Here is a 46,882-nt window from a genome sequence, read left to right on the forward strand (position 1 = left end):
ACGTTTGAAGTGTAGACGAATTACTCAGAAATTTATTTCGCGAACAGCACACTAGGTTGCGGTTGTATACATACGCGCTGGAGTTGGTCAGCTGCGCAGCGCCTCTGAAACTCGGTACAGAGAACAGCATTTGTAGCTTGGGGATGAAACCAATTCGGCGCAGCACCTTCTGCATGCGAATGAGCGTCTTGATCATATCCGCTGCGATCGGCTCGATCGGACGGGCTTCCCGGCGTCGAACACCAAATAGGTGCCGCGTACTTTTGGCGTTGCGGAAAAGAAGCCATTCCTCGGTTTCGTCGAGGCAGTCTTCAGCGCTTAGCTCGTACAGCTCGCTCACTCTGCGCGCCATCAAAATGCCCACCGATAGCTGCACGCAACCCATGTAAACGGCCATCAGCTCGTAGAGGCCGTTATTGGCTCGCAAACTCGCAAATTAATGATCCTTCGATCCCTTAATATTGGAGTGGTACACGCCGTCGTTTGTCGAGTTGATTGCCAGGGAAAGCTTGGTTACCCCGAATGTTGCGAGCTTAGGCCCGACGAGTTTTTGCACCTCGGTAGCTGTCAGAAAGCTAGGCGATACGTTGCGCTTACTGCATTCCAGGGCGATACGGCAGAAGGCTTTAGTCAATTCCTGCCCGTGGTCAAGGTGAAACTCGATCGCTTGGCGCAATCCTATAAACACAATCTCGGACGGGAGGGTGCGGAAACGACCAATCGTCGACAGGTTTGGGTTGAACTTTTCCGCCTTTACCAAGGCTTCAACCGTGGGCGCTGGCACTTCAAGCTCATGGAGCACGCCTAGGTTATAAACCGCTCTACGGTAGTTGGCGTACGTGCTGTCCCGCATTTTTTCGCGCGCTCCGCTGGTAACTGGCGCGCCACGATATTCTCGGTCGAATTGGGACATATCATCGTTGTATATGAGGATGTCATAGGTGATTTTCGGCTGATTCTTTCCCCACAAAGTTTCGGTATAAATTTCCTGCGATAGTTGCGTCGTATTTGGCTGATTGCCGGTGGTCTGCTTGTGGTAAAAACCCTTCAAATAAAGTGCGGCACGCACTTGTGGAATCAATTCGTGAGGAATTCCAAGCTCGTCCTGAGTCCGCTGTTCATCCGTGATTACTGCAATCTGTGGCATTGAGGTCAAAATATCGGACACAGTAATCGAATTGGTGCTTTCAATAAGCGCCTGACAGTAATCACGTAGTCGTATCCGCCAGTTATAAACCGATTCGGCGATCATCGGAGTATTGGCTAGAGTTTCAAGAGCCTCCATTAGATTCCCAGCGTTTAGTACTTCTAAACCAAATTTTGCAAGTTGATAGCGATCACCGTTGATCAGGAGAAAATCCACGATGTGGCAGGCACTACAAAAGCGTTGTAACTGTTGCCCCTGCACTTCGTTTGTTTCAGAAAGATAGCCGGAAGAGTCGCGTGTGCTCGATGTCAGATAATATTTTAGCCCCAGTAACAGGTTTCTGTTTTTTTGAGCTGTGAGCACGCTGCCGTCATCCAAAGTAACTCGCCAATCAAGTTGCTTGGGTTTCTTGTAGTCAAAGCTGTACTCCCAAACCTCTTCATCGAAATCGTTAAGAAGCCATGAGACCTGGCGGTATGCTTCGGTCGGCTCGACAAGGTATGGAGCAAGAAAAGCGAGCTCAGGAGGCAGTTGCATAGATTAGGTCTTCCATGTGGGCGGCGTTGGCGTGCTGTTGTGCTGTTTCCAAATATTCCTGTAGTTCACTATTGAAACCGTCCTCAATTTCTTTGACGACTAAATCGCTGAAGTGCGACCAGTAAATGGCTTTGGAGCACAGTTGACGGGTATCGTTGTCTTCGCCGCTTTTGTTGTTAGATCTCGCGTTTTCAGTCGCTTCGGCTACGGCTGCATTTAGGGACAGCAGGGCAGTTAGAACGCCGGTGTCAATAGATACAACTACTTGGCCTGGCTTGTCGGGGTCTGAGTTATCTGCTGCAGCCTTCTGTACGGGAGTCTTGAGGTAATCAGGATTCTGCAGGTGCTCAGGGATTTCTCGCAACGCATGGTTTTTGAGGAATTCATGTAACTCGTCCATGTCCCTGAAGCGAGCGGCTTCCAGGAGGCGCGGGCTATCCTTCATGGCGCGGCAAATAATGCCGCGTTGGAACAAACGGATCCAACGGGTCTGGAAGAACGCCAGGATAGGCTCCGGCAAATAGCTGCTTAGTAGCGTGGACGTATACCCCTTGTGCCCCAATGCTCTGGCCATCTCCTCAACATCGTGATCGCGCAAATAGATTTCAACGGCTGCCGAGGCCCGGAATGCGGTGACCGACAGTTGCGTGATAAAACGCCGGGTTGCCGTTTCGTCCCGGTTGCCAAATACCATGAATTCCTCAACCATTCGTTTCTGAAAAATTATGGTTCCGTCGTTGAGTTTTAGAGATTCCGGCCTGGAGGGTGTAATTAGACGCCCCGCTGTATGAAGGAACAAGTACCGCCATTCATCATTGCCCGCTGCATGAAGATCGTTTTGAAGAGCCTCGGTCATTGCAATTATCAGCTTGACCCACTCCGATTCTTGCTCTGACAGGTCAATCTTTTGCTCGCTATTCTGGCCTTTCTTACGATCCTTATAGCCGATGAGTTGATAGCCGTATTCGGTCGACTTGAAACCAGATACATCGCCTCGCTTGTTGTGAAGTTCGAAATGAAGGAAGAAACTATCGGTAATGCAAGGATGTGCGTGCACTAATAACATTTGAAATGCGAAAATAGTGTCGAGGGTGGGTATGCCCAAAATTTTGAAGATGTCACCCTTGGGTATTTTTCCGGTTAGCTCTTTGTCGCCTTTTTTCAAATATGTTGTGCCTTTCTCCACGTATGTTGCGCATATGTTTGCAGCGCCTATATCTTCAATTTTTTTAGCGTTTTCATTGCCTCCGGTGATGACTGTGCCATACTTTGATAGTTCTTTGCATGCCTCATAAGCTTCCTTTGCTCGTGTCAGGCGATATCTAGCCCACTTCAAAACTAGGATGTTGTCTTCATGAATATTTTTGAAAAGAATTTGTATTGCCGTGCTGTCTGTTAGATGTAACGGGACTTCAGTAATAAGCTTGTTTTTTACTACGGTACCGTCAGAATTTTTTTTGTGATTTGTGCGTGCGCCGGGAGTGGACTTTGCAGGTGGCTTCGGTAATGACCCTGCGAATGGGCGAGCCCAGGTTCCAGACTGAATAAAAATCTCATCTATCGAAAAAATAAACTTTGAGTACGTACGAGTCCTATTATCAATGTCCGTTCCGTTTTCCACAGCCTGCATAAAATTATGAAACATGAAGTCGATAAAAAGTCTTTTGATTTGCAGAGGGTTTTGAAAAGTGGAAACAGGCCAGCGTTCCTTGTTTTCCGAAAGGTAATATATGAGGGTGTTGAAGTCCGTGTGGCTGGGTGCCAACTTCTTGGACATGTTCTTAGAATATTCGTCGAAGACGAGCTCAGCAAACTCAGGGCCGTGGGAATTCCATAGGTAAGCCATAGGGACGTAGCCATTGTTTTCTTTACGTCCTTGAACCTCCCAACCATTCCAGTAGCGTAGGGCCACCGGATCGAGGTGTGCCTTCATTCCCTCCCAGATGTGACGGTTGCTTTCTGGCAATGCGTCCTTGCCCAACACCACAGGCAGCAACGGGATTTCCTCGCGCATTTTGGTCAGCAGCTTAGTGAAGCTTTTCGCGTACGACCGTCTGGTATTTTTTTCTACCGAGACAAGTGAGTCGTTATCGAAGGCACCCAGGAAACCTCGGATCACCCTTTCGAAAGTTGGGCTTGACAGGGACAGGTAGGTGATCGGCGTGGCGGTTACATGGCAGTAAACGTCGAAGACTTTGATCAGGTTTCCCATCTTGATACTAATACTGTTGCCGAGTAGAGCATCGAAGGAGCGCTGCATCAGCTCCAGCACATCAGGCGGCAGCACCGTGATGGGGTAAAACGGTAGACACTGCGATTTTTTGATGACTGTCAAAGCTTTATCCATTGATGGATGCTCACGTAAACCTCTGTGTTACTTGAATTTTTGTCAGGTTTGACAACCTATTGCAAGTGGCAAAGACATGGAGCGCAGCCTGGACGCCGACCTGGCCCTGGCCCTGAGCCTCAACGGGCGCGAGTTGTTGCGCGACGAGCAGCCGCTGAAGATCTTGCTGATGTCTGCCACCCTTGAGGGCGAGCGCCTGGCGGGGCTGCTGGATGACGCGCCGATCCTGCGCAGCGAAGGGCGCATGTACCCGGTGCAGGTCCGCTGGGGCCGGCCGTTTCAGCCCGGTGAATTCATCGAGCCGCGGCTGGTGCAGACCGTACTGCAAGCCCTGCATGACGAAACCGGCAGCGTGCTGGTGTTCTTGCCCGGCCAAGCGGAAATTCGTCGTGTGTGCCAGCAACTGGCCGAGGCCCTGGGCGATCGCAGCGAGGTGCTGTTGTGCCCGCTGCACGGCGAGCTGGACCTGGCGGCCCAACGCGCCGCCATCGACCCGGCCCGCGTGGGCACCCGCAAAGTGGTGCTGGCTACCAACATCGCCGAAACCAGCCTGACCATTGACGGTGTGCGCGTGGTGATCGACGCAGGGCTGGCGCGCGTCCCGAGGTTTGACCCGGGCAGCGGCATGACGCGCCTCGACACCCAGCGCATCTCCCGCGCCAGCGCCACCCAGCGCGCCGGGCGGGCAGGGCGGCTGGAGCCCGGCGTGTGTTACCGCTTGTGGTCCGAAGACCAGCACGAAGCGCTGGCGGCCTACGCCGGGGCGGAAATCCTGCAGGCCGACCTTGCGGGGCTGGCGCTGCAATTGGCGCGCTGGGGCGTGACCCCGGCCCAATTGGTGTGGCTGGATGTGCCGCCGACGGCCGCCTATGCCCAGGCCCAGGACCTGCTGCAGCGCCTGGGGGCGTTGAACGACGCCCATCTGACCGCCCACGGCCAGCAAATGGCCGAGTTGCCCGCGCACCCGCGTATCGCGCACCTGTTGCTGCGTGGGCAGGACCTTGGCCTGGCCGCCATGGCCTGTGACGTGGCGGCATTGCTGGGCGAACGCGATATCGTACGCGGCGGCGGTGCGGACCTGCACAGCCGGATGGCCTTGTTGTCTGGCGAAGAAAAAGCCCGTGGCGCCCAGGGCGGCGTGCAGCGCGCCCGGCAACTGGCGCGTCAGTATCGCGGCTACCTCAGGGGCAAGGCCGCGCAGCCGGTTGACGACCCCGACCACCCGCGCTGGCTCGGCGCGCTGCTGGCGCTGGCGTACCCGGACCGGGTCGCCCAGCAGCGGCGTGCGGGCGGGGCGGAATATCGCCTGGCCAATGGCCGGGCGGCGTTATTCGCCGAAGCCGACAGCTTGATGAAACAACCTTGGCTGGTGATCGCCGACCTGGGCAGCCGCCAGGGCCAGCGCGAGGAGCGCATCTACCTGGCGGCGGATTTCGACCCGGCGCTGTTCGACACAGTGCTGGCCGAACAAGTGCGCAACGTGGACCAACTGGACTGGGACGAGCGCGAAGGCGTGCTGCGCGCCGAACGCCAGCGCAAGGTCGGCGAACTGGTGCTCAGCCGCGAACCGCTGACCGGCCTGGACGAAGCCGCACGCAACCAGGCGCTGGTCAACCTGGTGCGGCGCAAAGGCCTGGAGCTGCTGCCCTGGACCCCGGAGTTGCGCCAGTGGCAGGCGCGGGTCCTGCTGCTGCGCCACCTCGACACCGCCAGCCCCAGCCAATGGCCAGACCTCAGCGACAGCGCCTTGCTCGCCACCCTGGAGCACTGGCTGATGCCGTATCTGGGCAAAGTCTCGCGCCTGAGCCATTTTGCCCAGCTGGACCTGGCAAGCCTGCTGCACAACCTGCTGCCCTGGCCATTGCCGCAACGCCTGGACGAATGGGCGCCCGCCCACGTGAAGGTGCCGTCGGGCTCATCCATCCGCCTGGATTACAGCGAGCAACCGCCGATTCTGGCCGTGCGCCTGCAAGAGCTGTTCGGCCTGGCCGACACCCCGCGCATCGCGGGCGGGCGGCAGGTGGTCAAACTGCACCTGTTATCGCCCGCCCGCCGCCCGGTGCAAGTCACCCAGGACCTGGCGAACTTCTGGCGCAGCACCTACAGCGAGGTCAAGAAAGATTTGAAGGGGCGTTACCCTAAGCATTACTGGCCCGATGATCCTTTAGTGGCAGAGGCGACTGCCAGAGCGAAGCCTAGGAAGCCCTGAGTAAATCATCCCTCGTCTTTTCGGCTACCGTGCGAACGGCGCCTTTCGCTCGATACCTGTGCGAAGAGCGCTCTGCGTTTGTGGGCCGATGTGCAAGCGCAGTGTGCTGGTCACTACAGTCATAGCCTTGAGGGGCGGCTTCTATCTGGTGTCCTTAATACCTCATTTGAACAACGCTTCCATAGTCAGCTGATACGTGAGGTGGAGCTATGAACTCTCAGGGCATCGTGCTCAATGATGAGCAGGTCGAGTTGAGCTGACGGTAACTGCCGTAGCATGGCGCGTGTCGCCGGTAATTCTCCGGCCAGCATCTAGCGGACCGGGGCCGCCAACGACATCAAGCCGCATTTGACCTGCACGTTCAAACTGTCCAATGATCCTCAGTTCAAAGAAAAATTCTGGGGCGTTATCGGACTGTACCAAAGGGACGTCCGTCAGGACGCTGAGGTGCGCAACTGCCAAATCGAGGCCGATGCCCAGGAAGAAAGCAGAGCGACGGCGTAGCGCTTAAATGCATGCTTTGATCCGTTGGTCTCCTTTTCGGAACCCTTTTCAGATTTTACCCACTCATGACAATAAGGAAAGCACAGTTGCCATTCATGGATCTTAAAGTCTATATAGAAAATCAGAAGATATATGATGAATGTGAATCGTGTCGGTGGGTACAGCTCATTTCAAACGCCTACTAGTAGTCGCCCAGCCGCCACAGAGACTGATAACACCCTCGGGCGCGCAGAGGCGGACACTGCCCCCGTATTTGAAGCAAGGCGCAATACTTCTCTAGCGGGCAGAACTGATAGGCCCAGGCTTTTATCGGAAGCAATAATTGGCGCGCCGCAGGCAGGCAATGGCAGTCAAGGAAAGTCCGCCACACTCAACGCTAAAAAAGATGTCAGTAAAGAATTGAATCATGCACTTTTGGAGTTTTCCAAGAAGTCTGGTCTTAAACTTTTTCACCATCGACCGACAGAATTAAAGGCCGCGGCTGAATTGTTAAGCCCACTTCAGGGGAAAACAACGTTTTCTCGACGCGAACAGCTGGTGTTGATCGATGCAAGTTTGATGTTGGGGAAAATTCCGCCAGCCACGTTGGCCAAGTACCCAGCCGTCACCCCCTTAATTGAACAAATAGATCGCTTCACGGGGTCGGCGCGCGAATTGAGTCAGGCATTAAGTCAATCCGCTGCACAGCTTGAACATGATGCAAAAGTACCATCATTTTCCCAATTCCTCTTAGAAAAGCATCCGGGGACGATTGCGGTGGTGGGGGATGAAAACACGTTGCAGTTGACCCAAAAGGGCCGGGATAAGTATAAATTTTTAAAGCAGGATTTTGAACTTACAGCCTTAGATCGCCATGAGATCCCAGCTTCGGGTTCGCAGTTGAGCGCGCGTGATATTGCCGTTACAAAACTCATTGAAGGCGGCTATCAAACCTATCAAAACGCATTGCGAAACCCTAACGACTCGATCAGCACAAGACGGGCGCTGTTAGAGTGCGCGGAAGTTGTTACTCAACTCGCCAAAGCGAAACCTGAAGAAGTAAAAAAGGATCGCATCGCAACTGTTTTTCCTGGTGGGGTTACTGATCCATCAAAATTAGAGCCGGGGAAAATATACAAGGAACGTGGGTTTGTCTTTGTTGGTGGCGAGCGTCCTTCAGATCAGGGTCGTCATATGATGATAAAAATGACCAAGGGATATGCGGTTGATGCACGGAGATATTACGGCCATTCCATGAATAATGAAGATAAACTTCAGTGGATTTCCCTTCCAGGGGCACAGTTCCGATTTGACGGTGTTTCTTCAGGGAATAACAAAAAAACGTATATGTTTTCGCAGGTTTCTCGGTAGGGGGCTTCGACGCCGCTCAGAGGCTCGCTTCAGCTGTAGGACGCTGTAGCGTCGCATCGTTGGAAATGTCTTGGGGTCCTGTCTCAAAAAACTGAACTACGCCTCCATAGTCAGTCGGGACGTGAAATGGAGCCATAAACCCTCAAGACATCGTGCTCAATGATGATGAGCAGGTCGAGTTGAACCGATAGGTTCGCTCGGCCATCATCAGCCAACGTGACGGTCGCTGAACCCACCGCACGTGCCAAGCCGCGCCGCTAGTCCGCCGGATTATTTCAAAACCTGAAACCCTGAATTGCCGTACGCACGCATTCTGTTCACGCGGTGAATGAGCAACGATGGCACCTACTGAAGCCACGCCCGTCGGCGTGGTTGCCCGAGGATGCCGCGATGCAGACCCCCGATGAGCAGGACCCTTGCCCCTGGCACGCTGGCGAATTGCAGTTGCAGCGCAGCGTCGGGGCGGTGGAGCGCATGGTCAAGCCGGGCAAGTCGCAGTTGGCGCGCAATTACATGCCCGACCAGCATCGCGAGTTCTACGCGCAATTACCGTTCGTGGTGTTGGGCAGTGTCGACCCGCACGGTAACCCCTGGGCCACGTTGCGGGCCGGGCAGCCGGGGTTTATGCACTCGCCTGAGCCGCGTCGGTTGGTGCTCGACTTGCCGCGTGAAACCGCGGACCCGGCCGACGCGGGCATGGAGGACGGTGACGCCATCGGCATGCTCGGTATTGAGCTGCATACCCGGCGCCGCAACCGCCTCAATGGCTTTGTACGGCGCAGCCATGATGCGGGTTTTGACATCGATCCCACGCAGTCCTACGGCAACTGCCCACGCTATATTCACCTGCGTCGCTACGCTTTTGACCCCACTCCGCCAGGCGAGGTGAGCGAATCGGGCGCGATGAATGAGCGGGATCGGGCCATCGTCACGACCGCCGATTCGTTCTACGTGGCTTCCTACGTGGTGCGCGACGGTGAGCGTCAGGTGGACGTGTCCCATCGCGGCGGCAAGCCGGGGTTTATTCGTATCGATGAACACGGCGCGCTGAATGTGCCGGACTTCAACGGCAACCTGTTCTTCAACACCTTGGGCAATCTGCTGCTCAACCCCCGCGCCGGGCTGGTGTTTGTCGACATGCACAGCGGCGACCTGTTGCAGATGACCGGGCGCACCGAAGTGATCATCGATTCTCCCGACACCCTGGCCTTTATCGGTGCCGAGCGGATGTGGCGTTTCTACCCCGAGCACGTGGTGCGTCGCCCCGCTGGCCTGCCGTTGCGCTGGGCCGACATGGACGACGGCCTCTCGCCCAACGTGCTGATGACCGGCAGTTGGGAGGACCGCGAAGCGCGCCTCAAGGCCGCCGCGCTGGCGCAGAGCTGGCGCCCGTATCGCGTTACCGAGGTGGTGGACGAAAGCGCGACAGTTCGCTCGTTTTATCTGCGGCCCGATGACGACGCTGGCATTCCGGTGCGGCTGCCCGGCCAGCACTTGCCTGTTCGCGTGAATGTGGCGGGCCAGGCTGCGCCGATGGTGCGCACGTATACGCTGTCGAACGGGCCGTCGGAGGAGGCCTTGCGCATCAGCGTGAAGCGCGAGGGGGTGGTGTCGACGCACTTGCATGAGCACGTGCGGGTTGGCGATGTGATCCAGGCGCGCGCCCCGGCCGGGGCATTCACCCTGGACACCCGCGTGCGCCGCCCGGCGGTATTGCTGGCAGCGGGTGTGGGGGTGACGCCGGTGCTCGCCATGGCCCGGCATTTGTTGCATGAGGGGCGACGTACCCGGTATGTGCGGCCGACGTGGGTGTTCCAGTCGGCCGTAAACAAGGCGCAACGCGCCTTTCAGGATGAGCTGGCGGCGCTGGCCGATGCGTCGGAAGGGCGCCTGCATTACGTCAGATTGCTGAGCGATATTACCGATGCGCAGCCAGCGGACTACGACCACGAAGGCCGACTGAGCATGGACCTGTTGCGCGAACACCTGCCTTTTGACGACTACGACTTCTACCTGTGCGGCCCGCAAGGTTTCATGCAGCACCTGTATGACGGTTTGCGCGGGCTGAATGTGAGCGACACGCGTATTCACGCCGAAGCGTTCGGGCCTTCGAGCTTGCGCCGTCAGGTCGAGGCTGGCGCGGCTGCGCAGGCGTTGGCGCCGGTGTCTACGGAGTCGGTGCCGGTAGTGTTCATGGCCTCCACCAAGGAAGCGCGCTGGAGCCCGGGCAGCGGTTCGTTGCTGGAGCTTGCCGAGCAGCGTGACCTGGAACCTGCGTTCGGATGCCGGGGCGGGACCTGCGGCACGTGCCGTACCAAGGTGCTCAAGGGCACAGTGACCTATGCGCACCCGGTGTCTTTTGCGGTGGGGCAGGACGAAGCCCTGATCTGCCGTGCGCTGCCGGCCCAAGGCTGTGGGCCTTTGCATCTGGAACTGTGACGTATGGCACAGAGCCTTCATAAAACTGTCATATTTCCTACATTATGTGCGTGTACAATTCTTGTTACAGATTGATTTGACGCTATTTTTTGACCTTTGCGTCGGTCAGTTCCACTGCTCTCCACGGTCTGTTTCCAGACCGTCATCCTTTCTGGATCGGGGTCATCCCATATGCCTGAAGTGAAATTATGTCGATCCTTGCCGTCGACCTAGCCGGGATGCTTCCCGCACTGTTACCGCGCTTATGGACATTCGCACTACGCCTTTCGGGCACGCATCAGGACGCTGAAGCGCTGGTCAAGCGTGCCTGCGAACAGGCGCTTGAAAACACGCATTTATTTCCCGGCGATACGTCCGCGCTCAAGTGGATGTTGTTTCGGGTGTACACCACCTGGACCCACAGCCAATCGCAGCGTGGTGCCGGTGTGCCGCCGGATATCGAGGGGGGCGCTCAGTGCGAACCGGCCCATCGGCGCACGCTGGCAGCGGTGGGTGGGCTGTCGGTCGAGCACCGGGGCCTGGTGCTGCTGGTCGATATCGAGCGCATGAGCTGCACGGAGGCCGCGCAACTGCTCGGCCTGCCGGTGAGCGTGATTGTTCGGCGCTTGTCACAGGCCCGGCAGGCCGTCGGTGCACAGGTGGGGTGACGACGCTTACTGCGCGGCTGGCAGCAGGAACCGTGCAATCACCGGCAGGTGGCTGGAGATGCGTACGGTATCGTCGCCGCGCACCCGGCCTTCGACGCGCTTGATGCGCGAACTGTAAAACAGGTAGTCGAGGGTGCGGTCTGGCCCGTCCAGCGTCGGATCATTCGGAAAATACGTCAGCCATTTTTCCCGGTCGATGCCGCTCGATTCGCTGTTGCTCGGGATCATCGGGTATTTCTCCCACAACAGATGCAGTTCGCTGTCGGGCGAGTATTGCCCGCGCTTGCTGGCGTCCAGGCGCAGGAATTGCCCCAGCGGCAACCCGTTGAAATCCCCGCCAATGAGCCAGGGCGTGCCCCGGCCTTCGAACTTGTCGAGCAACTTGACGGTGGCCCGCACTTGTTCGGGCAGGGCGTTGTGCCCGGGTGCGCGGTCGTCCAGGCGGGTGTTGACCACCGCCAGTTGGCCGCCATCGCTGAGCGGCATGTAGGTCAGCAACAAGGCGGGCTTGGGGGCGAACTGGCGGCTGATCAGGTTGCCCGGCGCTGCGGGCAGCGGCAGGCGCTCGGCGTGTTCCACCTGGTAGCGGCTCAAGGTGACCAGTTTGCGGCCAACGCTGCCGAAGATGTGCAGGTCGGGGATGAAGTCGGCTTTCCAGTCGAACGCCTGGGCGCTGCACGGGTAGAGGTCGGCCACGCGCTCCTGGAGCAGGGCGAGTTGGTCCTGGTAGCCGGAGCGCTTGGCGTTTTCATCGAGCTCCTGCAGCAACAGGAGGTCGGGCTGCTCGTCACGGATGACCCGTGCCACTTCGTCCAGGCTGTAGGCCATGTCTTGCACCGTGGGGCGCTCGTCCGGGCCGCTGCCGTCGGGGGTGTCGTACCAGAACACGTAGTTCTTGCCCGCCAGGTATTGCACGTTCCAGGTCATCACTTTGAGGGCCTGGCCGGGCAGCAGCGTGGGCGCGCGCGGGGCCATGCAGCGCACGGGCAAGGTTTGCTTGCCCACGGGGCGCCAGGTGAGGCTGTAGATCAGGGCCGTCAACAGGGCTGCCAGAAGCAGCAGCCCCAGCAGGGTAAGGCGCAGTAGTCGGGTCATCGGGTTGGCTTATAGCGGCGCGGGACAGGCACGGAGCATAACTGAGTCCAGGGGGTCAGCGCGCGTCGGCGTCGGCCCCGATCAACATGAACAGGCGAAACACCACCACGCTGGTGAACAATTGCAGAAAGCTTTGCGCCGTGTCGAGCAGCACGCCCACGCCCAGGCTCGGCTCGGGGTACACCGCCATGCTGACGCCTTGCAGCAGCCACAGCGGGACCATCACTGCCAGCAGGCACGCCAGGATTCGCCAGAAATGCCCCCGGCTCAGGCGGATACTTTCTTTCATGGCAGACAACGCCGACAGGCCGCGCAGCACCAGCAGGTATTCGGCAAACGCGAGTATCACCATCAACAACAGTCCCAGCAGCATATACAGCGACATGCCCAGCAAGATCAGCAGCGAACTCACCGCGGTCAACAGCACAAACCGCGGCCACAGGCCTACGGCCATGGCCAGCACGTCACGGGTGTGCGGGGCCTCGCCACGGGTGCGGGCGTCAAGAAACAGGATCAGCGCCCCGGTGTACAGCGGATAGATCAGCACCCCCAGCATGATGTCGTAGCCAGCAAAGGCGTCCGCCCCCAACGTGCGATCAAGCAGTTGCGCGCCCAGCGCCTGCAGAATCAACAGGGGCAGGCACAACTGCACGATGGCGCCGAGGTTGCGCTGGAAAAAATAAAACGAGTCACGCAGGACGGTTAACGGGTTCATCGGGGTCTTCGCCGGCCAAAAAAGCAGGCGCCCACTGTAACCGATCACGCTTGAGGGCAAGCAAACGTAAACCTTGCGTAAAGGCTATTGAAACATCTGGCAACAGCCCCATAACTAGGCTGTACCGCGCCCCGGGTGGGGCAGGCCCAGATTTTTACCGGCAATCTAACGAGGTCGCCATGAACAGCGAAGAACAAACCCTGATCGATGGACTGTTTTCACGGTTGCAGCAAGCCGAAACGGATTCAGCCCCACGCGACGCCGCTGCCGAGGCGCGGATCAAGGAGCATCTGATTCGCCAGCCCGCCGCCGGGTATTTCATGACCCAGTCGCTGCTGGTGCAAGAGCACGCGCTCAAGACCCTGGATGCGCAAAACAAGCAGCAGGCGCAGCAAATCCAGCAGTTACAGGCCGAGTTGCAGCAGGCCCGCAGCGCGCCGCAACAACCGGCGCCGAGCAGCGGTGGTTTCCTGTCGAGCATTTTTGGCGGTGGCTCCCGCGACCCTCAGCCTGCCCAGAGCGCACCGGCGTCGTCGGGCGGTGGCTGGCGTGAACCGGCGCGTCCGTCCTTTGGGCAGCCCGCGCCGCAGCAAAACTATCAGCAGCCGCCACAGAACTATCAACAACCTCAGCAAGCCCCGGCAGCGCCGATTGGCAGCGGCTTTTTGGGCGGCGCGTTGAAAACCGCCGCCGGTGTGGCCGGTGGCGTGATGCTGGCCGAAGGCATCAGCAGCCTGTTCCACCACAACCAGCAACCGCAGATTGTCGAAGAAATCATCGAACAACCGGCGCCTGCCAGCGGCAATGGCGGCTGGGGCAACGATGACCAGCGCTTCGCCAACAACGACAGCTGGGGCAACGACAATTCGGACAGCTTCGCTGACAACGGCGACTATTCCGACGATTCCTCTTCCTTTGGCGACGACGACTCCTACGTCTGACCCACCCTCAACCGGGGCGCTTCGTCGCCCCGGTCTGATTTTTACCGGAAACGTTCTTGTGGCTGGCATACTGGCGACCTTTTCGGGCTGTCGAGTCCGGGGTCCCTGGGTGTGCCACGAGGATTTGCGGTGAAAAAGATTGCCGTGTTCGCCGATGTTCAAAACCTCTATTACACCGTGCGCCAGGCGTATGGTTGCCATTTCAACTACGCCGCGTTGTGGGCTGATATCAGCGCGCGGGGGCAGATCGTCGAGGCGTATGCCTATGCCATCGACCGGGGCGACAGCAAACAGCAGCAGTTCCAGCAGATCCTGCGCAACTTGGGGTTCACCGTCAAACTCAAGCCCTACATCCAGCGCAGCGACGGCTCAGCCAAGGGTGATTGGGACGTGGGCATCACCCTTGACGTGATGGACGCCGCCGATCATGTCGACGAAGTGGTGCTGGCCTCCGGTGACGGCGATTTCGACATGCTGCTGGAGCGCATCATCAATAAACACGGCGTTGAAGCCGTGGCCTACGGCGTGCCGGGGTTGACGGCCAACTCACTGATCCGCGCCGCCAGCCGCTACGTACCGATCGAAGGCGCTTTGTTGCTCAAATAATCAGAGGGAGTGGGAACAGGTTTGGAACGTATCGCGGTCATCGACTTTGAAACCACCGGCATCTCGCCGAGCAGCAGTTGCCGGGCCACGGAAATCGCCGTGGTCATCCTTGAGCGGGGCCAGATCGTGGACCGCTACCAGAGCCTGATGAACGCGGGCGTGCGCGTGCCGGGCTTTATCGAGCAGCTCACCGGCATCAGCAACGCCATGTTGCGCAGCGCCCCCTCGGCCGAGCGGGTGATGAACGAGGTCAACGAATTTGTCGGCACCACGCCACTGCTCGCGCATAACGCCGCCTTCGACCAGAAGTTCTGGGACTTCGAGCTGGGCCTGATCCGCCGCACCCGCCTGCAAAAATTTGCCTGCTCCCTGCTACTGGCCCGGCGCCTGATGCCTGCGGCCCCGAACCACAAACTCGGCACCCTGACCGCCTTCGCCCAACTGCCCCACACCGGCAAGGCCCACCGAGCGATGGCCGACGCCGAGATGGCCGCCAACCTCACCACGCACCTGGCCGAGCAACTGCGCAGCGTGCACGGCTTGCGCGAGCTGTCGCATGAGCTGTTGTGCGGGTTGCAGAAGGTGCCGGCGGCGAAGATGGGGGATCATTTGAAAAAACACCGCTTCGCCTGATCGCACCGGTGTGAGGGGCTATAGCCCGTTCAACGGCTGGCCTCTCAATTGAGCATCAATGTGTTCAAGTAGGGTTTGAACCAGGCCCGACGCATAGCGCTGCATTTGTACGCGCTCGTCGTCGTCATTTATGCCAAGGAAGGTTGCATAGGCAACGGCACCTACTTTTTTATAGCCATCGCCATATTCGTCGTCACAAAATCGCTGCTTCAGCGCCGCCAACCCTTCGCTGATTGCCTGTGGATGTTGGTTGCCATGGATGCGTTGAACAAACAGTGCAGCGACTTGGGCCAGGGTGCCGGCATAGCGCACGACATGGATCAGGTCCGCCGCATCTTTAGGTTCATGCCTTTGGTCCAAGGCAATGGCTTTGAGGATCACAAAAGCAGGGACATCCGCAAAGCGGACGTTGTCGACTGACAGGCCGCCACCATCAAGCAGTTCTGCGCTGACGGTTTTTTCCTGATACCAATCGTGGACAATCCCGGCGTGTTTGATTGTAAGGGCCGACACCTCCTCGCCATTGACGCTGATGGCCCTGCCCGGCGCATCGCCCCCTGCATCCCTGAGCAACTCGACAATCACTTCGATGCGCTCGTCAACACGTCTGCGCCAGCGCCACGATGCCGCTTTGCCGTCTTCTACCACCCGCGAAAAACCACGGGCTTTGAGTTGTACTGCCAAGCTCGTGTACTCGTTGCCTTCGGCCAGAACGTTTAGGTTCAGTACCATGTCGACGTCTGAGGTGCCGGCATGTGCGGGGATTTCTGGCGGAGCCTCAGGGGTGAGGTAGCGAGGGACAAGTCCGCCAATCAGACGCAAGGTGTCCTTCAGGTGCCCAAAGGCACCGAACAGCGTCAGCAATGTTCGCTCACAGGCGAGCGTGACATCTTCGTTGTATCCCGCAAAGGTGCGGGGTTTCACCTCTTCCATTGTGCCTCCAGGATGCGCCTTATGTGGTCGGCCAGTTCTTTGTTGCGCCCCTGCCCATTCAGCAGGTCCAGGTACAGGATGTAGGGACTTGCAAAAAAAGCGCGATCGTCGGGATGCATGTCCAGAAACAGCAAGCTCGCGCCATCACGTTCGATAAGGGTCACATTGGCGCCTTTCTCGGCGGGCTTCAGGTTCAGCGCCTTGGCCATTTTTTCGGCGTATCCGCTGGGCACAATGATTTCTGCGCTGTCGGTACTGGTGAGCAAGGGGGCGAATACGTTCGCGGCCGCAGTGCCGGTAAACGCCCAGGGGAAATCGATGCCTTGACGGTTTATCTGGTCTGTCAGATGGGAGAGCAGCAGCTTGGGATCTTCAACGAACGTGTACCAGCGGGAAGTTTTTTCCTGGTGCTTTTTCCACGCTTCAGCCCATGCATCCAGCAGGGGGCCGGGTGCTATCAGGCTTCGTCGTTTCGTCGGCCCCCCGCCAACGGATTTGGACCATTCGCGCAACGTCAATTCCTGAAGCACCAACGAGCAGGTGTATTGGGACGTGTCTGCCAACGCGGCCAGTTCAATACCTGTAAGCCACTGGTTGTTATGTTTCATGAGGGCATGGATGACGTTTTCGCGAGCGCCGGTAAAAAGCTTGATCGCGCGTTTGGACACTGACGGTGTAGCGGGTTTCTGAACATTAATCAGCCACAGCCCGTGTTTCAGAAACAGGCTGCCGCCCAGCTCAAAGAAGGCGATACCGCGCTCTTTCAAATCTCTCTTGGCTCCGGGGCTGAGTGTTTCAGCGGCAACCATTTTGACCGTATCCACCGACGTGAGGCTGCTGCCCTTAACGGAGTCCAGGCGCCAAATTGCCTCGCGAATGTCTCGCGGATACCCCGTATTGATGGCTTTTACGAAAATTCGCAGGTTTTTAGAGGGGGTTTCTACATTGAACACCGCGTCGGGCCGTGACGATGTGTCGTCAAGATAATCCGAATTTTCTGAATCCCGCTGGATACGGGTATCGTGCCCAAATGCGTCTCGCAGGCTCGCGGCCAAACCCTCTATCACGGGGGATTGGGTATCGAGTTGTTTATTGTGGTGTCGGGTCATGGCTTAGCTTGAAACCTCTTGGGACGATGCGACAGCCTCCATGGATTTTTGAATTTTAGCTTAAATGCAAATTTTAGCTGTGCAGAAAAAATTCAATTTTTTACTAAAGATTGCTTGTTTTAATGCGCCTAGGATTTTCCTTCCAACTGCCCCAACGGCACCCGCCGCTCAATCGCACTCGACAAAATAATCGATGTCTTGCTGAACCCGAATTTCGCCACTCGGTTGATCAAGTTCTCCAGTTGCGGCATCGAGCCCACCGCCGCTTGCATGATCACGCAGGGGTCGCCCGTTACGCGGTGGCATTCGGTCAGTTCGGGGATTTTGCCGAGTTCGTCGTAGACCTTTTGGCTGCCATGGTTGGTCAGGCGCAGTTCGATCACGCACTGGATCGGCAGGCCGACCTTGGACAAGTCCACCTTGGCCTGGTAACCGGTGATCACGCCGCTGGCTTCGAGCTTGGCCACGCGTTCGGCCACGGCGGGGGCGGAGAGGTTTACCGTGCGCGCCAATTGCGCGTAGGACGCGCGACCGTCTTCCAGTAGGGCGCTGAGTAGCATGCGGTCGTATTTGTCCAAGAAAAAGCTCCTGCGGGGCGTGGCTTTCGAAAGAGGGGTTTATAGCCCTCACAACCTCGTTTTGAAAAGTGTATGGGCGGTTTAAACAGGTTTTGTAACTTATGTTTGTTCATCCGCCTTTTTAAAATAAGCCTCCCTTGTCCTGCCGCAGAGCTGCCCAATGCCTGGCCCACGTCGCTTCTCGTTACCGTTGATCGCCGCCTTTTTTGCGTTGTACGTGATCTGGGGGTCTACCTACCTGGTGATCCGGATTGGCGTGGCGTATTGGCCACCGTTGTTGATGGCGGGCGTGCGTTTTGTGATCGCGGGTGGGTTGATGTATGGATTTTTGCGCTGGCGCGGGGCGCCGGCACCCACTTGGGCGCAGTGGAAGGCCGCTGGCAAGATCGGCATTTTGTTGCTCACCTTTGGTAACGGCGCGGTGAGCGTGGCCGAGCACATGGGGGTGGCGTCCGGTGTCGCGGCGTTGGCGGTGGCGACGGTGCCGTTGTTTACCTTGCTGTGCGGGTATTTCTGGGGGGCGCGTAATACCCGTCTGGAGTGGGCGGGCGTGGTGCTGGGGATCATCGGCATCGCTATGCTCAACATGGGCTCCAACCTGCAGTCGAGCCCCACTGGCGCTGCGTTGTTGCTGTTTGCCGCTGCCGCGTGGGCGTTTGGGTCGGTGTGGAGCAAGCACTTGCCGCTGCCCGCTGGGGCCATGGCCAGTGCGGCGGAAATGTTGATTGCCGGTGTCGCGCTGCTGGCCCTGGCGGCGTTGAAGGGTGAGCGCCTGGAGGCCATGCCGCCGCTGGAAGGTTGGCTGGCCCTGGCCTACCTCACGGTGTTTGGCTCGATCATCGCGTTCAACGCCTACATGTACTTGCTCAAGCACGTGCGCCCGGCGGCCGCGACCAGCTATGCCTACGTGAACCCGGCGGTGGCGGTGTTGCTGGGCATCGTGTTTGTCGGTGAAACCATTGGCCGCGAAGAAGCCTTGGCGATGCTGGTGATCATCAGCGCGGTGGTGTTGATCGGCCTGCCACAGTGGCGCAAGCCCAAACCGGAAATAAGGTAAACTGCCGCGCATTGCGACCCTGCGCTAAATTTTCCTACGGTATTTCCATGACTTTCGCCACCCTTGGCCTGATCGAACCCTTGCTGCGCGCCCTCGAGACGCTTGGCTACCAGACCCCGACGCCGGTGCAGGCGCAAGCCATTCCGGCGGTGCTGGCCGGTCGCGACCTGATGGCTGCGGCCCAGACCGGCACCGGCAAAACGGCGGGTTTCGCACTGCCGCTGCTGCAATTGCTGAGGATGGAAGGGCCGAAAGTCGCCGCCAACTCGGTGCGCTCGTTGATCCTGGTGCCCACCCGCGAGCTGGCCGAACAGGTTCACGAAAGCGTGCGCCAGTACGCCGAACACCTGCCGTTGACCACCTACGCGGTGTACGGCGGCGTGAGCATCAACCCGCAAATGATGAAGCTGCGCCGTGGCGTGGACGTGCTGGTGGCCACCCCGGGTCGCCTGCTCGACCTGTTCCGCCAGAACGCGCTCAAGTTCAGCCAACTGCAAACCCTGGTGCTCGACGAAGCCGACCGCATGCTCGACCTGGGCTTCTCCGAAGAACTGTCGAACATCTACCGGGTGCTGCCGAAAAAGCGCCAGACCCTGCTGTTTTCCGCGACCTTTTCCGATGACATCCGCCTGCTCGCCGGGCAGATGCTCAACGACCCGCTGAGCATCGAGGTCAGCCCGCGCAACGTCGCCGCCAGCACCGTCAAGCAATGGGTGGTGCCGGTGGACAAAAAGCGCAAGGCCGAGCTGTTTGTGCACCTGATGCGCAAGGGCCGCTGGCAGCAGGTGCTGGTGTTCGCCAAGACCCGCAACGGCGTGGACGCGCTGGTGGAAAAACTCCAGGGCCTGGGCGTCAATGCCGACGGCATCCACGGCGACAAACCCCAGGCCACGCGCCAGCGGGCGCTGGACCGTTTCAAGGCCGGTGAAGTGCAGATCCTGGTGGCCACCGATGTCGCGGCCCGGGGCCTGGATATCGAAGACCTGCCGCTGGTGATCAACTTTGACCTGCCGATCGTCGCCGAGGACTACATCCACCGCATCGGGCGGACCGGGCGGGCGGGCAACACCGGCGAGGCGATTTCGCTGGTGTGTGCCGATGAGGTGAACATGCTGTCGGCCATCGAGATGCTGACCCGTAAGACATTGCCTCGCCACCCCGAACAGGATTTCGAGCCCGAGCACCGTGTGCCCGACACCGATGCGAGCGGGCAGGTGGTGAAGAAACCGAAAAAGCCGAAAAAACCCAAGGCGTCCGGCGGCGGTGGCAAGCGTAACCTGGGGCGTTGGGTGGACAGCGGTGAAGTCGCCGCGCCCGAGCCTTCGGTGAAGCCGGTGCGCAAGGTGCCGGTGTTCAATACCGGGCCGCGCAAGAAGAAGTAGGTTTTACCGCGCCCGTTCGGGCCTCATCGCAGGTGGGGCGGCCCCCCTGCGTTGAATGTAGTTACACTGCTTCACGGAGGAACGGGTCGGTAATGCTTCAGGCCTTGAGCCATTCCAGCATGCCCCGCCCGGCAGCCCGCCCGCTGGCAAAACACCCCGTCAGCAAATACCCGCCGGTGGGCGCCTCCCAGTCCAGCATCTCCCCTGCACAAAACACCCCGGGCAATGGCTTGAGCATCAGCCGCTCATCCAGCGCTTCGAACGGCACGCCGCCCGCGGTGCTGATGGCTTCGTCGAGGGGGCGGGGTTTTAGCAGGGTCAACGGCAACGCCTTGATGTTCGCGGCCAACTGCGCCGGGTCGTTGAAGTGGTCAGCCGGGCTCAGTTCCCGCAACAGCGCAGCCTTTACCCCGCCCAGCCCCAATTGGCTGTGCAGGTGCTTGCTCATCGAGCGTGACCCGCGCGGCTTGGCCAGGGCGGCCTGAACCTTGTCCAGCGGCTTGCCCGGCAGCAGGTCGATGTGCACCGTGGCGGCGCCGTGGCGGTTGATCGCTTCACGAATCGGCGCCGACAAGGCGTAGACCAGGCTGCCTTCAATCCCCGTCGCGGTGATCACGCATTCCCCCAATCGGGGCTTGTCGTCATTGAGCCCGATGGCGACGTTTTTCAGCGGCGCCCCGGCGAATTTGCTCACCATCAATTCACTCCAGGCCGACACCTCGAACCCGCAGTTGCTTGGTTGCAGGGGCACGTAGGGCACGCCTTTGTCTTCGAACCACTTCAGCCACGCGCCGTCCGAACCCAGGCGTGACCAACTGCCGCCGCCCAGGGCCAGTAACACGGCATCGGGTTGCAGGTGTTTGTCGCCGTCGGGGCTGTGGATAAGCAGGCTGCCGTCCGGGTTCCAGCCGTGCCAGCGATGGCGGGTGTGGATAACCACGCCCTGGTCCCGCAGGCGCTTGAGCCAGGCGCGCAGCAGCGGGGCGGCTTTCATGTCGGTAGGAAACACTCGGCCCGAGCTGCCGACAAAGGTTTCAATGCCCAGGCCGTGTATCCATTCGCACAAGGCGTCGGCACCAAACTGACGCAGCAACGGCGCCATATGCGGCGCCCGCTCGGCGTAGCGCGAGACAAAGGCTGCGTACGCTTCGGAGTGGGTGATGTTCATGCCGCCCACGCCCGCCAGCAGGAACTTGCGGCCCACCGAGGGCATGCCGTCGTACAGATCGACCCCCACACCGGCCTGGCTCAACACTTCGGCGGCCATCAAACCGGCGGGGCCGCCGCCGATAATGGCAACGCGGGGGGAAGGGGAGGCGGGCATCGAAAGGCCTGATCGACAAAGAGTGGGCGCACATTGTAAGCAATGGCGCCCACCACGGGAAATTCCCCGCGGTTGTCAGGCAAAGCCGGTGTTGGTGTTCGGCGGGTACTCGTTGTCGCGGTCGGCCTGGGTGATCGGGCCGCCCGTAAGGCCGTATTTGTCCAGGGTCGGCACCAAGGCACCAAAGAACTGGCCCTGTTGCTTGTCGCGCTTGACCACTTCGATGATCGGGAACACGAACGCCGTGACAATCCCCACACCCGCCGCCGCCCAGCCCAGCACACCGGCGAAGGTCCCGGCGATGGCCGCGGCGTCGGCGATGCCGAACAGGCCCGCGCCGCCTTCGATGATCGACGCCACGGCCGCGCCGGTGCCCAGGGCGCCGCTGGTCAGGGAGAAGCCTGCGTTGAGTTTGTCGCCGGAGAACGCGCTGTTCACCCCGCTGATCAGGCCGAACACGCCGCCGATAAAGCTGCCCGCGCCGCCCACCAGTTTGCCCAGGTTGCCGAGTTTGTTCAGGCCGTCGGTGTTTTGCACCATCTTGCCGGTGGGGAATTCGCCGATGCCCTGGGGCTTGCTCGGGTCGATGGGCGTGGGTTTCCAGGCCATGCCGTAGCCCGCTTCCTTGGCGTATTTGGTGCCGCCTTCGGTGATCAGGCCCGCGAACTGCATGCCCGCCGCCACGCGCCCGGCATTGTCGGCGGCGCTGTTGCCGCCGGTGGCCGAGCGCGCAGCCAGTACGCCACCGGCCAGCAGGGCACTGCCGATGTGCAGCAAGCCTTGCTTGTAGGCATCGCTGGCGTTGAGCTTGAGCCCGTCCACGGCCTTGGGCAGCACGTCGCTGATCTTCTGGCCCTGACGGTTGACGTCCCACATCGAGCGGATCAACGAGATCACATCCTGTGGCTTGATCTGCGCGCCGGTGGCGTCCTTGAACATGTCCGGGTTGCCGGCCATGGCCTTGTCGATGATGGCCTCGGTCTTGGCCTCGTCGAAGTTGCCGTTGGCATCGCCGAAGGCACTTTTGAGCACGTCGTCGTTGGCGCCGTTGACCAGCGTGTCGGAGATCGACTGGTTGACGTATTGCTGCACCGTCGAGGAGTCCTGCGCCGACACCTTGTCGCCCAGGAACTCTTTGAGCAGCGCCGCGTGGGCCGCGTACTGGCCAATGACCGTCATCGGGTCGGCGCCGGGCGCGGCGAGGCCGTCTTGCAGGTCTTTTCCGTTAAGGATGTGGTCCTTGAAGAACTGTTCGATGTCACCGGACTTGCCGGACTTGTCGGCAATCGCCGCCAGGTCCACCTTGCCGTCGCCGCCCAGGGCCAGGTCGGTGAGGGTGGCGTCGGTGCCCGCCAGGCTCAGGGCGTCCATCAGCGAGGGCGAGTTGCCCTTGTCGTCCTTGGTGCCCAACGCGGTGTTGATGACGTTGCCGCTATTGATCTGCCCGTCCTGATAGGCCTGCATTTCGTGCTTGATGGCCGGGTCGCTGTTGACGATGTCCCGCATGCCTTCGCCTTGGTGCTGGCTGAGGAAGGTTTTGACGTCGGGGTCGGACGACAGCTGGTTCATGGCCGCGTCCAACTGGTCAGTGACCTTGGATTTGGTCGGGTTCAGGTGGTAGACGCTGTCGGCTTCGATCCCGGCGTACAGGTCGCCGTCGCCCACTTTGTCACTGGCGGCCATGCGCGCGCGGGCGTCGCTGATTTCCAGCATCACGGCGGCCTTGGTCTTGCCGTCGTAGTTTTCCGGGTGCTGGAGCACGTCCTGGGTCAGTTTCGAGGTGTCGACGTCGGCCACCGAGCTGCGGATAGAGGCGTTGCTGAGCATCATCAGCACGCCGTGGTCGTCCTTGGGCGCCTGGTTTTCCAGCCACGCGCCGAGGTTTTTCTGTTGGGTGATGCCGTCGGCGGTGGCGGTGGCGGGCAGGTCGCCCGCCATGTCCAGGGTGCGCATCATCCCGGGGGTGGACCAGTACCCCGCGGCGCCGGTCAGCTCCGGGCTCAGGCCGCTGTCGTCCTTGATGGCGTTGAGGTTGTCGGTGGTGAGGCTGCCGTTGTTGGCGCGCTGGTTGGGGCCCTGCATGGCCGGGCCTGCGCTGCTGACCAGGGAAATATTGGCCATGACAATAGCGGCGGACTTGGCGTTTTCCTTGGCCAGGCCGGTGGCGTCCGGGTTTTTGCTCAAAAAGGTGCTGTAGGACTTGGACGCAGCCGACAGATCCTTGTTCGACTGGCTGATGAATTTGTCCACATCGGCGTGGGTAATCACCCCGTCGCTCTTGCCCAGGCCGCCGCTGTCCAGCGCGTTCATCAGGCTGGGGCTGCCCGCCAGGTACTTGAGGCACGCCTGGGCTTCGGGCGGCAGGTCGGTGGGCGGGTTGGAGAAGTCGATCTTGCGGTCGTGCAGGCCCCACTTGTCCCAGTTGTCGCTGAGCATTTTCGACGCCGCGCGCGGGCGGTCCAGGTCGCGTTCTTCCTGGGTGGGCGTGTCGCTCGTGTTGCCGACGATCTTGTCCCAGTCTTTGGCGCTGGCGTATTGGGAGTTGTCGATCCAGTTGGTGTCGGGCGCGCCGTTCACGCCAAAGATGCCGTTGGACTCCTTGACCACCGAGGCGTACAGGTCGGGGCTGATGCCCTGGGACACGATGATTTTGTCGCCCGAGGCGGTTTCGTAGCGAATCAGGCCGTGGCCCAATTCTTCGGGAGTGCCCACCAGGCTGACGCTGCCGGTTTCGTGGGCGTCGGCCAGGCGATAGCCTGCGTTTTTGCTGTCGTTGATCAGGCCCCAGGTTTCGCCGTCGGACTTCACCTGTTCGTACAGCGCGCTGTTGACTTCCTTACTGACCACGACCTTGTCGCCCGACACGGTTTCGTAACGGATCATGCCCGGGCCCACTTCCTCGGCAGGGCCGATGGCCTTGTAGGTGTCCAGGCCCGGCGCGGTATCCCCGGCCTGGGCGATGCGGTAACCGTCGGCCTGGCTCTTGTTCAACGCATTGACGGCGTCAACCTTGCCCGCCATGCCGTCGAAAAGGTAGGGCGTCATCTGCTTGATAATGATGATGTCCTGGCCGTCGCGGGTTTTGAGGTCCAGCACGTTGTCGGACAGCTTGGTGATGCTGGCGATGTTGGCCAGCGGCACGCCGGTGTTGCTGATGTCGGCCAGGTTCGGGTCATCGAGGCGCTTGATGGCCTCCTGGTCGCCCGTGGCTTTGACGGCGGCGATCTTCTGGTCCCGGGTGTTGTCGGTGACCCCCGTGGGGCCGGTGAAAAACGGCTTGTCGTTGTCTGCCAGCACCTTGAAGTTGCCTGGCTTGGCCGTTTCCTTGAAGCCCGACAGTGCGCGACTCATGGCGACTTCAAAGGTGGCCGCGACCTTTTTCAAGGCGTCGTCTTTATCGGGGGGCGTGCTGATACCGATCTTGTAGGTTGCCATGTCCTTGTACTCCTGAACCGGGGGGAGGTTCAGGGTGAAGGCCGATTGCGGCAGTTCTATTGCAACCGCGGTGCGGCGGCGGATTTCCACAACGTTTCACACCTGTGGAAAACTTCTGATCAAAAAGTGAGCAGTCGGCTACAGGCTATGTGCCTGCTGGCTTACAGGGCCTTTCACTCAGGTTATCCACAGGCCATTCCACAGGCATTGTGGGTAACGCGCACACTTCAATGACAGCCTGATGACGTCCACACCCGCTGAGCGCTGTGGTGCAGGATACCGTGGCGGCGGGCCAGGGCCTGGCGGTCCTTGCTGTAGCCGCCGCCGATGACGCCGACCACCGGGATATCGCGGCCCAGGCAGTGACGCAGCACGCTTTCGTCGCGGGCGGCCACACCGGCGTCGGTGAGTTTGAGGTAGCCCAGGGCGTCGTCTTTGTGCACGTCCACCCCGGCGTCGTAGAGCACCAGGTCCGGTTGATAGAGCGGCAAGAGGTAGTTGAGGGCGTCGTCCACCACCTTGAGGTAATCAAGGTCGCCCATGCCCATGGGCAGCGGGATGTCCCAGTCGCTGGTGGCCTTGCGCGCGGGGAAGTTCTTTTCACAGTGCAGCGACACGGTGATGGCCTCGGGCGTGTCGTGCAGGATGCGTGCGGTGCCGTCGCCCTGGTGCACGTCGCAGTCAAAGATCAGCACCCGGTTGACCCGCCCGCTTTGCAGCAAGTAATGGCTGATCACTGCCAGGTCATTAAAGATGCAAAAACCGGCGGGATAATCGTAATGGGCGTGGTGCGTGCCGCCCGCCAGGTGGCAGGCCAGGCCGTGCTCCAGCGCCTGTTCGGCGGCCAGCAGCGAGCCGCCCACCGCGCGCACGGTGCGCCGGGCCAGGGCTTCGCTCCAGGGCAGGCCCAGGCGCCGCTGGTCTTCGCGGGACAACTCGCCGCTCATGTAGCGTTCGATATACGCAGGCGCGTGCGCCAGGGCCAGGATCTCGGCGGGGCACAGCGCAGGGCGCAGCAGTTGGCTGTCCAGGGTCAGGCCGCTGTCCACCAGGTGGTCGCGCAACAGGCGGAACTTGTCCATGGGGAAGCGGTGGTCCGCCGGGAAGTCGGGGCTGTAGTCATCGTGGTAGATCAGTGGCAAAGGCATGGCAATTTCTGACGGGAACCAGCGACGTATCTTACCCGCGTTGTACACTCACGCACACGGCAAGGGAGGGGGGAGTCATGGAGCCAATACTGGAGCTGGAAAGTGCGCGTCTGGTGCTGCGCCAATGGCGCGATGCCGACCTGCCCGAGTTTGCGCGCATGTGCGCCGACCCACAGGTGATGCGTTATTTCCCGGCCACCTTGAGCCGCCTGGAAAGCGCCGCGGTGATCGGGCGCATCCGTGGGCATTTCGCCGAATACGGCTTTGGCCTGTGGGCCTTGCAGCGCAAGGACAGCGGCGAGTTCATCGGCCTCACCGGGCTGATCAATGTGAGTTTCGACGCCGACTTCACCCCGGCCGTGGAGATCGGCTGGCGCCTGGCCCGCGAGCACTGGGGCCTAGGCTACGCCAGCGAAGCGGCCTGGACCGCGTTGCGCTGTGGTTTTGACCGGTTGCAACTGGACGAAATCGTCGCCTTTACCACTGAAGCCAATTTGCCATCACAAAAAGTCATGCAAGCCATCGGTATGCATTACGATCCCCAGGCAGACTTTGAACACCCCAAGGTCGCAGCCGATGACCCGCTGCGCCCGCATGTTTTGTACCGCATTACCCGCGCCCAATGGTTGGATACGCTGCACGGATAAGCAGCCCGGAATGCCCCGTAGATTGTGTAGGAGTTGCTCTATGAGCCAAGTATTGGAAGATCTGGTGGACCTGCTGACCCTGGAGCCGATCGAGGAAAACCTCTTTCGCGGCCGCAGCCAGGACCTGGGTTTTCGCCAGCTGTTCGGCGGCCAGGTACTGGGCCAGTCGCTGTCAGCGGCCAGCCAGACGGTGGACGAGGCGCGCCATGTGCACTCCCTGCACGGTTACTTCCTGCGCCCGGGCGATGCGGCGCTGCCGGTGGTTTATTCGGTGGACCGCGTGCGTGACGGCGGCAGTTTCAGTACGCGCCGGGTCACGGCGATCCAGAAGGGCAACCCCATCTTTACCTGCAGCGCCTCGTTTCAATACGACGAGCAAGGCTTTGAACACCAGAGCACCTTGCCGGTGGTGGTCGGCCCGGAAAACCTGCCCTCCGAGCGGGAGCTCGCCCAGCGCCGCGTGCACCTGATCCCCGAGCACATGCGCGACAAGTTGCTGTGCCCCAAACCGATCGAAGTGCGCCCGGTCACCGAAAAAGACCCTTACAACCCGCAGCCCACCGACCCGGTCAAGTACGTGTGGTTCCGCGCTGACGGCGCCTTGCTCGACTCGCCTGCGCTGCATAAATACCTGCTGGCGTACGCCTCGGACTTCGGCTTGCTGACCACCTCGCTGCTGCCCCACGGCAAGACCGTTTGGCAAAAGGACATGCAGGTGGCCAGCCTCGACCACGCGCTGTGGTTTCACGCCGACCTGCGCGCCGATGACTGGCTGCTCTATGCCATGGACAGCCCGTGGGCCGGCAATTCCCGTGGGTTCTCGCGGGGCAGCGTGTTCAACCGGGCCGGGCAGTTGGTGGCGTCGGTGACACAGGAAGGTTTGATTCGCCACCGCAAGGACTGGGCATGAGCCTCAAGGATGTGAAGCACTGGGTGTTTGACATGGACGGCACCCTGACCGTTGCCGTGCATGATTTTGTGGCGATTCGTGTGGCGCTGGATATTCCACCGCAGGACGACATCCTCACTCACCTGGCCGCCTTGCCCGCCGACGAAGCCGCGGCCAAGCACGCCTGGCTGCTGGACCACGAGCGCGAGCTGGCACTGGGCTCGGTGGCGGCGCCCGGCGCGGTGGAGCTGGTGCGCGACCTGGCCGGGCGCGGTTACCGCCTGGGCATCCTCACCCGCAATGCACGCGAGTTGGCCCACGTGACGTTGCAGGCGATCGGCCTGGCGGACTGTTTTGCAGTTCAGGACGTACTGGGACGAGACGATGCCCCCCCCAAGCCGGACCCGGGCGGGCTGTTGAAGCTGGCCAGTGCCTGGGACGTGGCCCCGGCTGAAATGGTGATGGTGGGGGACTACCGCTTCGACCTCGATTGCGGCCGGGCGGCGGGCACCAGGACCGTGCTGGTCAACCTGCCGGACAACCCCTGGCCAGCGCTGGCCGACTGGCACGCCGCCGATTGTGCGGCGCTGCGCCGGTTGATCTAACCTGCCGACCGTTCCTACGTTCGCGTAGGAACGGTCGAGGAGCGATCAGGGAAACAGCACTTTCTGGCCCTGTGGCGAAGTGAACATCTCGTCACCGTTGTGGCCCACCCCCGGCACTTCCACCAGTTTCTGGCTCAGTTGCGGATGGCGCTGCTTGAGGTAGTCAAAGTAGTTGTGCCCGCGAATCAGGCGATACGCGCCCTGGGTTTCGGCTTCGCAGCTTTTGTCCAGCGCGGGGTGGTTGGGGTCGATGTCTTGCTGGCCCAGCAGGTAGGTGATGTTGCGCGACACGTAGGTCTGCTCCAACTGCTCGGCGCTTTGCCCCTTGGCGTAGGCCGGCAGGTTTTGCATGCCGTATTTCCAGTCGTTGAAGCCCGGGCAACTGGCCACATCGAACTTTACCGGGCGCTGCGGGCTGAAGTAGGCGTAGGACGACGGGTTGGCCACCACGTAACGCAGGCTGATGCCTTCGGCCTGCAAGGTCGGGTGATCGTGGCCGGTCAGGGCGAAGCGCTGCACCACCTGGCCACCGCCGGAATGGCCGGCTACCACGATTTCTTTGAGCGCCGGGAACAGCTTGCGGTTGCCCAGGTGCTTGATGATCTGGTCGAGGGCGCCGTAGGAGCTGATCTGGCCCGGGCCGGTGGAGGGCTTGCCAGCCATCCAGTCGTTGCCGTTCCAGCGCAGCACCTGGCCGTCCAGGTGGTTGCGCTTGATGTCCGACTCGTTAAGGAACTGCGGCGCGATCACCAGCGTGTTGGCGGCTTGCCCGGCGTGCTCGGCGGCGTCTTCGCCGCTTTGCAGGTAGGTCTGCGCGTTGCGCAGGCGGCCATGCACGATGATCAGCGCACGGGTGACCTGCGGCAGCGGGTGGTCCCAGGCCTGGCTCAAGCCCAGGCTCAGGTCACCGGCATCCAGGTGAAAGCGATCAGGACTGACCACCTTGACGCCATGCTCGGCGGCCCAGGTGGGGGAGGAACAGGTAACCAGCAAACCCAGCGCAAATCCCAATCGTTTATTCATCTAAAGGCTCTTGGCGGTAAAAGTGTCGCATTGAGTGATCTGGCCCCCGGCAAAGCCGGTCTTGAACCAGCGAACGCGCTGGGCCGAGGTGCCATGGGTGAACGAGTCAGGCACCACGCGGCCCTGGCCCTGTTGCTGCAAGCGGTCATCGCCAATGGCGTTGGCCGCGTTCAGTGCTTCTTCAATGTCGCCGGGCTCCAGCCAGTTCAGGCGTTTTTGCGCGCGGTTGGCCCACACCCCGGCGAAGCAGTCGGCTTGCAGTTCCTGGCGCACCAGCAGGCCGCCGTCGCCTTGCATCTGCCGGCCTTGCTGGCGGGCCGCCTGGACCTTGGCCGAAACCCCCAGCAAGGTCTGCACGTGATGGCCCACTTCATGGGCAATCACATAGGCCTGGGCGAAGTCCCCGGCGGCCTTGAAGCGTTGGGACATTTCCCGGAAAAAATCCAGGTCCAGGTACACCTGTTGGTCGGCCGGGCAATAAAACGGGCCGCTGGTCGAAGTGGCGCCACCGCACGCCGAATTCACCCGGCCGCGAAACAGGATCAGCTTGGGGTTCTTGTAGCTCAAGCCGTTTTCCTGGAACACCTGGGCCCAGGTGTCTTCGGTGTCGCCCAGCACCGCACGCACAAAATCGGCCTGCTCGTCATTGGCCGGCGGCGCCTGGCGCGTCTGGGGGCTGACCGATGACGCGGGCTCGCTGAGCTGGCCGGTCAATTGCCCCAGGATCTGCAGCGGGTCCTGGCCGGTCAGCCAGCCGATGCCCACGATCAGCACGATCGCCGTGAGGCTCAGGCCCTTGCCGCCGCCGAAGCGCATGCCGCCTCCACCCCCGCCATTGTCGTCGCGGGCATCCACGACGTTGTCGCTGCGTCGGCCTTTTCTCCATAGCATGGGGCAATCCTCTTGTTGAACCTGCAGCTCAGTGTTGTTGGTGTGTAGGACCGGCGCCAGTCCGGCTGTCAGACAGAGGATTTATGCGCCGTAGTATCGTTCTGTCAGACAGCGCATTGGATGAAAGTTGCGTCAGCAAGTCGCCAGCCGTTCCTCGACGAACGCTACAAATGCCTTGATCTTCGGCACCGTCTTTTTCGCCCGTGGGTACACAAGGTGCACTGGTTTCGGCGGGGGCACGCAGGCGGGCATGATCGCGCGCAACTGGCCGGTCTCCAGGGCCTCGCGCACCAGGAAGTCGGGCTGCATCAACACCCCCACGCCCGCCAGCGCCGCGTGCAAGAGCACTTGGCCGTCGTTGCTGCGCATCACCGCCCGTTCGGGCCAGGGAAACTCGCCGCCTGCGTCCACCAGCGGCCAGGCAAACCGATTGTTCCACGAGGTGTGAGTGAGCAGGCGGTGACGGTACAGGTCATCCGGTTGCTGCGGGGTGCCGTGGGTGTCCAGGTAGGCCGGGGCGGCGCAGATCACCATTTGATAGGGGCGAAGGGCCTGGGACACCAGGTTGACCTCCACCAGGTCGGAGACGCGAAAGGCCAGGTCAAAGGTGCGTTCGTACAGGTCGACCACCTCGTTGCTCAGGATCAGCTCGACCTGGATGTGTGTGAACCGCACCATGAACTCGGCCACCAACGGCGCCACCAGCGAGGCGCCCAGGGTCATCGGCGCCGAGATGCGCAACAGCCCGCTGGGCGCTGCGCTGGCGGCTTCGATGCGGCTGTAGGCCAGTTGCACCTGGTCCAGCGCCAGGCGCGCCTCCTCATAAAACAACCGGCCCTCGGCAGTGACCGCCTGGCGTCGGGTGGTGCGCTGGATCAGTTGCGCATTGACCGCGTGCTCCAGGCTCTGGATGTGCCGCCCGACCATCACCGCCGACATGCCCAATTGCTCGGCAGCACGGGAAAAGCTGCCGCAGTCCACCACTGCGACAAACACTTCCATCTGCCGCAGCTGGCTCAACGGCAGTAACCCTCGCCGGTGTCGACGATCAGGCAGTCTTTTTTGTCGGCCAGCCATTTGAGGCCGGTGGCTTCACCGTCGCCAGCGCGCAGCACTTGTGGGCCGTCCGGGCGGTTGAAGCTGATGCCTTCATCGTCGGCTGCGCCTTTGAAGACGCCGGTGTCGTCGTCATCCACGCCGTATTTCATGTCCAGCAGGTAGTGCCCGCGGCCCACGCTTGTGTCTTTGCTGATGGTCAGCGTCAGGCCTTCGACGCCCACCCACTTGCCCACCCACGCGTCGGTGGGCGGCACGGCAGGCACCAGCGTGGCTTGCACGGACGCGGGGGCGGGTTTGTTGTCCTGGGGTTCTTTGTTGCAGGCACTGAGCAGGGTGAGCGCGGCAAATAGAAAAACGGTTTTTTTCATGTTCAGGAGGCCTTGTTTAAAGCACGCGTTGGTTGTTTATGCAGGCGTTGGACCCGATAACTGCTATTTAATGCCCCGTGGCGGGCGGGTTTGGTTATGCTTTTGGGCCAGACGCGTTATCGCTCCAGTACGTTGTGCAAACCGGCGGTCATTTCAGCCTGCCACTCAAGAGAATGCAATGGCTCTCAGCACCCCCCTCTCTGGTGTCAACCACCCGCTCAAAGGCATCGTGCTGATTGTGCTGGCGACCTTTCTGTTCTCCAGCCACGACGCGCTGTCCAAATACCTGGCCGGTTTTTACCCGATCGTGATGGTGGTGTGGGTGCGTTACCTGGTGCACACCCTGCTGATGGCCGGGATCTTCCTGCCGCAGTCGGGCCTGCGCGTGCTGCGCAGCAAGCGGCCGCTGCTGCAGGTGGCGCGGGCGTTGTGCCTGTTGGGCACCAGCCTGTTTTTTACCGCCGCCTTGCACTACATCCCGCTGGCGGAAGCCACCGCCGTCAACTTCCTCGCCCCCGTGCTGGTCACCGCGCTGTCGGTGCCGCTGCTGGGTGAGCGCGTGACCCGCGGCCAGTGGCTGGCGGTGATCTGTGGGTTTGGCGGGGTGATGATCATCGTCCACCCGGGCGGCGCGCTGTTCACTCCGGCGGTGTTGCTGCCGCTGGGGTCGGCGTTGTGTTTCTGCTTCTATCAACTGCTGACCCGCATCCTCGCCCAACACGACACGCCCACCACCAGCAACTTCTTCGCCGGGCTGTGCAACACCCTGGTGATGAGCGCGCTGGTGCCGTTCTTCTGGCAAGTGCCGACCTGGAGCCACGCCATCCTGATGCTGGCCCTGGGCAGCTGCGGGATGACCGCGCACCTGCTGCTGACCCAGGCCTTCCGCTTCGCGGCCCCGGCCTTGCTGGCACCGTTCGGCTACTGCCAGATCGTGTTCGCCGGGCTCTTGGGCTGGCTGGTGTTTCACCACACCCCCGACATGACCACCGTGGTCGGCATCGGCGTGATCTGCCTGAGCGGGCTCGCCGCCGCCTGGCAGCAACGGCGGCGCTGAGCTCACCGCGCCTGCCGGTGGCATGAGCGGTTACAACCCGTCCCTTCTGTTGGTTTTAATCATTACTAGGCTGTGAACAGCTCTGGGTATGAGAGCCGGTGGTCGGCTGGCAGGGAAAAACGTGCCGGCCATCAAATTAAAACCTAACAGATGGGTTATTATGCGAGTCAGCACTTACAAGGGATATGTGATTGCCGTGTTACTCAGGGACGAACATTGTCCGCCTCATGTGCATGTGGCCGGTCAGGAGTGGCACGCGAGGTTCCGGTTTGGCTTCTTGGACGCACACGTCGAGTTGTGGGATGTGGACCCGGAAAGATGCAGGCCACCGGCGGCGATTCTGGAAGGCATTCGCCAGACTCTCAAACAGCCGCATTGCCTGGCGCGAGCGCGAAAGATCTGGTGGGAAAAAATACGAACGGTTTGCCTGGAGAACCATTCCTGGGACTGGGAAGCCGATGAGCTGATCCCCGGGCTGGTTATTCGACGCGGTGTGTATGTAATCGCACGCGCCTACCACGACGTCGCGAGGCAACGAACAATTCTAGACCTGGTGAGAGCGCCAGGCCGAGTGGAGGTTGAGCTATGAAGGTGGTGAAAGCCAAAATCCTGCCGGATGTGCCGTTGACGCAGGTGGACATCGACAAGGCGTTGGTTCGGGGGCGCAAGGCCAGCCGTTCGTTCGTCAACGCAAGCTCGGTGCGTTATGCAGAAAACAGCCTCTCTATCGGCTTCAGTGACGGGGCCCGGGTGGTGCTGCCCGTGGCTAACTATCCGGAGTTCGAGGGTTTTTCTGCCGAGGATTTCCAGCAACTGCAAGTGGGGTTTGGGGGCACCGCGCTCTGCTGTGAGGCGCGTGATGTGCACGTGTCGATTACCGGACTGATCGCTGCAAGCCAGCCATTGATGGACATGGCGGCGAGCCTGGTGGCTGCGCGTAATGGGCGCAAGAGCAGCGCGGCCAAATCGCAGGCCGCCCGCGCCAACGGCAAGAAGGGTGGGCGCCCGCGCAAGGCGCCGTAAGCCCGGCAGGCTGGAGGGGCGCGAGCAGGCTCGCGCCCTGGCGATCAACGCCGGGTCAGCAACACGCCCGATTCCATGTGGTGGGTCCACGGGAACTGGTCGAACAGGGCGCACTGCGTGATGCGGTGGGTGTCATGCAGTTGCGCGATGTTGGCGGCCAGGGTGTCGGGGTTGCACGAGATATACAGGATGTTGTCGAACCGCCGGGTCAGCTCGCAGGTGTCCGGGTCCATGCCGGCGCGGGGCGGGTCGACGAAGACGCTGCCAAATGCGTAGCTTTTGAGGTCGATGCCGTGCAGGCGGCGGAACGGGCGCACCTCGTTCAAGGCTTCGGTCAGTTCCTCGGCCGACAGGCGCACCAGGGTGACGTTCCCCACTGCGTTTTCATCGAGGTTGCTCAAGGCTGCATTCACCGAGGTCTTGCTGATCTCGGTGGCCAGCACCTTGCGCACGCGGGTGGCCAGGGGCAGGGTGAAGTTGCCGTTGCCGCAATACAGCTCGAGCAGGTCGTCGCTGCGATCGCCCAGGGCGTCATAGGCCCAGTTGAGCATCTTCTGGTTCACGGTGCCGTTGGGCTGGGTGAACGCGCCTTCGGGCTGGCGATAGCTGAAGGTGCGCCCGCCGACGTCCAGGCGTTCCACCACATAGTCGTGGCCGATCACATCGCGTTTGCCCTTGGAGCGGCCGATGATGCTCACGTTCAGCTCGGCCGCCAGTGCGCTGGCCGCTGCGTGCCAGTGGGCGTCCAGCGGGCGGTGATAGCACAGGGTGATCATCGCGTCGCCCGCCAGGGTGGTGAGGAACTCCACCTGGAACAGCTTGTGGCTCAGGGCGGCGCTGGCTTGCCAGGCGGCTTTGAGTTGCGGCATCAACTGGTTGATACGGGCACTGGCGATGGGGAATTCGTCGATCAGGATCGGCGTGCGCTTGTCGTCCTGGGAGAACATCGCGTAGTGGCGATCGCCCGCTTCGCGCCACAGGCGGAACTCGGCGCGCAGGCGAAAGTGCTGCAGCGGCGAGTCGAATACCGCAGGTTCAGGGGCGTCGAACGGCGCGAGCAGGCCGCGCAGGCGCGCGACCTTGTCTTGCAGTTGCAGGGAGTAGCTTGCAGCGTCAAAAGTCATGCGTTGAACCAGCCCAGCTTGATCACGAACAGAATCGACAGAATCACCAGCGCCGGGTTCAGCTCACGAAAGCGGCCCGAAAGCAGCTTGATGGCGGTCCACGCGATGAAGCCGAAGGCGATGCCGTTGGCGATGGAGTAAGTGAAAGGCATCGCCAGCGCGGTGACTACCACCGGCGCGGCGACGGTGATGTCGTCCCAGTCGATTTCTGCCAGCCCCTGGGTCATCAGCACGGCCACGAACAGCAGCGCCGGTGCGGTGGCGAACGGAGGAACGCTGGCCGCCAGCGGCGAGAAGAACAGTGCCAGCAGGAACAGGATGGCCACCACGATGGCGGTCAGGCCGGTACGGCCACCGGCGCTCACGCCCGCCGCCGACTCGATGTAGCTGGTGGTGGTCGAGGTGCCCAGCAGGGAACCGGCCATGGCCGCGGTGCTGTCGGCGATGAGGGCGCGGCCCATCTTGGGCATGTGACCGTCTTTGCGCATCAGCCCGGCGCGCTTGGCCACGCCGATCAGGGTGCCGGAGTTGTCGAACAGGTCCACGAACAGGAACGCGAAGATCACGCTGACCAGGCCGACGTCCAGTGCGCCCTTGATGTCCAGTTGCAGGAAGGTCGGGGCCAGGGACGGCGGCATCGAGACGACGCCGCCGAACGGCGTGACGCCCAGAACGATGGAGGCAATGGTGACCGCAAGAATGCCGATCAATACCGCGCCGCGCATTTTCAGGGCCTCCAGGGCCACGATCAGCATAAAGCCCAGGGTGGCGAGAATCGGCACGGGTTGTTTCAGGTCGCCCAGGCCCACCAGCGTGGCGGGGTTGTCGACCACGATGCCCGCGTTGTGCAGGGCGATCAGCGCCAGGAACAGGCCGATACCGGCGGCAATCGCCGAACGCAGCGGCAGCGGGATGCTGTTGATGATCCATTCACGGATGCGAAAGATCGACAGCAGGAAAAACAACACCGCCGAAATAAACACCGCACCCAGCGCCACTTGCCAGGTGTGGCCCATGTGCAGCACCACGGTGTAGGTAAAGAAGGCATTGAGGCCCATGCCCGGCGCGAGGGCGATCGGGTAGTTGGCGATCAGGCCCATCACGGTGGAGCCGATGGCGGCCGCCAGGCACGTGGCGACAAACAGCGCGCCCTTGTCCATGCCGGTTTCGCCAAGGATGCTCGGGTTGACGAACAGGATGTAGGCCATGGCCAGAAAGGTGGTGACGCCCGCGAGGATCTCGGTGCGCACATTGGTGTTGTGTGCTTTGAGTTGAAACAGCTTTTCCAGCATGCCTGCTCCCTGTGACGCAAGTGCGCGTCTTGATTTGTTGACCTCTAAGTCAAAGCACAAATTGCGCCAAGCGCCTGTGGTTTCAGAGAGGATCGGAAAAAGCGGCGCATCATACCAGCAGGCCGAGGGCCTGTGGCGCACGGGCTTTGTTTTGTTGGTAATGGCCTTGAGGCATACTGCGCCCACGTTTAATACAAGGTCATCACCTGCATGAAAAAAGCCAGCGCCTGGAGTCTAGCCCTGTTCGGTTGTGTTGGCGTGTGGCTGGGGGCGGCACCGGCGTGGGGCGCGCCTGCACCGGCCTTGAGCGAGGTGCGGGTGTTCAAGATCGAATCGGCCCGCTGCGCCGAGACGATCCCCGAGCGCGCTGACAGCACGCAGATGTGCGAGCACCGGGGGCTCACCCGCGTCTCGGTGATGGAAGTGGGGTTGGGTAACAACCCCGTGGGGCGTTTCAATGGGGCCACGCTGGATGGCCAACGCACGGCGGTGTGCCAGGTGGGCAGCATCAGCCAGGTGTGCAACGGCGCGGGTACGGTGATGGGCTACATCTATGTGTTCGACCTCACTGTCGATGCCCCAGGCTGGTTCGAGTTCAGCAACTCGTCGATCAACGGGCCGCAGAACACCTTGAAGACGGTGCTCAACATTCGTTGATCAGCAGAGTCGCTGCCTCGGTCACGGTTTTTTAAGGTCCATGTAGAGCTCTGTCTTGTCTCGGGATTGAATCACCGAGGTCGCCTTGTTCGGGGCCGCGTCGTCGACGGACATGCCGGTGGCGCCGGTCAGTTCGCTGATCCCGCGAACCGGCGGTTCGCCGTCATAGGTAAACACGTGCTCGCTGCCCACCCGGGCAATCCATTTGGCCTTGGGGTTGGCCGCCTGGTCGGCCTCGATGACCTGAGTCGCGTAGTAGTTCATGTTTTTAAGGCGTGTGGTCTTGGGCTGCACCGAGGGCACATCAATCCCTTTCACGCGGATGCCATGCTCGCGCATCTTTATCAGCAACGCTCGGTTGGTGTATGGACCATGCCCGCTGTGGGGGCGGTCGATGAGCTTCAGGTTGTTCGTCAACGCCGGAGAAAACTCGCCCGTTTCAAAAAACCTGTCCAGGTCGGCCTGAAGCGTGTGTTCAAACCCCTCTGAATACAGGGTGGTCACACCGTTCTGCTGGAACTCGCCTGCGTTGTCGATCAGAAAACGCAGCCCGGACGACTGTGAGTGGTCTTCGCCCACAATCAGGCCAATGGCCTTGCGAAACACGATGGTGATGATCTCGCCCGCCGATGCGTTCTGAGGGATCAGCGGGTGGATGGGCCGTGCCTTGGTCTTGGCTTTTTTATGAAAGTCGTCCGCGTCTTTTTTCAACTGTTTGTCGATTTTTTCACCGGCCCTGGACGATGAAGGTTCGCCCTCGGGTGGGTGGTCGTAAGCGCCCGGGTCAAACGCCCTGTTAGCCGAACCTTCGCTTTGCCATGGCCACTTGACGCCACCGGGCCCGTTGACCGGCGCCCACCCGCCGTCACCCGTTGAATGCACGGTGAGCACCGGCTTGGCGGTGTGGGGGTCGACGATCTGGACGTAACCGTCACTGAGCTTGAACCTGCTGTCGATCTTGAACACCTGCGAGGTGTTTTTGTCATCGGTCAGCCGGATCAGCCATTGGTCCTCACCCGCAGCATTTTTGATCTGATAGAGCCCTTTGGCGTTGGGTTTGACGCCCGCGAGCAGTTGTTCGCCCTGGGGGAGCGCGAATTGGCCGATAGCGTGCGCTTGCGAGGGGCGCAACCGATTGGCCACGGCGGGCGCGGGTTCTGCCGGCGGCGCCGGTGCGTGGGCGGGCGGTTTGGCGGGCGCGGCGGTTTTTGGCGTGGTGGGCTTGCCCGCCGGTGCGCGCAGCGCTTTGCGGGCAGGCAGATTTTTGCGCGCCGGGCTGTCCGGCTTCAAGGCCAGCCCGTCTGCCAGGTCGGTTTTTTCCTGATCGCTCAAGGGCTCGTTTCGAATGGCTTTTGCCAACAAGGCCGCCAGTCCCCGGGCCTGGCCATACACCGGAACAAACCCTTGGGCGGTATCGCCAACACCGCTGAGCACGGCGTCCATGGTTGCCTTGTCGATGCCAAACACCTTGCCGATGCGATTGTCTTTGTTCAGGTCCAGTAACAGCGCGCTGACGGGGTTATCGAAGTAACGTTCAACGGTGTCGGCCGTGTGTTTATTCACACCGAATACCTGCAGCGCCTCGCCGATACCGGAAAAGGGGTGTTCAAGGTGGGTCAGCAGTTCTTCGTAGAACCCGCGGATGTCGTTGGCACCGACCCGGTCGGCGGCTTCCTTTTGAACGGTGTGCTTGAACTCACTGGCCGTCATCGGCACCAGCGGCGCGTGGGTGTTCAGGCCGTTTTTTACAAAGTAGAACTGCTTTTTGTTGTCCTGGCCCAGCAAGTTGCCGTAGGCGTCATATTCAAACAAAACGGTTTGGGCGTTGGCGCGCTTGCCTGAATAAAGCACGCGACCGTCGGCGGACAGGCGCTCTTCCTTGACGTCGGTCAGGCCGTTGACCGAGGCGGGTGGAGCGCCAATGCCTGTGTCGAGTCGCCGGAAAATATCGCTGTTTTCGGTGGCGTAGGGCCCGACGACCGCGTTGATGTCGTTGTTTTTGAAGCGCGTCATCGTGTCGATCACGCGGGCCGTCCTGGCGGGTGTTGCGCCTTCGGCGAAGTGCTGGCTGAAGGTGTCCAGCCGCTTGGGGTCTTGGGCGAGGGTCTTGAGCCAGGTGTTCATCTGCTCAAGGGTGTTGAACGATTGAAAGGACTCGCCGGTTTTTTCCGGTATGAAAAGAACGATATTGGGGCCTTCCGCCGTGGGCGGCACGCGCTGGATGAAGATGATGTCTCTGGCTTGGATGCCGTCCACCGCAAAGGTTTTGACTTGCACCTGGAGCGTCTTGTCTTTGCCGGGCCACCTCACGGCATCGGCCATTTGATGCACGCCCGGGCTCAGGCGCCCGGCATTGAGGTCTTTGGCGAGGCTGTCGCCGAACCGGTCTTGGGTGGTCTTGAGGGTGTAGCTGCTATCGGAAGGTTCCCAGGCGTGGGCTCGCGCCTGGGGGGCGCCTGTGGTGGGGGTCGATACGCGTGCAGTGGTCATGTTTTCCGTCCGCCGAAAGTAGGATCAAGGCTTGTCGGCAGCGCGGGAAATGTCCCGCGATGCCGTAACCCCTGTGTGATCCAGGCGTAAGAAATCGTTCCAGCGTCTGTAGAAAAGCGCGCCTCTGTGACCGGCAGGGTGTAAGCGTCAGTCGTCCTTGGGCACGTGCATGCGGTCGCGGTTGGCCAGGCTCGGGAACAGTTTGATCCACACCCCGGTCACCAGCAGCGTGCCGATACCGCCCATGACCACCGCGGGCACCGTACCGAACCAGTGGGCGGTGATGCCCGACTCGAACTCGCCCAGCTGGTTTGACGCGCCGATGAACAGGCCGTTTACCGCACTCACGCGGCCGCGCATTTCATCCGGTGTTTCCAGCTGCACGAACGAGGCGCGGATGACCATGCTGATCATGTCCGCCGCGCCCAGCACCACCAGCACCGCCAACGAAAACCAGAACGAGGTGGACAGGCCAAACGCGATGGTGGCCACGCCAAACACACCGACGGCGGTAAACATCACCCGCCCCACGTGACGGTCCACCGAGAACCGCGCCAGCCACAGCGACATCAACAAGGCGCCCACCGCGGGCGCCGAGCGCAACAGGCCCAGGCCCCACGCGCCGGTCAACAGGATGTCCTTGGCGAACACCGGCAGCAGCGCGGTGGCGCCGCCCAGCAGTACGGCGAACAGGTCCAGGGAGATGGCGCCGAGGATGTCCGGGCGGCTGCGGATAAAGCGGATCCCTGCGAGCAGCGAGTCCATGGTCGCCTTGGCCTTGTTCAACGGGGTCTGGCGGGCGGGCAGGTTGAGGGTCAGCACGCAGGCGATCAGGTACAGGACCACCGTGGGGCCGTAGACCCACACACTGCCGAACGCGTAGAGCAAACCGCCGAGCGCCGGGGCGACGATGGTGGCCAGTTGCTGGGCCGATTGCGACGACGCCACCGCCCGGGGAAACAGGTTGGCGGGCACGATGCTGGGCAGCAGCGCCTGGGTGGTGGGCATTTCAAACGAGCGGGCGGCGCCCAGCAGGAAGGCGAGGATGAAGATCATCTCGCGGGTGACGCTGCCGGTCAGGCCGCCGATGGCCAGGGACAGGGCGATCAACGCCTGCACGGTCTGGCAGATGGCCGCGACTTTGCGCCGTTCATAGCGGTCGGCCACGTGGCCGGTGTGCAGCATGAACAACACGCGCGGCACGAATTCCACCAGGCCGACGAGGCCCAGGTCCAGCACGTTGCCGGTCAGTTGGTAAAGGTTCCAGCCAATGGCGACGGTGAGCATCTGAAAACCGCTGGCGGTAAAGATCCGCGCCAGCCAGAACGCAATGAAGGGGTGGTGATGACGCAACAACGGGGCAGGTTCACTGGGCATCTGGAGTACGAATCAGGGCAGAGGGTAGACGGCGAGATTAGCACCAACCTGTAACAAATAGTTGCCAAAAAACACCTGAGGCAACCTGTCACGCGGCAAAAGACCACGCCGTCGCTCGTCGGAAATGGGACTACTCTTTTAGCTGTGTTTGATCCAGATCAACGCCCCTCGCGGGATTGCTCTGGCGGCCGCAAGGCAAGATTCCCTACGTGGTTGGCTAAATAAAGAAACGAATTTGAATTCGCCACACTCCATATCCGTGGGGGCAGTGGGTGCAGGCTCCCAGCCAGCAGCCGGTATTACCTGACAGAGGAAGACTTATGTTCGGTTTGGAGGCGCTCGATCTCGCCCGAATTCAGTTTGCATTCACCATCTCGTTCCACATCCTGTTCCCGGCCATCACCATCGGCCTGGCCAGTTACCTGGCCGTGCTCGAAGGCCTGTGGCTCAAGACCCGCAATGACACCTACCGTGACCTCTACCACTTCTGGTCGAAGATCTTTGCCGTCAACTTCGGCATGGGCGTGGTGTCCGGGTTGGTCATGGCGTACCAGTTCGGCACCAACTGGAGCCGCTTCTCGGACTTTGCCGGCGCCGTCACGGGGCCGCTTCTGACGTATGAAGTGCTCACGGCCTTCTTTCTGGAGGCCGGGTTCTTGGGGGTGATGCTGTTTGGCTGGAACAAGGTGGGGCGCAAGCTGCACTTCTTCTCCACCGTGATGGTGGCCATCGGCACGCTGATCTCCACGTTCTGGATCCTGTCGTCCAACAGCTGGATGCAGACGCCCCAGGGCTACGAAATCGTCGATGGCCGGGTGATTCCGGTGGACTGGCTGGCGGTGGTCTTCAACCCATCGTTCCCCTGCCGCCTGATGCACATGGCCACGGCAGCCTTTGTGGCCACTGCGTTCTTCGTGGGCTCCTCGGCGGCCTGGCACCTGCTGCGCGGCAAGGACAACCCGGCGATTCGCACCATGTTGTCGATGGCCATGTGGATGGCGTTGATCGTGGCGCCGATCCAGGCGGTCATCGGCGACTTCCACGGCTTGAACACGCTCAAGCACCAACCGGCAAAAATCGCCGCCATCGAGGGCCACTGGGAGAACATCGGCAACGAGCCGACCCCGCTGATCCTGTTTGGCTGGCCAGACATGAAGGCCGAGAAAACCCGCTTCGCCGTCGAGATTCCGTACCTGGGCAGCCTGATCCTCACGCACTCGCTGGACAAGCAAGTGCCGGCCCTCAAGGAATTCCCGCCCGAGGACCGTCCCAACTCGACCATTGTGTTCTGGTCGTTCCGGGTCATGGTCGGCCTGGGCTTTTTGATGATCTTCACCGGCCTGTTCAGCCTCTGGTTGCGCCGAGGCAACAAGATGTACACGTGCAAGCCGTTCCTGTACCTGGCGTTGTGGATGGGGCCGTCCGGGCTGATCGCGATTCTGGCGGGGTGGTTCACCACCGAAATCGGGCGCCAGCCGTGGGTGGTGTACGGGCTGATGCGCACGGCGGATGCCTCCTCCGGGCACAGTTTTGTGCAGATGAGCATCACGCTGGCGTTGTTTGTGGTGGTGTATTTCGCGCTGTTCGGTGCGGGCCTGGGCTACATGATGCGCCTGGTGCGCAAAGGGCCGGTCACCCACGAAGGTGCGCAAGTCAGCCACGGCGGGCCTGGGCAGAAACGTACACCGGCGCGTCCGTTGTCGGCCGCCGATGACAGCCACGACAGCCACGACAGCCAGAACAAGGAGCATTGAGATGGGTATTGATCTTCCGCTGATCTGGGCCGTGATCATCATCTTCGGCATCATGATGTACGTGGTCATGGACGGCTTCGACCTGGGCATCGGCATTCTTTTCCCGTTTATCCCGGGCAAGACCGACCGTGACGTGATGATGAACACCGTCGCCCCCGTGTGGGACGGCAACGAGACATGGCTGGTGCTGGGCGGGGCCGCGTTGTTTGGCGCGTTCCCGCTGGCGTACTCGGTGGTGCTGTCGGCGCTGTACTTGCCGCTGATTTTGATGCTGATTGGGCTGATCTTTCGCGGGGTGGCCTTTGAGTTTCGCTTCAAGGCCAAGGACGACAAGCGCCACCTCTGGGACAAGGCGTTTATCGGCGGCTCGCTGGCGGCGACCTTTTTCCAGGGCATGGCGTTGGGCGCGTTTATCGACGGCATCCCGGTGGTCGACCGCCAGTTCGCCGGTGGCTCGCTGGACTGGTTTTCGCCGTTCACCGTGTTCTGCGGCCTGGCGCTGGTGGTGGCGTATGCGCTGTTGGGGTGCACCTGGCTGATCATGAAAACCGAAGGTCAGTTGCAAGAACAGATGCACAACCTGGGTCGTCCGCTGGCCTATGCGCTGCTGGCGGTGATTGGCATCGTGAGTATCTGGACGCCGCTGGCGCACCCGGAAATCGCCGCCCGTTGGTTCACCTTGCCCAACCTGTTCTGGTTTTTACCGGTGCCCATCCTGGTGCTGGTGACCTTGTACGGCCTGGTGCGTGCGGTGGCCCGCAATGCGCACTACACGCCGTTTTTGCTGACGCTGGTGCTGATTTTTCTGGGTTATAGCGGGTTGGGTATCAGCTTGTGGCCCCACATCGTGCCGCCGTCGATTTCGATCTGGGACGCGGCCGCGCCGCCGCAAAGCCAGGGCTTCATGTTGGTGGGCACGTTGTTCATCATTCCGTTTATCTTGGGTTATACGTTCTGGAGCTACTACGTGTTCCGCGGCAAGGTGACCCATGAAGATGGCTACCACTAGGAGGATCGCAGCATGTCCGGCAAACCTTCGTTGCACGAGATCGAACAGGCCGAGAAACAGCCGCTGTGGCGACGCCTGGGCTGGCTGGTGATGATCTGGACGGGCAGCGTGCTGGCGCTGTTGGTGGTGGCCAGCCTGATGCGGATGTTCATGAATGCGGCAGGCTTGACGACCCACTGACCGGGGGCCGTCTTACGCGCTCATCAAGGTGGGCGATGGCCCCTTAGCCAGCAGCCCTTGCGCTCCCGCAAGGGCTTTTTATTTGCGCGCCTTGAGGATCACAAACTTGGGCGTGGCCGCGACTTGCTCGACGCCCCGGAACAGGCGGGCCAGTTTGCTGTGATAACCCAGGTGGCGATTGCCCACTATATAGAGGGCGCCGCCCACCACCAGCGCTTCACGGGCCTGTTGGAACATGCGCCAGGCCAGGAAGTCGCCCACCACCTGTTGCTGGTGGAAGGGCGGGTTGCACAGCACCACCTCCAGGGACTGCGCTTCTTGACCGGCCAAGCCGTCGCCCGGGCGGATGATCGCTTCACGCTCACCCAGCGCCGCCTGCCAGTTTTCGGCCGCTGATTGCACCGCCATGTAGGACTCGTCCACCAATGTGTACTGCGCGTCGGGGTTGTGCAGCGCGCTGGCGATCGCCAACACGCCGTTGCCGCAACCCAGGTCGGCCACGCGGGCGTTGCCCAGGCTTTTGGGCAGGTGGGGCAGGAAGGCGCGGGTGCCGATGTCGAGGTCTTCGCGGCAGAACACGTTGGCGTGGTTGAGCAGTTCGATGGCCGGTGTGTCCAGGCGGTAGCGCGTGGGGTAGGGCGAGACGGCCGGCGGGCGCTCGGCGGCGGTGGCGATCAGCAAGCGCGCTTTTTTGACTGCAAGCGAGGCGTGCATCGGGCCGATATAGCGCTCCAGCAGGTCCCCGGCCGCACGCGGCAGGTGTTTGACCATGGCGCCCGCGATCACTTCGGCGCCGGGGGCCAGTTGGCCTTGCAGGCGGATCAATTGTTCTTCGAGCAGGGCCAGGGTCTTGGGCACGCGGATCAGCACACGGTCGAACGGCCCGGCAGGCGTCTGGCTGGCTGGCACGAAGGGCACGGCGTCGAACGGCTTGCCGTTGCGCGCCAGGTTTTTTTCCAGCGCCTGGGCGGCCAAAAACGAATCGCCGCCGGACGTGACCTGCACATGGCCAGCAAGGCTTGCGGCCAGTGCGCCGAAGCTGTCGTTGAGCACCAGCACGCGGGTCGAGGCCGCCGGTTGCTGCGCGGCCAGGTGACTGAGCAGGTACTCGTCGGCGGCGTCAAAGGCCTGCAACGGTTCGTTGGCCTGTTCGGGCTGGCGGATCAGGTCGAGCTGGGCAAAAGGGCTGTCGAGCAGGGGCATGGCGGGGGAGACTCTGGGTAATCGAACCATCGGGGTGAACACCGACGCGGCGCAAGGGCCCGCACCATCACCCGGAACTGGTCGCAAATGTTACGTTTATTTCGCAAGGATTACATGCCGCGTTTTAAAACAGGCCTGCCTTGACGGCCGTGATCACGGCGGCAATCTTGTTATTGACCCCCAGCTTTTGCATGGCGTGCTGGGAGTGAAACCCCACGGTGCGCTCGGACAAGCACAGGATCTGGGCAATTTCGGAGGCGGTCTTGCCCATGGCCGACCAGCGCAACACGTCGATTTCACGCGGTGACAATTTGTGAGTGGGCGCAGGTTGCGTAGGGTGAGGGTGTTTTTGCGCCACGACGGCATGCATGGCATGGCACACCCACAGCACCTGCCCGGCTTTTTCGTAGAGTTCTTCGGGGCTTATCGGGCCGCTGCGGCGCCCCAGGCTCAGCATGCTGAACATGCCTTGGAAATCATGCACCGCCTGGCTCCAGCCGATGTTCAACCCATGGGATTGGGCATGGACCCATAATTCGGGCACCGCGCAAAAGGTTTTTTCTTCCCACACGATCGGCAACACAGAACGCTTGCAATGGGCGACGACGGGGTCGAGTTCGTAATAATTGTGCTGCTTATAAAGTGTGTTCCATTCCGTGGGGTAGTTATTGATATGAATGGGGCTGGTGGAGTGATTGAAAAGGTGAGAACTCATCGTAAATGCGCAATATTCAAAGCCGATTTCGTACGTGATATTAAGGGCCGCTTCAAACATGCTGGTTATTTCGCTTTCACCTTCCAGCTTCGGGAGACGGGTAGTGCGCCAGTTAACCATTGGAACTCTCCATGAGTTTGGTGTGGCTTGGGGACTGCCCGACTCCCAAGGTGACACGGGCTTGAGTGTAGGACATGTCCTACACGCCAACGTGAAAAATATGTGATCGATGGTTCATTTTTTAAAACGATTTACGTTGTACAAACAGCACGTGTTTGTGCAACTGATTCGCGGGTTTCGGCATTTTTTATTATTTTTAAAGGGTTGGCAGTAGTGTCAGATTGATGGCCATTAAATACACGTCATCATGTAATGGCGTATTCGGATGCACGTTAATAGCTAAATAGTTGGTTTGAATCCGCCGGCCGTTCTGGCCCGTAACGTGGCTGAAACAGGCGGTTTTTGGCGCAATATCAGTACAAACCACCGGTGTTTGCGCGCACCGCTTTGAGGGACACTGGGCACCTGACGCGAAACGGAGGTGCCCATGACGGCCAGCGCTGAAAAATACACCCGCCAGACCTTGCTCGATGTGCAATCCCTGACCCCCAGCCTGTTTACCTTGCGCACCACCCGCGACGCGGGCTTTCGTTTTCGTGCCGGGCAATTCGTGCGCCTGGGGGTGACCAAGGCCGACGGCAGCCTGGTGTGGCGCGCCTACTCGGTGGTGTCGTCGCCTTTTGACGAGTACCTGGATTTCTTCTCCATCGTGGTGCCGGGCGGCGAGTTCACCAGTGAGTTGAGCCGCTTGCGCCCGGGCGACACCTTGCTGGTGGAGCGCCAGGCCACGGGCTTCCTGACCCTGGACCGTTTTGTCGATGGCCGGGATTTGTGGTTGCTGGGCACCGGCACCGGCGTGGCGCCGTTTCTGTCGATCCTGCAGGACTTTGAAGTGTGGGAAAAATTCGAGCGCATCCTGCTTGTGTACAGCGCCCGTGAAGCCCGTGAACTGGCCTACCAGCCGCTCATCCACACATTGGGCGAGCGCGAATACCTGGCGGACTACGCGCACAAGCTCACCTACCTGCCTATCGTCACCCGTGAGCAGCATCCCGGGGCGCTGAACGGGCGGATCACCACCCTGATCGACAACGGCGAGCTGGAACGCGCCGCTGGCGTGGCGCTGACCCCTGAGCATTCGCGCGTGATGATCTGCGGCAACCCGCAAATGATCGATGACACCCGCCAGATGCTCAAGCAACGCGACCTGCAATTGAGCCTCACCCGGCGCCCGGGTCAGGTGGCGGTGGAAAACTACTGGTAAAAAGAAAGGTTCTTCACGGAATCCCGGGAAAGACAGAAACAAGAACGCCGATTTGATGG

At 61.0% G+C, this 46,882-nt stretch carries 39 protein-coding genes and 3 pseudogenes; 21 read left to right on the forward strand and 21 right to left on the reverse strand.

Features of this window, described 5'->3' with window-relative positions; translation table 11 throughout:
* The 3 genes and pseudogenes from ACW9H9_RS22435 to ACW9H9_RS22445 all read right to left on the reverse strand — a co-directional run.
* Positions 1-340 (reverse strand): annotated as a pseudogene (locus ACW9H9_RS22435) (hypothetical protein); the annotation flags it as partial.
* A 96-nt stretch (positions 341-436) separates the two neighbouring features.
* Complete coding sequence (locus ACW9H9_RS22440) at positions 437-1,684, reverse strand: hypothetical protein (protein WP_457345377.1); 1,248 nt, start codon at positions 1,682-1,684, stop codon at positions 437-439.
* Positions 1,668-4,031: a hypothetical protein gene (locus tag ACW9H9_RS22445; RefSeq protein ID WP_457345376.1), complete on the reverse strand. Its 2,364-nt coding sequence runs from the start codon at positions 4,029-4,031 to the stop codon at positions 1,668-1,670. The genes ACW9H9_RS22440 and ACW9H9_RS22445 overlap by 17 nt, the downstream gene beginning before the upstream one ends.
* A 79-nt stretch (positions 4,032-4,110) precedes the next feature.
* Here ACW9H9_RS22445 and hrpB point away from each other — a divergent pair.
* The 5 genes and pseudogenes from hrpB to ACW9H9_RS22470 all read left to right on the forward strand — a co-directional run.
* A pseudogene (hrpB, locus tag ACW9H9_RS22450) lies at positions 4,111-6,240 on the forward strand (ATP-dependent helicase HrpB); the annotation flags it as partial.
* Positions 6,241-6,504: 264 nt separating this feature from the next.
* A pseudogene (locus ACW9H9_RS22455) lies at positions 6,505-6,670 on the forward strand (IS630 family transposase); the annotation flags it as partial.
* A 209-nt stretch (positions 6,671-6,879) separates the two neighbouring features.
* Positions 6,880-8,094 carry a hypothetical protein gene (locus ACW9H9_RS22460; RefSeq protein ID WP_457345375.1) on the forward strand — a complete coding sequence of 405 codons (1,215 nt, stop codon included), beginning with the start codon at positions 6,880-6,882 and terminating at the stop codon, positions 8,092-8,094.
* A 390-nt stretch (positions 8,095-8,484) separates the two neighbouring features.
* Positions 8,485-10,533 (forward strand): 2Fe-2S iron-sulfur cluster-binding protein, encoded by a 2,049-nt coding sequence (locus tag ACW9H9_RS22465; RefSeq protein WP_457345373.1) that lies wholly within the window; start codon positions 8,485-8,487, stop codon positions 10,531-10,533.
* 188 nt (positions 10,534-10,721) lie between these two features.
* On the forward strand, positions 10,722-11,180 hold the full coding sequence (locus ACW9H9_RS22470; RefSeq protein WP_457345372.1) for an RNA polymerase sigma factor: 459 nt from the start codon (positions 10,722-10,724) through the stop codon (positions 11,178-11,180).
* 6 nt (positions 11,181-11,186) lie between these two features.
* Here ACW9H9_RS22470 and ACW9H9_RS22475 read toward each other — a convergent pair whose 3' ends face one another.
* Together ACW9H9_RS22475 and ACW9H9_RS22480 are read right to left on the reverse strand one after the other, a co-directional pair.
* Positions 11,187-12,275: an endonuclease/exonuclease/phosphatase family protein gene (locus ACW9H9_RS22475; protein WP_457345371.1), complete on the reverse strand. Its 1,089-nt coding sequence runs from the start codon at positions 12,273-12,275 to the stop codon at positions 11,187-11,189.
* 55 nt (positions 12,276-12,330) lie between these two features.
* On the reverse strand, positions 12,331-12,990 hold the full coding sequence (locus tag ACW9H9_RS22480; protein ID WP_457345370.1) for a hypothetical protein: 660 nt from the start codon (positions 12,988-12,990) through the stop codon (positions 12,331-12,333).
* A 179-nt stretch (positions 12,991-13,169) separates the two neighbouring features.
* Here ACW9H9_RS22480 and ACW9H9_RS22485 point away from each other — a divergent pair, with 179 nt between their 5' ends.
* From ACW9H9_RS22485 to ACW9H9_RS22495, 3 genes are all read left to right on the forward strand, one after another.
* The gene (locus ACW9H9_RS22485; RefSeq protein ID WP_457345369.1) at positions 13,170-13,931 is read left to right on the forward strand and encodes a DUF2076 domain-containing protein; all 762 of its coding nucleotides are present in this window, start codon (positions 13,170-13,172) and stop codon (positions 13,929-13,931) included.
* 129 nt (positions 13,932-14,060) lie between these two features.
* Positions 14,061-14,537 carry a LabA-like NYN domain-containing protein gene (locus ACW9H9_RS22490; protein ID WP_457345368.1) on the forward strand — a complete coding sequence of 159 codons (477 nt, stop codon included), beginning with the start codon at positions 14,061-14,063 and terminating at the stop codon, positions 14,535-14,537.
* Positions 14,538-14,558: 21 nt separating this feature from the next.
* Positions 14,559-15,170 carry a 3'-5' exonuclease gene (locus ACW9H9_RS22495; protein ID WP_457345367.1) on the forward strand — a complete coding sequence of 204 codons (612 nt, stop codon included), beginning with the start codon at positions 14,559-14,561 and terminating at the stop codon, positions 15,168-15,170.
* Positions 15,171-15,188: 18 nt separating this feature from the next.
* Here the strand turns inward: ACW9H9_RS22495 and ACW9H9_RS22500 are convergent, their stop codons facing one another.
* From ACW9H9_RS22500 to ACW9H9_RS22510, 3 genes are all read right to left on the reverse strand, one after another.
* On the reverse strand, positions 15,189-16,103 hold the full coding sequence (locus ACW9H9_RS22500; RefSeq protein WP_457345366.1) for a hypothetical protein: 915 nt from the start codon (positions 16,101-16,103) through the stop codon (positions 15,189-15,191).
* Entirely contained in the window at positions 16,091-17,212 is a 1,122-nt protein-coding gene (locus ACW9H9_RS22505) for a type IV toxin-antitoxin system AbiEi family antitoxin (RefSeq protein ID WP_457345365.1), read from the reverse strand. Before ACW9H9_RS22505 ends, ACW9H9_RS22500 begins: the two co-directional genes overlap by 13 nt.
* Positions 17,213-17,340: 128 nt before the next feature.
* Positions 17,341-17,790 (reverse strand): Lrp/AsnC family transcriptional regulator, encoded by a 450-nt coding sequence (locus ACW9H9_RS22510; RefSeq protein ID WP_457345364.1) that lies wholly within the window; start codon positions 17,788-17,790, stop codon positions 17,341-17,343.
* A 160-nt stretch (positions 17,791-17,950) separates the two neighbouring features.
* Between ACW9H9_RS22510 and yedA the strand changes: the two genes are divergently transcribed.
* On the forward strand, positions 17,951-18,847 hold the full coding sequence (gene yedA / locus ACW9H9_RS22515) for a drug/metabolite exporter YedA (protein WP_457345363.1): 897 nt from the start codon (positions 17,951-17,953) through the stop codon (positions 18,845-18,847).
* 47 nt (positions 18,848-18,894) lie between these two features.
* Positions 18,895-20,229, forward strand: coding sequence for a DEAD/DEAH box helicase (locus tag ACW9H9_RS22520; protein ID WP_457345362.1), 1,335 nt, complete (start codon positions 18,895-18,897; stop codon positions 20,227-20,229).
* A gap of 97 nt (positions 20,230-20,326) precedes the next feature.
* Here the strand turns inward: ACW9H9_RS22520 and ACW9H9_RS22525 are convergent, their stop codons facing one another.
* From ACW9H9_RS22525 to ACW9H9_RS22535, 3 genes are all read right to left on the reverse strand, one after another.
* Positions 20,327-21,553, reverse strand: coding sequence for a TIGR03862 family flavoprotein (locus ACW9H9_RS22525; protein WP_457345361.1), 1,227 nt, complete (start codon positions 21,551-21,553; stop codon positions 20,327-20,329).
* 75 nt (positions 21,554-21,628) lie between these two features.
* The gene (locus ACW9H9_RS22530) at positions 21,629-24,988 is read right to left on the reverse strand and encodes a type III effector HrpK domain-containing protein (protein ID WP_457345360.1); all 3,360 of its coding nucleotides are present in this window, start codon (positions 24,986-24,988) and stop codon (positions 21,629-21,631) included.
* 227 nt (positions 24,989-25,215) lie between these two features.
* Complete coding sequence (locus ACW9H9_RS22535) at positions 25,216-26,136, reverse strand: histone deacetylase family protein (RefSeq protein ID WP_457345359.1); 921 nt, start codon at positions 26,134-26,136, stop codon at positions 25,216-25,218.
* Between the two features lie 77 nt (positions 26,137-26,213).
* On the opposite strand from ACW9H9_RS22535, the gene ACW9H9_RS22540 reads away from it, so the two are divergent.
* The 3 genes from ACW9H9_RS22540 to ACW9H9_RS22550 are packed head-to-tail and all read left to right on the forward strand — an operon-like array spanning position 26,214 to position 28,277.
* On the forward strand, positions 26,214-26,783 hold the full coding sequence (locus tag ACW9H9_RS22540; RefSeq protein ID WP_457345358.1) for a GNAT family N-acetyltransferase: 570 nt from the start codon (positions 26,214-26,216) through the stop codon (positions 26,781-26,783).
* 40 nt (positions 26,784-26,823) lie between these two features.
* Entirely contained in the window at positions 26,824-27,693 is an 870-nt protein-coding gene (tesB, locus tag ACW9H9_RS22545) for an acyl-CoA thioesterase II (protein ID WP_457345357.1), read from the forward strand.
* Complete coding sequence (locus ACW9H9_RS22550; protein ID WP_457345356.1) at positions 27,690-28,277, forward strand: HAD family hydrolase; 588 nt, start codon at positions 27,690-27,692, stop codon at positions 28,275-28,277. The genes tesB and ACW9H9_RS22550 overlap by 4 nt, the downstream gene beginning before the upstream one ends.
* A 45-nt stretch (positions 28,278-28,322) precedes the next feature.
* Here ACW9H9_RS22550 and ACW9H9_RS22555 read toward each other — a convergent pair whose 3' ends face one another.
* From ACW9H9_RS22555 to ACW9H9_RS22570, 4 genes are all read right to left on the reverse strand, one after another.
* Positions 28,323-29,300, reverse strand: coding sequence for an alpha/beta hydrolase (locus ACW9H9_RS22555; RefSeq protein WP_457345354.1), 978 nt, complete (start codon positions 29,298-29,300; stop codon positions 28,323-28,325).
* Positions 29,301-30,191, reverse strand: a complete 891-nt coding sequence (gene ypfJ / locus ACW9H9_RS22560) for a KPN_02809 family neutral zinc metallopeptidase (protein WP_457345353.1) — start codon at positions 30,189-30,191, stop codon at positions 29,301-29,303.
* A gap of 132 nt (positions 30,192-30,323) precedes the next feature.
* On the reverse strand, positions 30,324-31,211 hold the full coding sequence (locus ACW9H9_RS22565) for a LysR substrate-binding domain-containing protein (protein ID WP_457345352.1): 888 nt from the start codon (positions 31,209-31,211) through the stop codon (positions 30,324-30,326).
* Positions 31,208-31,618: a hypothetical protein gene (locus tag ACW9H9_RS22570; protein ID WP_457345350.1), complete on the reverse strand. Its 411-nt coding sequence runs from the start codon at positions 31,616-31,618 to the stop codon at positions 31,208-31,210. Before ACW9H9_RS22570 ends, ACW9H9_RS22565 begins: the two co-directional genes overlap by 4 nt.
* Positions 31,619-31,796: 178 nt before the next feature.
* On the opposite strand from ACW9H9_RS22570, the gene ACW9H9_RS22575 reads away from it, so the two are divergent.
* The 3 genes from ACW9H9_RS22575 (at position 31,797) to ACW9H9_RS22585 (ending at position 33,698) form a co-directional block, all read left to right on the forward strand.
* Positions 31,797-32,675, forward strand: a complete 879-nt coding sequence (locus ACW9H9_RS22575) for a DMT family transporter (protein WP_457345349.1) — start codon at positions 31,797-31,799, stop codon at positions 32,673-32,675.
* 160 nt (positions 32,676-32,835) lie between these two features.
* Positions 32,836-33,264, forward strand: a complete 429-nt coding sequence (locus ACW9H9_RS22580) for a DUF4160 domain-containing protein (RefSeq protein WP_457345379.1) — start codon at positions 32,836-32,838, stop codon at positions 33,262-33,264.
* Entirely contained in the window at positions 33,261-33,698 is a 438-nt protein-coding gene (locus tag ACW9H9_RS22585) for a DUF2442 domain-containing protein (protein WP_457345347.1), read from the forward strand. The genes ACW9H9_RS22580 and ACW9H9_RS22585 overlap by 4 nt, the downstream gene beginning before the upstream one ends.
* Before the next feature lie 44 nt (positions 33,699-33,742).
* On the opposite strand, the gene trmA is transcribed toward ACW9H9_RS22585, so the two are convergent.
* A complete protein-coding gene (trmA, locus tag ACW9H9_RS22590; RefSeq protein WP_457345346.1) occupies positions 33,743-34,822 on the reverse strand; it encodes a tRNA (uridine(54)-C5)-methyltransferase TrmA in 1,080 nt (359 codons plus the stop codon).
* Positions 34,819-36,114 (reverse strand): NCS2 family permease, encoded by a 1,296-nt coding sequence (locus tag ACW9H9_RS22595; RefSeq protein ID WP_457345344.1) that lies wholly within the window; start codon positions 36,112-36,114, stop codon positions 34,819-34,821. Before ACW9H9_RS22595 ends, trmA begins: the two co-directional genes overlap by 4 nt.
* A 210-nt stretch (positions 36,115-36,324) precedes the next feature.
* On the opposite strand from ACW9H9_RS22595, the gene ACW9H9_RS22600 reads away from it, so the two are divergent.
* Positions 36,325-36,771: a DUF4879 domain-containing protein gene (locus tag ACW9H9_RS22600; protein WP_457345343.1), complete on the forward strand. Its 447-nt coding sequence runs from the start codon at positions 36,325-36,327 to the stop codon at positions 36,769-36,771.
* 21 nt (positions 36,772-36,792) lie between these two features.
* Here the strand turns inward: ACW9H9_RS22600 and ACW9H9_RS22605 are convergent, their stop codons facing one another.
* Positions 36,793-39,261, reverse strand: a complete 2,469-nt coding sequence (locus tag ACW9H9_RS22605) for a membrane-targeted effector domain-containing toxin (protein ID WP_457345341.1) — start codon at positions 39,259-39,261, stop codon at positions 36,793-36,795.
* A gap of 147 nt (positions 39,262-39,408) precedes the next feature.
* Positions 39,409-40,638 carry an MFS transporter gene (locus tag ACW9H9_RS22610; protein ID WP_457345340.1) on the reverse strand — a complete coding sequence of 410 codons (1,230 nt, stop codon included), beginning with the start codon at positions 40,636-40,638 and terminating at the stop codon, positions 39,409-39,411.
* A 320-nt stretch (positions 40,639-40,958) separates the two neighbouring features.
* Here ACW9H9_RS22610 and ACW9H9_RS22615 point away from each other — a divergent pair, with 320 nt between their 5' ends.
* Genes ACW9H9_RS22615 through ACW9H9_RS22625 form a run of 3 tightly spaced genes read left to right on the forward strand, consistent with a single transcriptional unit; the run spans position 40,959 to position 43,581 of the window.
* Entirely contained in the window at positions 40,959-42,392 is a 1,434-nt protein-coding gene (locus tag ACW9H9_RS22615; RefSeq protein ID WP_457345339.1) for a cytochrome ubiquinol oxidase subunit I, read from the forward strand.
* Between the two features lies 1 nt (position 42,393).
* Complete coding sequence (gene cydB, locus ACW9H9_RS22620) at positions 42,394-43,401, forward strand: cytochrome d ubiquinol oxidase subunit II (RefSeq protein ID WP_457345337.1); 1,008 nt, start codon at positions 42,394-42,396, stop codon at positions 43,399-43,401.
* Positions 43,402-43,413: 12 nt separating this feature from the next.
* Positions 43,414-43,581, forward strand: a complete 168-nt coding sequence (locus ACW9H9_RS22625) for a DUF2474 domain-containing protein (RefSeq protein WP_457345336.1) — start codon at positions 43,414-43,416, stop codon at positions 43,579-43,581.
* 78 nt (positions 43,582-43,659) lie between these two features.
* Here ACW9H9_RS22625 and ACW9H9_RS22630 read toward each other — a convergent pair whose 3' ends face one another.
* Both ACW9H9_RS22630 and ACW9H9_RS22635 read right to left on the reverse strand, forming a co-directional pair.
* Positions 43,660-44,784: a methyltransferase gene (locus ACW9H9_RS22630; RefSeq protein ID WP_457345335.1), complete on the reverse strand. Its 1,125-nt coding sequence runs from the start codon at positions 44,782-44,784 to the stop codon at positions 43,660-43,662.
* A gap of 124 nt (positions 44,785-44,908) precedes the next feature.
* Positions 44,909-45,619 (reverse strand): helix-turn-helix transcriptional regulator, encoded by a 711-nt coding sequence (locus tag ACW9H9_RS22635; RefSeq protein ID WP_457345334.1) that lies wholly within the window; start codon positions 45,617-45,619, stop codon positions 44,909-44,911.
* Between the two features lie 427 nt (positions 45,620-46,046).
* Between ACW9H9_RS22635 and ACW9H9_RS22640 the strand changes: the two genes are divergently transcribed.
* On the forward strand, positions 46,047-46,823 hold the full coding sequence (locus ACW9H9_RS22640) for a ferredoxin--NADP reductase (RefSeq protein WP_457345333.1): 777 nt from the start codon (positions 46,047-46,049) through the stop codon (positions 46,821-46,823).
* Positions 46,824-46,882 lie beyond the last annotated feature (59 nt).

Source organism: Pseudomonas sp. SDO5215_S409, from assembly GCF_054071325.1.

Bases quoted from the DNA above. Each gene is read 5' to 3' on its own strand.
- ACW9H9_RS22440 (WP_457345377.1), bottom strand. From the start codon at position 1,684: ATGCAACTGCCTCCTGAGCTCGCTTTTCTTGCTCCATACCTTGTCGAG.
- ACW9H9_RS22445 (WP_457345376.1), bottom strand. From the start codon at position 4,031: ATGGATAAAGCTTTGACAGTCATCAAAAAATCGCAGTGTCTACCGTTT.
- ACW9H9_RS22460 (WP_457345375.1), top strand. From the start codon at position 6,880: ATGAATGTGAATCGTGTCGGTGGGTACAGCTCATTTCAAACGCCTACT.
- ACW9H9_RS22465 (WP_457345373.1), top strand. From the start codon at position 8,485: ATGCAGACCCCCGATGAGCAGGACCCTTGCCCCTGGCACGCTGGCGAA.
- ACW9H9_RS22470 (WP_457345372.1), top strand. From the start codon at position 10,722: ATGTCGATCCTTGCCGTCGACCTAGCCGGGATGCTTCCCGCACTGTTA.
- ACW9H9_RS22475 (WP_457345371.1), bottom strand. From the start codon at position 12,275: ATGACCCGACTACTGCGCCTTACCCTGCTGGGGCTGCTGCTTCTGGCA.
- ACW9H9_RS22480 (WP_457345370.1), bottom strand. From the start codon at position 12,990: ATGAACCCGTTAACCGTCCTGCGTGACTCGTTTTATTTTTTCCAGCGC.
- ACW9H9_RS22485 (WP_457345369.1), top strand. From the start codon at position 13,170: ATGAACAGCGAAGAACAAACCCTGATCGATGGACTGTTTTCACGGTTG.
- ACW9H9_RS22500 (WP_457345366.1), bottom strand. From the start codon at position 16,103: ATGGAAGAGGTGAAACCCCGCACCTTTGCGGGATACAACGAAGATGTC.
- ACW9H9_RS22505 (WP_457345365.1), bottom strand. From the start codon at position 17,212: ATGACCCGACACCACAATAAACAACTCGATACCCAATCCCCCGTGATA.
- yedA (WP_457345363.1), top strand. From the start codon at position 17,951: ATGCCTGGCCCACGTCGCTTCTCGTTACCGTTGATCGCCGCCTTTTTT.
- ACW9H9_RS22520 (WP_457345362.1), top strand. From the start codon at position 18,895: ATGACTTTCGCCACCCTTGGCCTGATCGAACCCTTGCTGCGCGCCCTC.
- ACW9H9_RS22525 (WP_457345361.1), bottom strand. From the start codon at position 21,553: ATGCCCGCCTCCCCTTCCCCCCGCGTTGCCATTATCGGCGGCGGCCCC.
- ACW9H9_RS22530 (WP_457345360.1), bottom strand. From the start codon at position 24,988: ATGGCAACCTACAAGATCGGTATCAGCACGCCCCCCGATAAAGACGAC.
- ACW9H9_RS22535 (WP_457345359.1), bottom strand. From the start codon at position 26,136: ATGCCTTTGCCACTGATCTACCACGATGACTACAGCCCCGACTTCCCG.
- ACW9H9_RS22540 (WP_457345358.1), top strand. From the start codon at position 26,214: ATGGAGCCAATACTGGAGCTGGAAAGTGCGCGTCTGGTGCTGCGCCAA.
- tesB (WP_457345357.1), top strand. From the start codon at position 26,824: ATGAGCCAAGTATTGGAAGATCTGGTGGACCTGCTGACCCTGGAGCCG.
- ACW9H9_RS22550 (WP_457345356.1), top strand. From the start codon at position 27,690: ATGAGCCTCAAGGATGTGAAGCACTGGGTGTTTGACATGGACGGCACC.
- ACW9H9_RS22555 (WP_457345354.1), bottom strand. From the start codon at position 29,300: ATGAATAAACGATTGGGATTTGCGCTGGGTTTGCTGGTTACCTGTTCC.
- ypfJ (WP_457345353.1), bottom strand. From the start codon at position 30,191: ATGCTATGGAGAAAAGGCCGACGCAGCGACAACGTCGTGGATGCCCGC.
- ACW9H9_RS22570 (WP_457345350.1), bottom strand. From the start codon at position 31,618: ATGAAAAAAACCGTTTTTCTATTTGCCGCGCTCACCCTGCTCAGTGCC.
- ACW9H9_RS22575 (WP_457345349.1), top strand. From the start codon at position 31,797: ATGGCTCTCAGCACCCCCCTCTCTGGTGTCAACCACCCGCTCAAAGGC.
- ACW9H9_RS22580 (WP_457345379.1), top strand. From the start codon at position 32,836: ATGCGAGTCAGCACTTACAAGGGATATGTGATTGCCGTGTTACTCAGG.
- ACW9H9_RS22585 (WP_457345347.1), top strand. From the start codon at position 33,261: ATGAAGGTGGTGAAAGCCAAAATCCTGCCGGATGTGCCGTTGACGCAG.
- trmA (WP_457345346.1), bottom strand. From the start codon at position 34,822: ATGACTTTTGACGCTGCAAGCTACTCCCTGCAACTGCAAGACAAGGTC.
- ACW9H9_RS22595 (WP_457345344.1), bottom strand. From the start codon at position 36,114: ATGCTGGAAAAGCTGTTTCAACTCAAAGCACACAACACCAATGTGCGC.
- ACW9H9_RS22600 (WP_457345343.1), top strand. From the start codon at position 36,325: ATGAAAAAAGCCAGCGCCTGGAGTCTAGCCCTGTTCGGTTGTGTTGGC.
- ACW9H9_RS22605 (WP_457345341.1), bottom strand. From the start codon at position 39,261: ATGACCACTGCACGCGTATCGACCCCCACCACAGGCGCCCCCCAGGCG.
- ACW9H9_RS22610 (WP_457345340.1), bottom strand. From the start codon at position 40,638: ATGCCCAGTGAACCTGCCCCGTTGTTGCGTCATCACCACCCCTTCATT.
- ACW9H9_RS22615 (WP_457345339.1), top strand. From the start codon at position 40,959: ATGTTCGGTTTGGAGGCGCTCGATCTCGCCCGAATTCAGTTTGCATTC.
- cydB (WP_457345337.1), top strand. From the start codon at position 42,394: ATGGGTATTGATCTTCCGCTGATCTGGGCCGTGATCATCATCTTCGGC.
- ACW9H9_RS22625 (WP_457345336.1), top strand. From the start codon at position 43,414: ATGTCCGGCAAACCTTCGTTGCACGAGATCGAACAGGCCGAGAAACAG.
- ACW9H9_RS22630 (WP_457345335.1), bottom strand. From the start codon at position 44,784: ATGCCCCTGCTCGACAGCCCTTTTGCCCAGCTCGACCTGATCCGCCAG.
- ACW9H9_RS22635 (WP_457345334.1), bottom strand. From the start codon at position 45,619: ATGGTTAACTGGCGCACTACCCGTCTCCCGAAGCTGGAAGGTGAAAGC.
- ACW9H9_RS22640 (WP_457345333.1), top strand. From the start codon at position 46,047: ATGACGGCCAGCGCTGAAAAATACACCCGCCAGACCTTGCTCGATGTG.